The organism is Cognatundibacterium luofuense (assembly GCF_018139685.1).
In the GTDB taxonomy this organism is placed as follows: Bacteria; Pseudomonadota; Gammaproteobacteria; order Burkholderiales; family Burkholderiaceae_D; genus Undibacterium; species Undibacterium luofuense.
Map to the genome: position 1 here is coordinate 57672 of NZ_JAGSPN010000004.1, position 57671 is coordinate 115342.

45 protein-coding genes (2 of these 45 cut by a window edge) are annotated in these 57671 nt (G+C 53.4%); 35 read left to right on the forward strand and 10 right to left on the reverse strand.

The window, feature by feature from the left end:
- Window positions 1-1706, reverse strand: partial view of a cold-shock protein gene (locus KDM89_RS07085; protein WP_212687253.1) — the 5' portion only. It extends 181 nt beyond the left edge of the window; the window shows 1706 of its 1887 coding nt (coding positions 1-1706); its start codon is at window positions 1704-1706; its stop codon lies beyond the left edge, outside the window.
- Window positions 1707-1943: 237 nt separating this feature from the next.
- Here KDM89_RS07085 and clpB point away from each other — a divergent pair, with 237 nt between their 5' ends.
- Complete coding sequence (gene clpB, locus KDM89_RS07090; RefSeq protein ID WP_212687254.1) at window positions 1944-4535, forward strand: ATP-dependent chaperone ClpB; 2592 nt, start codon at window positions 1944-1946, stop codon at window positions 4533-4535.
- A 416-nt stretch (window positions 4536-4951) separates the two neighbouring features.
- On the opposite strand, the gene KDM89_RS07095 is transcribed toward clpB, so the two are convergent.
- The gene (locus KDM89_RS07095; RefSeq protein WP_212687255.1) at window positions 4952-5245 is read right to left on the reverse strand and encodes a putative quinol monooxygenase; all 294 of its coding nucleotides are present in this window, start codon (window positions 5243-5245) and stop codon (window positions 4952-4954) included.
- 102 nt (window positions 5246-5347) lie between these two features.
- Window positions 5348-6193 carry an AraC family transcriptional regulator gene (locus KDM89_RS07100; RefSeq protein WP_212687256.1) on the reverse strand — a complete coding sequence of 282 codons (846 nt, stop codon included), beginning with the start codon at window positions 6191-6193 and terminating at the stop codon, window positions 5348-5350.
- Window positions 6194-6552: 359 nt separating this feature from the next.
- On the opposite strand from KDM89_RS07100, the gene KDM89_RS07105 reads away from it, so the two are divergent.
- Window positions 6553-7779 carry an MFS transporter gene (locus tag KDM89_RS07105; protein ID WP_212687257.1) on the forward strand — a complete coding sequence of 409 codons (1227 nt, stop codon included), beginning with the start codon at window positions 6553-6555 and terminating at the stop codon, window positions 7777-7779.
- Window positions 7780-8283: 504 nt separating this feature from the next.
- On the opposite strand, the gene KDM89_RS07110 is transcribed toward KDM89_RS07105, so the two are convergent.
- Window positions 8284-8727 carry a hypothetical protein gene (locus KDM89_RS07110; protein ID WP_212687258.1) on the reverse strand — a complete coding sequence of 148 codons (444 nt, stop codon included), beginning with the start codon at window positions 8725-8727 and terminating at the stop codon, window positions 8284-8286.
- A 213-nt stretch (window positions 8728-8940) separates the two neighbouring features.
- Window positions 8941-9210, reverse strand: a complete 270-nt coding sequence (locus KDM89_RS07115; RefSeq protein ID WP_212687259.1) for a hypothetical protein — start codon at window positions 9208-9210, stop codon at window positions 8941-8943.
- A gap of 44 nt (window positions 9211-9254) precedes the next feature.
- Here KDM89_RS07115 and rraA point away from each other — a divergent pair, with 44 nt between their 5' ends.
- The 25 genes from rraA to KDM89_RS07240 all read left to right on the forward strand — a co-directional run bounded on the left by rraA (window position 9255) and on the right by KDM89_RS07240 (window position 42906).
- The gene (gene rraA / locus KDM89_RS07120) at window positions 9255-9752 is read left to right on the forward strand and encodes a ribonuclease E activity regulator RraA (RefSeq protein ID WP_189355266.1); all 498 of its coding nucleotides are present in this window, start codon (window positions 9255-9257) and stop codon (window positions 9750-9752) included.
- A 167-nt stretch (window positions 9753-9919) separates the two neighbouring features.
- Window positions 9920-10723 (forward strand): TatD family hydrolase, encoded by an 804-nt coding sequence (locus KDM89_RS07125; RefSeq protein ID WP_212687433.1) that lies wholly within the window; start codon window positions 9920-9922, stop codon window positions 10721-10723.
- Window positions 10720-13167 carry a DNA internalization-related competence protein ComEC/Rec2 gene (locus KDM89_RS07130; RefSeq protein WP_212687260.1) on the forward strand — a complete coding sequence of 816 codons (2448 nt, stop codon included), beginning with the start codon at window positions 10720-10722 and terminating at the stop codon, window positions 13165-13167. The genes KDM89_RS07125 and KDM89_RS07130 overlap by 4 nt, the downstream gene beginning before the upstream one ends.
- The gene (locus tag KDM89_RS07135) at window positions 13160-13972 is read left to right on the forward strand and encodes an alpha/beta fold hydrolase (RefSeq protein ID WP_212687261.1); all 813 of its coding nucleotides are present in this window, start codon (window positions 13160-13162) and stop codon (window positions 13970-13972) included. Before KDM89_RS07130 ends, KDM89_RS07135 begins: the two co-directional genes overlap by 8 nt.
- A gap of 29 nt (window positions 13973-14001) precedes the next feature.
- Complete coding sequence (locus KDM89_RS07140; RefSeq protein WP_212687262.1) at window positions 14002-14943, forward strand: lipid A-modifier LpxR family protein; 942 nt, start codon at window positions 14002-14004, stop codon at window positions 14941-14943.
- Between the two features lie 96 nt (window positions 14944-15039).
- Window positions 15040-16668, forward strand: coding sequence for a CTP synthase (locus tag KDM89_RS07145; RefSeq protein WP_212687263.1), 1629 nt, complete (start codon window positions 15040-15042; stop codon window positions 16666-16668).
- Between the two features lie 26 nt (window positions 16669-16694).
- A complete protein-coding gene (gene kdsA / locus KDM89_RS07150; protein WP_212687264.1) occupies window positions 16695-17546 on the forward strand; it encodes a 3-deoxy-8-phosphooctulonate synthase in 852 nt (283 codons plus the stop codon).
- A gap of 141 nt (window positions 17547-17687) precedes the next feature.
- Window positions 17688-18971 carry a phosphopyruvate hydratase gene (eno, locus tag KDM89_RS07155; RefSeq protein WP_212687265.1) on the forward strand — a complete coding sequence of 428 codons (1284 nt, stop codon included), beginning with the start codon at window positions 17688-17690 and terminating at the stop codon, window positions 18969-18971.
- A gap of 54 nt (window positions 18972-19025) precedes the next feature.
- Window positions 19026-19364, forward strand: a complete 339-nt coding sequence (ftsB, locus tag KDM89_RS07160) for a cell division protein FtsB (protein ID WP_212687266.1) — start codon at window positions 19026-19028, stop codon at window positions 19362-19364.
- 147 nt (window positions 19365-19511) lie between these two features.
- Complete coding sequence (locus tag KDM89_RS07165; RefSeq protein ID WP_230427725.1) at window positions 19512-21161, forward strand: AMP-binding protein; 1650 nt, start codon at window positions 19512-19514, stop codon at window positions 21159-21161.
- Window positions 21158-23488, forward strand: a complete 2331-nt coding sequence (locus tag KDM89_RS07170; RefSeq protein ID WP_212687267.1) for an oxidoreductase — start codon at window positions 21158-21160, stop codon at window positions 23486-23488. The genes KDM89_RS07165 and KDM89_RS07170 overlap by 4 nt, the downstream gene beginning before the upstream one ends.
- Before the next feature lie 8 nt (window positions 23489-23496).
- Window positions 23497-24288: an SDR family NAD(P)-dependent oxidoreductase gene (locus KDM89_RS07175; protein WP_212687268.1), complete on the forward strand. Its 792-nt coding sequence runs from the start codon at window positions 23497-23499 to the stop codon at window positions 24286-24288.
- A 100-nt stretch (window positions 24289-24388) separates the two neighbouring features.
- Complete coding sequence (locus tag KDM89_RS07180) at window positions 24389-24883, forward strand: MarR family winged helix-turn-helix transcriptional regulator (RefSeq protein ID WP_212687269.1); 495 nt, start codon at window positions 24389-24391, stop codon at window positions 24881-24883.
- 34 nt (window positions 24884-24917) lie between these two features.
- The gene (locus KDM89_RS07185) at window positions 24918-25772 is read left to right on the forward strand and encodes an enoyl-CoA hydratase family protein (protein WP_212687435.1); all 855 of its coding nucleotides are present in this window, start codon (window positions 24918-24920) and stop codon (window positions 25770-25772) included.
- Between the two features lies 1 nt (window position 25773).
- Window positions 25774-26967: an acyl-CoA dehydrogenase family protein gene (locus KDM89_RS07190; protein ID WP_212687270.1), complete on the forward strand. Its 1194-nt coding sequence runs from the start codon at window positions 25774-25776 to the stop codon at window positions 26965-26967.
- Complete coding sequence (locus tag KDM89_RS07195) at window positions 26964-27371, forward strand: RidA family protein (RefSeq protein WP_212687271.1); 408 nt, start codon at window positions 26964-26966, stop codon at window positions 27369-27371. The genes KDM89_RS07190 and KDM89_RS07195 overlap by 4 nt, the downstream gene beginning before the upstream one ends.
- A gap of 169 nt (window positions 27372-27540) precedes the next feature.
- A complete protein-coding gene (locus KDM89_RS07200) occupies window positions 27541-28716 on the forward strand; it encodes an acyl-CoA dehydrogenase (protein WP_212687272.1) in 1176 nt (391 codons plus the stop codon).
- A gap of 516 nt (window positions 28717-29232) precedes the next feature.
- Window positions 29233-30930, forward strand: coding sequence for a fatty acyl-AMP ligase (locus tag KDM89_RS07205; RefSeq protein WP_212687273.1), 1698 nt, complete (start codon window positions 29233-29235; stop codon window positions 30928-30930).
- Window positions 30920-32683: an acyl-CoA dehydrogenase family protein gene (locus KDM89_RS07210; RefSeq protein WP_212687274.1), complete on the forward strand. Its 1764-nt coding sequence runs from the start codon at window positions 30920-30922 to the stop codon at window positions 32681-32683. The genes KDM89_RS07205 and KDM89_RS07210 overlap by 11 nt, the downstream gene beginning before the upstream one ends.
- 24 nt (window positions 32684-32707) lie before the next feature.
- Window positions 32708-32989 carry an acyl carrier protein gene (locus KDM89_RS07215; protein ID WP_212687275.1) on the forward strand — a complete coding sequence of 94 codons (282 nt, stop codon included), beginning with the start codon at window positions 32708-32710 and terminating at the stop codon, window positions 32987-32989.
- Window positions 32986-37005 (forward strand): non-ribosomal peptide synthetase, encoded by a 4020-nt coding sequence (locus tag KDM89_RS07220; RefSeq protein ID WP_212687276.1) that lies wholly within the window; start codon window positions 32986-32988, stop codon window positions 37003-37005. The genes KDM89_RS07215 and KDM89_RS07220 overlap by 4 nt, the downstream gene beginning before the upstream one ends.
- Complete coding sequence (locus KDM89_RS07225; protein WP_212687277.1) at window positions 37002-37466, forward strand: SRPBCC family protein; 465 nt, start codon at window positions 37002-37004, stop codon at window positions 37464-37466. Before KDM89_RS07220 ends, KDM89_RS07225 begins: the two co-directional genes overlap by 4 nt.
- 245 nt (window positions 37467-37711) lie before the next feature.
- The gene (locus tag KDM89_RS07230; RefSeq protein ID WP_212687278.1) at window positions 37712-40852 is read left to right on the forward strand and encodes an outer membrane lipoprotein-sorting protein; all 3141 of its coding nucleotides are present in this window, start codon (window positions 37712-37714) and stop codon (window positions 40850-40852) included.
- A complete protein-coding gene (locus tag KDM89_RS07235; protein ID WP_212687279.1) occupies window positions 40852-42225 on the forward strand; it encodes a hypothetical protein in 1374 nt (457 codons plus the stop codon). Before KDM89_RS07230 ends, KDM89_RS07235 begins: the two co-directional genes overlap by 1 nt.
- A gap of 6 nt (window positions 42226-42231) precedes the next feature.
- Window positions 42232-42906, forward strand: a complete 675-nt coding sequence (locus tag KDM89_RS07240) for a 4'-phosphopantetheinyl transferase family protein (RefSeq protein ID WP_212687280.1) — start codon at window positions 42232-42234, stop codon at window positions 42904-42906.
- 274 nt (window positions 42907-43180) lie between these two features.
- On the opposite strand, the gene hslO is transcribed toward KDM89_RS07240, so the two are convergent.
- Both hslO and KDM89_RS07250 read right to left on the reverse strand, forming a co-directional pair.
- The gene (hslO, locus tag KDM89_RS07245; RefSeq protein ID WP_212687281.1) at window positions 43181-44107 is read right to left on the reverse strand and encodes an Hsp33 family molecular chaperone HslO; all 927 of its coding nucleotides are present in this window, start codon (window positions 44105-44107) and stop codon (window positions 43181-43183) included.
- Between the two features lie 96 nt (window positions 44108-44203).
- Window positions 44204-44728 (reverse strand): gamma carbonic anhydrase family protein, encoded by a 525-nt coding sequence (locus KDM89_RS07250; protein ID WP_189355242.1) that lies wholly within the window; start codon window positions 44726-44728, stop codon window positions 44204-44206.
- A 141-nt stretch (window positions 44729-44869) separates the two neighbouring features.
- On the opposite strand from KDM89_RS07250, the gene KDM89_RS07255 reads away from it, so the two are divergent.
- Window positions 44870-45676 carry a ferritin-like domain-containing protein gene (locus KDM89_RS07255; protein WP_212687282.1) on the forward strand — a complete coding sequence of 269 codons (807 nt, stop codon included), beginning with the start codon at window positions 44870-44872 and terminating at the stop codon, window positions 45674-45676.
- Window positions 45677-45766: 90 nt separating this feature from the next.
- Here the strand turns inward: KDM89_RS07255 and KDM89_RS07260 are convergent, their stop codons facing one another.
- Complete coding sequence (locus tag KDM89_RS07260; protein WP_212687283.1) at window positions 45767-46387, reverse strand: GIN domain-containing protein; 621 nt, start codon at window positions 46385-46387, stop codon at window positions 45767-45769.
- Window positions 46388-46612: 225 nt separating this feature from the next.
- On the reverse strand, window positions 46613-47161 hold the full coding sequence (locus KDM89_RS07265; protein WP_212687284.1) for a GNAT family N-acetyltransferase: 549 nt from the start codon (window positions 47159-47161) through the stop codon (window positions 46613-46615).
- A 199-nt stretch (window positions 47162-47360) separates the two neighbouring features.
- Between KDM89_RS07265 and KDM89_RS07270 the strand changes: the two genes are divergently transcribed.
- The 7 genes from KDM89_RS07270 to KDM89_RS07300 all read left to right on the forward strand — a co-directional run bounded on the left by KDM89_RS07270 (window position 47361) and on the right by KDM89_RS07300 (window position 56251).
- Window positions 47361-48023, forward strand: a complete 663-nt coding sequence (locus KDM89_RS07270; protein WP_212687285.1) for a flagella assembly protein FlgT middle domain-containing protein — start codon at window positions 47361-47363, stop codon at window positions 48021-48023.
- A gap of 420 nt (window positions 48024-48443) precedes the next feature.
- A complete protein-coding gene (locus KDM89_RS07275; RefSeq protein WP_212687286.1) occupies window positions 48444-49340 on the forward strand; it encodes an alpha/beta fold hydrolase in 897 nt (298 codons plus the stop codon).
- 132 nt (window positions 49341-49472) lie between these two features.
- On the forward strand, window positions 49473-50534 hold the full coding sequence (locus KDM89_RS07280; protein ID WP_212687287.1) for a patatin-like phospholipase family protein: 1062 nt from the start codon (window positions 49473-49475) through the stop codon (window positions 50532-50534).
- A 75-nt stretch (window positions 50535-50609) separates the two neighbouring features.
- On the forward strand, window positions 50610-51848 hold the full coding sequence (locus KDM89_RS07285; RefSeq protein ID WP_212687288.1) for a cystathionine gamma-synthase family protein: 1239 nt from the start codon (window positions 50610-50612) through the stop codon (window positions 51846-51848).
- 25 nt (window positions 51849-51873) lie between these two features.
- Window positions 51874-54372: an ABC transporter permease gene (locus tag KDM89_RS07290; RefSeq protein ID WP_230427727.1), complete on the forward strand. Its 2499-nt coding sequence runs from the start codon at window positions 51874-51876 to the stop codon at window positions 54370-54372.
- A gap of 32 nt (window positions 54373-54404) precedes the next feature.
- The gene (locus tag KDM89_RS07295; RefSeq protein ID WP_212687289.1) at window positions 54405-54827 is read left to right on the forward strand and encodes a group II truncated hemoglobin; all 423 of its coding nucleotides are present in this window, start codon (window positions 54405-54407) and stop codon (window positions 54825-54827) included.
- Window positions 54827-56251: a DNA recombination protein RmuC gene (locus KDM89_RS07300; protein ID WP_212687290.1), complete on the forward strand. Its 1425-nt coding sequence runs from the start codon at window positions 54827-54829 to the stop codon at window positions 56249-56251. Before KDM89_RS07295 ends, KDM89_RS07300 begins: the two co-directional genes overlap by 1 nt.
- Window positions 56252-56304: 53 nt before the next feature.
- On the opposite strand, the gene KDM89_RS07305 is transcribed toward KDM89_RS07300, so the two are convergent.
- Window positions 56305-57671, reverse strand: the 3' portion of a protein-coding gene (locus tag KDM89_RS07305) for a tetratricopeptide repeat-containing diguanylate cyclase (RefSeq protein ID WP_212687291.1). The gene runs 682 nt beyond the window's last position; the window shows 1367 of its 2049 coding nt (coding positions 683-2049); its start codon lies off the right edge, out of view; the stop codon is at window positions 56305-56307.

The following is a 57671-nucleotide window of genomic DNA, read 5'->3' on the forward strand; positions in this document are numbered from 1 at the left end:
AACTTGATACGGCCATGACCGATGGTTGGCAGCGGACGTTGTTCCTGCTGACTGATCTGATTTTGCTGAAAGCTTTGCTGATCCGGCGTTTGTTTTGCCAGTGCTTCAAAGCCGCTCATGGTGCGGGTATGTTCCAGATCGCGCGCAGACACCGGTGCGGCAACAGAGGACTGATTACGCGCAAATTCTTCCAGACGGCGTAAATACCATGCCGGTTTGACCAGCGAAGGCGCGAGCGATACCAGATAGCGCTGATTTTCCTTACCGAAGCACACGGTGTACAAATCTGCCATCCAGACGCGCAGAATCGCGTCTTCGGTACGGGTGACGGATGAACGGGAAGAGAAATGGCTGTTCATCTGATTACCGACCTGAAAATCAGCGGTCTGATACGTGCCCTGTGTTTCTATCCAGATCAGCGTAGAGCGGAAATACATGCGTGACCACAGCAAATGACCAGAACGCAGCGCGTGTAAAGTCAGCATTTGCAAAGCCAGTAAGCACAGCACAAAGTTATAAACGCCGGCTGGTTTAAATTCTCCGAGCGCGGATGACAGAATCGCGGCACTCAGAAACGCAGAGAAGGCCGCCAGCACAGCCAGTCCGTTCAACCCCACCAACGCGGGGCCAAAGCGGGTTTGCAGCAAACGCCCCGGTTCGCCATTGCCGCTAGGATGTACCGGTTCCGGCTGGGTTTCTTCGAGAATGTAACCCTGAAAACGGCCACGGATTTCACCGGCAATTTCCGGCGTGATATTCGCATAAGCGCGGTTAGGAATGCCTTCAAACCAGTTTTCTTTGAACAGCTGATTGATTTCCGTCCACAGCTGGCCTGGTGCGGCATTCATGGTCAGACGGGTTTCTTCGCAGGCGACGGAAGTGGAGGCCGGAATATCCAGTTGCGCAACCAGTGCATATAAAGCCAGACCGGCATTCAGCAGCGTACCGGTCAGCAAAATCAGGGGCGGCGTCCACATTGGCGTAATATCCGCATGCGGTAACAGGCGCGGTACCAGCACTGGCCCCAGAATTGCAAAGCCGATCAGGCCGATCAGGCGCAGCATAAACGGCATTGCGGAAGTTTGTTGCGCGGCATAGCGGCGTTGTAACACCGTCAGCAACGACAAGCCAGTCAGCGGCAGATACAGCACGGACACTATGCCTTCCTGATCACTGCCACTGAACAGCAGCCATGAACTCAGCAAGGACAGCAATAAAGCGCCGTTAATCAGCAGCGATTCAAAATGCTGTTTCGCCTGCTCACGTACCGCGCCCGGCGCCACCAGCAAACTGCGGAACAGCGCAAACAATAAGCCTTCCACCGGCCCCTGTGGTTCACTGAACGGAATAGTCTGATGGCGCATCAGTTCTATCAGCTGATCTGCCTGTTTGCTGTGACCAATCACACCTGCATTCAGCTCTGGTGCCAGTCCGGCCGGATAGCCACGGCCGAACACAAAACGCAATTGCGTCAGCAAACGAATCGCGGTGCGGCCAAGTACAAATAAAAACAGCACGGTCAGCAGCATACACATGCCGAACAGCATATGTTCGCTGTTACGCAGATAGGTGCGCGCATTCAGGAACAGCACAATCACACCCGCCAGATTCAGCAGGCTGACAGCGAGCAGAAACCAGTTTTCGGTTTTATAGGGATTCGGATAACGACTGAATAACTGATCTTTGGTATTGAAATCGAACGACATAATCAGAAGGCCGGAGATAAAAAAGTTTATTACAACACAATATTGCCTGAGCGACCATCCTGAAGCGGCAAGGGACGGCGCGCAATGAGGGTGATTGTCAGAATAATTCGTACTCAGTTACTGCGCAGAGCAGGGTTTGCGCTAAAACAAATTTTTATGTGCGTGCGCTTTCTAAACTGCTTGAAAAGCATTTCTCAGCCCCAAATTGGGAGTTAATTCAAAATCAGGAGCACAATCATGCGTCTCGATAAATTTACGACTAAATTGCAGGAAGCACTGGCAGATGCGCAAAGTATGGCGGTCGGTCAGGATCACCCTTACATTGAAACCCAGCATTTGATTCTGGCAATGCTGCAGCAAAGTGACGGCAGCAGCCGCTCGCTGTTGCAACGTGCCGGCGTGAATGTGAATGGCTTGCAAAATGCCTTAAAACAATCGCTGGAACGTCTGCCTAAGGTGTCAGGAAATGGCGGACAAGTTCAGCTCGGGCGCGAACTGGGCGGCTTGCTGAATTTGGCAGATAAAGAAGCGCAAAAACGTCAGGATCAGTTTCTGGCGTCTGAAATGGTGTTGCTGGCGCTGACCGAAGATAAATCCGATGCCGGTCGTTTAGCCAAAGAAAACGGCCTGACCCGCAGCGCACTGGAAGCCGCAATTAATGCGGTGCGCGGCAGCGCACAGGTCGATAGTCCGGAAGCCGAAGGCCAACGCGAAGCCCTGAAAAAATACACGCTGGATCTGACCGAACGCGCCCGTCAGGGCAAGCTGGATCCGGTGATTGGCCGCGACGATGAAATTCGCCGTGCGATTCAGGTTCTGCAGCGTCGCAGTAAAAATAATCCTGTGCTGATCGGTGAACCGGGCGTTGGTAAAACCGCGATTGTGGAAGGGCTGGCGCAGCGTATCGTGAACGGTGAAGTACCGGACAGTCTGCGCAATAAACGGGTGCTGAGTCTGGATATGGCGGCCTTGCTGGCCGGTGCCAAATACCGTGGCGAATTTGAAGAGCGTCTGAAAGCGGTGCTCAAAGAAATCGCGATGGATGAAGGCCAGACCATTGTGTTTATTGATGAAATTCACACTATGGTCGGTGCCGGTAAAGCCGAAGGCGCGATTGATGCCGGTAACATGCTGAAGCCTGCGCTGGCGCGTGGTGAACTGCATTGCGTGGGCGCGACCACGCTGGACGAATACCGCAAATACATCGAAAAAGATGCGGCGCTGGAACGCCGTTTCCAGAAAATTCTGGTTGATGAACCAAGCGTGGAAGCGACGATTGCGATTCTGCGCGGCCTGCAGGAAAAATACGAAGTCCATCATGGCGTGGATATTACCGATCCGGCGATTGTGGCGGCAGCAGAATTGTCGCACCGCTATATCACCGACCGTTTCCTGCCGGATAAAGCGATTGATCTGATCGATGAAGCGGCGTCGAAAATCAAAATCGAAATCGATTCCAAACCGGAAGTGATGGATAAGCTGGATCGCCGCCTGATTCAGTTAAAAATCGAGCGCGAAGCAGTGAAGCGTGAAAAAGATGAAGCTTCGCATAAACGGCTGGCGCTGATTGAAGAAGAGATCACCCGTTTGTCGCGTGAATACGCGGATCTGGAAGAAATCTGGAAAGCCGAAAAAGCCTCGGTGCAGGGCAGTGCGCATATCAAGGAAGAGATTGAGCGCATCCGTCAGAAAATGGAAGAAGCGCGCCGCAAAGGCGACTGGCAAACCATGTCGGAACTGCAGTACGGCAAGTTGCCTGAGCTGGAAGCGCAACTGAAACAAGCCGATGCCGCAGAAGGTGCCGGTGATGGTCAGCCTGCGAAAAACCGTTTGCTGCGTACGCAGGTCGGGGCGGAGGAAATCGCAGAAATCGTGTCGCGTGCAACCGGCATTCCGGTCTCGAAAATGATGCAGGGCGAGCGCGATAAGCTGTTGCGCATGGAAGATGTGCTACATGATCGTGTGGTTGGTCAGCACGAAGCGATTGTGGCGGTATCGGATGCAATCCGCCGTTCCCGCGCTGGTCTTGGTGATCCGGGACGTCCTTACGGTTCGTTCATGTTCTTAGGCCCGACCGGTGTCGGTAAAACCGAGCTGTGTAAGGCGCTGGCGACTTTCCTGTTTGATAGTGAAGAGGCGCTGATCCGCATCGACATGAGTGAATTCATGGAGAAACATTCGGTAGCCCGTCTGATCGGTGCGCCACCGGGTTATGTTGGTTACGAAGAGGGCGGTTATCTGACCGAAGCGGTGCGCCGCAAACCGTACAGCGTGATTTTGCTGGACGAGGTTGAAAAAGCGCACCACGACGTCTTTAATATCCTGTTACAGGCACTGGACGATGGCCGTATGACCGATGGACAAGGCCGTACCGTGGATTTCAAAAATACGGTGATTGTGATGACCTCGAATCTGGGTTCGCATCAGATTCAGGCGATGGAAGGCAGCGAACCGGCGCTGGTGAAGGCGGCGGTAATGGCCGAGGTGAAAACCCATTTCCGTCCGGAATTCATCAACCGTATCGATGAAATTGTGGTGTTCCACGGACTGGATGCGAAACACATAGGCTCGATTGCGAAAATCCAGCTGAAAACTCTGGAAAAACGTCTGGCACAGCTGGAAATCGGTTTGCAGGTCAGCGATGCAGCGCTGCTGAAAATCGCCGAAGCCGGTTTCGATCCTGTGTACGGTGCGCGTCCGCTGAAACGGGCGATTCAGCAGGAAATCGAAAATGTGTTGTCGCGTAGTTTGCTGAAAGGCGAATTTGCAGCGAAAGATACGATTCGTATCGATGTGCAGGACGGCGCACTGCATTTCAGCAAGGCGTAAGTTTCGCGGCGTACAATGCACGCGTGGCCTGAAAACAGGCCGGAAAGAAAGCAAGTTGGGGCGGCAAGCAATTGTCGCCCTTTTTTTGTCTGTACGGACTCAGAAGGGCAGAGCAGCGCAGTGGTGCGGTAGCTGTCTGGCATGGTAGTGCGCTGGTCGGACAGCACCGGATGGCAGATAAAAACTCCGGAAAATCAGACAGGATTGTGCAGAAACCCGCATTTGCATTTTGCGGAGCGCCGGACTTTCTGCCGACGACCGCCGGATTGGTGTGCTGGAATCCGCATTCAGGCTAAAAACAGCCGTTTTGGAGGACTTGCGGTGCTCTCAGGCGAAGACCTAAGCAATCACTAAGCAATCGTTAAACAATCGCTAAGGAACCGCTGCAGAAGCGGCAACGAAGCGATCAAAGTCCGTTAGCGATGATGACTGCAAGTCTCCACGGCGATGCTCAGTATCTGCCCTTCGGTTTCGGCACGGAATTGCGCGAGGCTGCTGCCTTCCATATGCGTTTCCATCGCTTGCTGGCTGGCATACAGTTCAAACAGGATGATGCTGTCCGCCTTGTCATTCGGCGTCATGATTTCAAATTGCAGCGTTCCCGGCTCAGTCTGCAGACTGCGCACACGGTGTTGCACCAGCGCTTGCACAATCGCAGCGCGGTGTTCAGGCAGACAGGTAAAGGTCACGGACAGGGCGATACTGGACATGGTGATAAGCAATCAGAGTAAATCGATGCCTTTCATTGTAAAGATGGAAATTAAAATAGGCTTGATATATTGCTTACGTCACCATTGTGATGCTGGCGAAAGTTACGATGACGAGGATGACGCGGATTGCACCTGCAGACCATTCGCATCCGACGCGCTGGTTTGATGACCACTGAAAAACACTCCCGGCGGCACGCCCAGCGCCTTGCGGAACATGGCACTGAATGCAGACTGACTGGCATAACCAAGTTCCGCTGCCACCCGCGACAAGGGCAGGCCTTGCGCCACCAGCGGCACTGCCAGACTCAGGCGCATTTGCTGCCGCCACTGCACAAAACTCATGTGCAATTCTTTTTCAAACAAGCGGTTCAGCGTGCGGGCAGAAGCACCGGCGTGGCGGGCAACAACTTCCAGTGAGTCCGCATCCGCCGGATGTGCGATCAGCCAGTCGCAGGCGGCGCGTAAGCGCTTTTCTGATGGCATCGGCAAATGTACCGGTATGGCAGGCGCTGCCTGAATTTCATCGCACAATACCGCGCTGATCCGCAATTCACGCTCGCAAGTGGCTGACGGATCCAGTTGCTCCATTCGTGCAATCAATTCTTTGATTAACGGACATATTTCTAAGACTACACAGTTAGTACCAGGGCGCGGATTATGCGACGCATCAATGTGTAATACCCGTAAGCGGGCAGTACTGAGGGTAGTCACTTCATGCGGAATGCCGGGCGGTATCCAGATCGCCCGCTGTGGTGGCACGAACCAGACTTGTCCACCCGCCGTGACTTGCAGCATGCCTTGCGGCGAGTAGGTCAGTTGCGCCCACGGATGGCTGTGCGGTGCCAGCTTTTCCCCCTGATTCAGATTGCGGGCAATCAGCCGCACGGGATGCTGCTGATCCGGCTGGTAGGGTGAGGTGCTGGTGTCGGTCAGTACCGGTACAGGCATGCTGGTTTTCCTTTGCTGTCTGATGTGAATGGCTGCGGTTTGCTGTGTCAGACTGGGTTATGTGACTAAAGCGACTAATGTGACCAATGCGGCTAACACAGTCGCCACATGCCGCTTACCGGCCTGAGTATTTGCGGGAACAAGGCAGCACCCTTGATGCGATTACATAGCCTTGTCGGTGTAAGCCAGTTTGCAGGCGATTTGCTTTGACGTAAATTCAATAAAAGATGTCAGTTTAACTGAAATGCGCCAAATCGCTTTTCATTACACTGACGGTGTTGCGCAACACTGGGTTTATTTTGCCGGAAACGGCATAAACGCTATCCGCAAGCGATAGCAGACAGAATAAGGAGTCTGGAATGACGACAGCACAGGCAATGCCTGCCGTGCCGGTCCGGCAGGATGCACTGGTGATTGCACTGGTGGGACTGGCACACAGTATTTCCCATTTTTTTCATTTGATACTCGCGCCTTTATTCCCGTGGATTAAGGCGGAGTTTGGTCTCAGCTACGCAGAACTCGGCATGCTGATGACTGCGTTTTTTGTGGTATCCGGCATTGGTCAGGCATCTTCCGGCTTTGTGGTGGATAAACTCGGCGCGCGCACCGTGCTGTTTTTCGGCGTGTTTTGCCTGATGTTGTCCGCCATTGTGTTATCAATGGCAAACGGCGTTTGGATGCTGGCTGCCGGTGCGGTCATCGCCGGTGTCGGCAACAGCGTGTTCCATCCGGCGGATTATTCGCTGCTGAACCAGAAAGTGTCGCATCCGCGTTTAGCCTACGCATTTTCCGTTCACGGCTTAACCGGCAATCTGGGCTGGGCCTGCGCACCGGTGTTTCTGGTTGGTATTGCACAAATTGCCGGCTGGCGTAGTGCTTTGTTGTCTGCTGCCGTTTTACCGGCATTGGTGCTGTGCCTGCTGTTTGCTTACCGCGAGGTATTGCACACCAAACCGGCGCAAAAAGCAGTGCAGGGCGCTAAAGGCGGCGGTCTGGATTTTCTGAAACTGCCTACGGTCTGGATGTGCTTTGCCTTCTTTTTTCTGACTGCAATGGCGCTGGGCGGCGTACACAGTTTTGCGGCAACCGCATTGCGTGAGCTGTACGGCATGTCGCTGAACGCAGCCACATCCGCATATTCCGCCTTTATGCTGGCTTCCGCTTTCGGCATGTTCGCCGGTGGGGTACTGGCCGCCCGTGGCGGCAAACACGACCGCACCATCGCTATTGCCTTCGTCGGCTCTGCCGTGTTCGCACTGATACTGGCCACAGGCGCAGGCAACGGCGCGCTGGCACTGGCTTTGATGGCAGCTACCGGCTTCTGTACCGGCATCGCCGGACCATCGCGTGACCTGATGATCCGCGCCGCCGCACCGGCAAACGCCACCGGCCGCGTGTACGGCATCGTGTATTCCGGTCTGGACAGCGGACTGGCCATCGCACCGGTGTTATTCGGTGTTTTCATGGACCAGCACATGGTCGCATCGCTGTTCATCGGCGTCGCCATTTTTCAGGTACTCGCCATTGCCACCGCCGTCAACGTCGGCAACAACACCCGCGCCCGCCAACTGGCTGCACAAGCCTGATCACCACTGAACCGCTGCTGAGCACTTCAGCAGCGCCTCTTCCACAGCTTTTCAGCCGGAATTCGCGTCAAATGCGGATTCCGGCACACCGATCTGGCGGTCGTCGGCAGAAAATCTGGGTCTGCGAAAAAGACGGATGCGGAGATTGGCATACTTTTCTTTGCGAAAGCACTTAGCGAGAGTTGGCTGCGTACATGGGAAAAACCGGAATGCAAAAAAGTTTGTTTCCGATTAACGGACTATCGTTTTCGATAGCGTTGGTTGGGAAATGAAACGAGATGAAGGGGTATTGCGGTCTGCATCTCCGAATAAGGTGATTAGAGATGATGCGTCTTCAGGCTTAATTGATTTAACTGTTTTTTTGGGTTTTTTCTGGACTTTTTACATTCTCAATGTTGGAGCTAAGCGGCTTGACGCATCGTGATACGGAAGGTCATGGATGAAGTGATGGCCTGTTGTAGTAGGTCGCGGTGATTTCGCTCGAACGACGAGTTCGGCTTCATACTAACCCTGCTTGTTAAATAATTTCTGACGAAGTTCGGAAATGACTTCATCGACATGCAGTTGCAAGTTTTCCCAATCTAATTCGTGCAGGGCTTTGCTCGCCACGGACCGTAGATCGTCCCAGCCTTCCAAGTGAAACATCTGAAAATCATCACAGCGGAAGGACTCTTCCGGAAGTTCATTGCATGCAAGCCAAACTGCGGCGAGAGCCTCCCTCAAAGATGGCGATAGATCAGGCGGGAACTCCTCCAAGAAGCTGGCTATGGGCAGCATCATCATTGACCACGTCTCACAGGCCGGACAATACGGAATCTGAGATGACTGAGTCTCTGCTGGTGCTTGCAAGAACTCGAGTGCCTTTATTAGTTCGCAAACCACTAGTAGCCGCCGGCGTTCATCGGTTGCATACCACGTCCAGAAGTGATCCGAGAAATCCTGTTCCATGAGATGCCTAACGTGTGAGTTCAGCGGGCGCCACAGCTGACTTGCTGCAACGATGGGTTGTACAAAGTCGCTATGCGGAGAAGGCTAAACATATCGAATTCCGTATTTAAAAAAGCAATTCTATCTCAGACCTTCAGTTTGGTAGGTTTTCCTATATTGGATAGACGATGAACGAAGAATTGCCGCCGGAGTTTCAAGTTTCTCAAAACACACTTACGGCGCTTGCGACTTGCAGGGTTTTGGTCGAATGCCAAACAAATTTACTTTTTGGGGTTGCGAGCTGGGTGTTGCTTCGATATGCCCCAAAAACACCATTTTCCACCCCAAATGCGGATTCCCGCACACCGATCCGGCGGTCGTCGGCAGAAAGTCTGGTTGTCCGGAATGGGCTGATGACGATTTCTGCAACATCCCCAGCGTCTGCGGCAGCGCAAATTTGAGCTGATGCTCTGGCGTCGGATACGCCAACTTTCTGTAAATCATGGCAAACTGATGCGGGATCGTTAACTCAACCGCTAGGAGTAACCATGGATTTTCAGACCTGTGATTTGTGTGATGCTAATGAAGACCTGATTGCGCGCGGCATTGTGCGTGCGTTGCCGCCGGTGTTTCGTGATTACGGCGGGGTGCTGCGTTTTGCGGGGCAGGTGGTGACTTTGCGGCTGTTTGAAGATAACGGGCTGGTGCGTACTTTGCTGGAAACGCCGGGGCATGGGCGTGTTTTGCTGATCGATGGCGGCGCCAGTCTGCGTTGTGCACTGGTGGGCGGCAATCTGGGCAAGCTGGCGGAGCAGAACGGCTGGTCCGGCATTGTGGTGCACGGTTGTGTGCGTGACAGTGCAGAACTGGCGGCTTGTGAAGTCGGCGTCAAAGCGCTCGGCACCATTCCTGTGCGCAGCATCAAACGCGGCGGTGGTTTGCAGGATGCGGTGGTACAAATCGACGGTGTGCGCGTCGCGCCGGGGGAATGGCTGTATGCGGATGAGGATGGCGTGATTGTGAGTAGTCAGCCTTTGCACAGCTGAGGAATTTTGTTTTCTGATGTTCAGCAGCCGGCATGTCCGGCTGTTTGTTTTTGTTGTCAGTGCATCATTGAAGCAGGTTGCCGCAAAGACAGTGTTCTTCATCCGCGCTACACTGCGGTTTTTCCTGATTTTCTATGTCTGCGATGCCGGAATTTCTTACGCCAGCGATGCTGATTGATACGCACTGCCATCTGGACGCTTCTGAGTTTGGCGATGAAGCGGCGCAGATCCGTGCGCAGGCGCAGCAGGGTGGTGTTGGGCAAGTGGTGATTCCGGCGGTGCATCGCAATACCTTCGCTCAGGCGGCGGAAATGGCGGCGCGTTTGCCGGGTTGCAGTTATGCGCTCGGGATTCATCCTATGTATGTGCCGGTGTCCGACGAGAGCGATATTGCGCTGTTACGCGAGCAAATTGCGCAGCGGCTGCCGCAGGATGCGCGGCTGGTGGCGGTTGGTGAAATCGGGCTGGATTATTTTGTACCTGCGTTGCGTGAAGCGCCGTTGGCAGAAAAGCAGGAATGGTTTTACCGCGAGCAGTTAAAAATCGCACGTGACTTTGATTTGCCGGTGCTGCTGCATGTACGCAGATCGCAGGACCAGATTCTGAAACATTTACGCCGGATTCCGGTGCGCGGCGGCATCGCTCATGCATTCAATGGCAGCCATCATCAGGCCATGGAATTTATCAAACTCGGTTTTAAACTGGGCTTCGGCGGCACCATGACTTTTTCCGGTTCGCGCCAGATTCGCCGGCTGGCTGCCGAGTTGCCGCCGGAATCCATCGTGCTCGAAACTGATGCGCCGGATATTCCGCCAGCGTGGTTGCATGGCCAGCGTAACAGTCCGGCAGAATTACCGCAGATTGCGCAGGTGCTGGCGGAATTGCGCGGCTGGACACCGGAAGAAACCGCCCGTATCACAACACAGAACGCGCTCGCCGCCATGCCACGGCTGGAGGCTTTACTGCGATGAGGCGCTGGGCTGCGGGATTTCTGGCTGGTACGCTGATCCTGCAGCAACAAGCGACACTGATCAGTGCTTATGCAAATCAGATACTGATCGCGGTTTTATTTCTGCACGGGCTATGGTGGTGGCTGCGGCAGCCTGCGAGTCCCGGTTTTCATTCCAATTTTGTTCGCAGCCGTCGTCGCTGGTTGTATTCCTTTGTTTCGCTGATGCTTGGTCTGCTTGCAGGATTGAGCTGGGCGCACTGGCAAGCCTGTGATGCGCTGCAAACCCGCCTGCCAGCGTCATTCGACGGGCAGGAAATTCAGACGGTGGTGCAAATCGACGGTTTGCCTTACCGCAATGACACCGGCTGGCATTTCACAGCAAAGCTGCTGCAGGCAGACTGGCCTGCAAACATCGACACATCCCATCCTCCGCAAAAACTCAGCGCGAACTGGTTTCCGCAACGCGAAGCCTTGCCGGAACTGATTTCCGGTCAGTGCTGGCAAATGCGGCTGCGGCTGAAGCAAATTCACGGTACTGCTAATCCCGGTGGCTTTGACAGCGAACTGTGGGCGCTGGAGCAAGGGCTGGACGGCGCGGCTTCTGTGCGTGAAGCCAGCCTGCAACCTTGTGGCGGCGCTGAATGGTCGGCGTCATCGCAGTTTGCACGCTGGCGTGCAAGTTTGCGTGAGCGTATTTTTGCGGCGTTGCCGGAACAGCGTTATGCCGCCGTAGTGGTGGCTCTGGTGATCGGCGAGCAGCGCGCCATTACGCAGGATGACTGGAGTATGCTGATGCGCAGCGGTATCGGGCATCTGATTTCGATCAGCGGATCGCATATCACAATGATTGCAGCTCTGATGGCATGGCTGGCCGGACAGGTCTGGCGACGTTCGGCGTGGCTGCCTTTGCAGCCAGCCTTGCCATTGCGCTGTCCCGCGCAGCATGTGATGCTGGTGACAGGTGTAATAACCGCCTGGTTCTATGTCGCGCTGGCGGGATTCGGGGTGCCGGCGCAACGCACAGCGATTATGCTGACGGTAGCGGCGCTGGCTAACTTCAGCGGTATTCCGTGGCGCTCTTCACAGATACTGGCGATGGCTTTGCTGGCGGTGCTGATTATTGATCCGTGGGCGGCGATGTGGCCGGGATTCTGGTTATCGTTCGGTGCGGTTGCGGCTTTGATGTCGGTAGCGCAGCCGCAGCAGGAAAAAACGGTAAAGAAAAAACACTGGCGGCAAATGCTGATGCAGGCGCTGCACAGCCAGTGGGCGCTGATGGCTGCCATGTTACCGGCGTGCCTGTTCTGGTTTGGTCAGTTCAGTCTGGTCAGTCCGTTCACCAACGCGATTGCAATTCCGGTCATCGGCTGGCTGGTCACGCCGCTTGCGTTGTTCGGTTGTCTGCTGCCGGATATGCTGGCGAAACTGGTGTGGCAACTGGCGCATTTGTTGTTATCGTGGCTGATGCCACTGATGGAATGGATGGCGGGTCCGGCGTGGGCGGTGTGGCAGCGTCCCGTGCCGGAATGGCCGTACTTGTTGCTGGCAACGGCCGGTAGTCTGATTTTGCTGTTGCCACGCCGCTGGCCTTTGCGCTGGCTGGGTTTGTGCGGCTGGCTGCCTTTGTTATTGCCAGTGCCGCAGCAGCAGACCGGATTGGTGCTGCAGTTTCTGGATGTGGGGCAGGGCATGGCGGTGCTGGTGGAAACGCCGCATCATCGCTTGCTGTACGACACTGGCCCCGCATGGAATGCCGGTGCAGATGCTGGCGCGCGGATTGTGCTGCCGTATTTGCAGAGCCGCGGAATTTCAAAGCTGGATGCAGTCATTGTTTCACATCAGGACACTGATCATTCCGGCGGAGCGGCGAGCATCGCAAAAAACATCGCTACTGTGCAGTGGTACAGTTCTTTGCCCGAACAGCATGCATTGCAAGCGCGTATGCGTCCGCATCAGCGCTGCGAAGCGGGTATCAAGTGGCGCTGGGGTCATGTGGATTTTGAGTTTTTACAACCGGCTGCCGTTAGTTATGCCAGCGATAAATGGAAACCGAATGCGCGCAGTTGTGTGCTGCGCATTGCTTACCGCGATCAGGCGATCTTGCTGGCGGGCGATATCGAAGCAGTGCAGGAAGATGAAATGCTGCAAATGCAGCCGGATAAGTTACGCGCCAGTGTGCTGCTGGTGCCGCACCACGGCAGCGGTACTTCATCTACACCGGCATTTTTGCAGGCAGTGCAACCGGAATGGGCGGTGTTTCAGCTCGGGTACAGAAATCGCTACCGCCATCCGCGTGCCGATGTCTGGCAGCGTTATGCGGATTTTGGAGTAAAACGTCTACGTAGCGACTCGGAAGGTGCGATACAGTTTGTTTTTTCAGAAACAACTGAAGTCAGTAGCTATCGCTGGCAAAGGCCGCGCTACTGGCAAACCCGCGCAGACGGGAGTGGAGACCATGAATAAACCCCGATTACACTTTTTGCACGGTAATGGTTTTCCGGCGGGTACTTACCGCCGGTTTTTATCGTATCTGGAACCGCATTACGAGATTCAGACCACAGAACGCATTGGGCATCATCCGGATTATCCAGTCACGGATTGCTGGCCCTGGCTGATCCAGGAAATCGCCAGCGATTTGCGTCAGCGTTATCAGGAGCCGGTGATATTGCTCGGGCATTCGCTGGGTGGTTTGCTTTCCATGCTGGTTGCGCATCAGCATCCTGAACTGGTAAAGGCTGTTGTGGTGATTGATGCGCCGATTGTGGCAGGCTGGCGCGCTGGTGTGTTATGGACAATCAAAAAGCTCGGCGTTGATAAATACCTGTCACCGGCACGCTTTTCTGAAGTTCGCAAACAGCAGTGGGAAAACCATCAGGCGGTGCATCAGCATTTTGCGGTCAAAGACGTGTTTAAGGCATGGGAGCCTGAAGTGCTGTGGGATTACGTGCATGCAGGGACAGAAGCGAATGCGGATGGCGTAACTTTGCGTTTTCTGCGTGACATCGAAACCCGCATTTACCGCACCATGCCACACCACATGGGTAAGCTGATCCATGAATGGCCGGATGTGCCGCTGGGTTTTGTCGGCGGGACTGAATCAAAAGAATGTGGCATGGCGGGTGATCTGCATACGCGGCGTTTAATGAAAGAGCATTACACGCTGATTTCCGGCGGACATCTGATTCCTATGGAAAAACCGGCTGAAACCGCGCAATCCGTGTTGCAGATGTTGCAGAAAGTGCTCGGTCAGCAGTCTGCAAAGCGTTAAAATCAGCCTTCTGTACTCTCCGGATTCTTATGATGATTTCTAAAAATACCATTCGTACCGTTTTCTCCTTGGCGCTCGCCAGTGCTTCCGGCTTCTCTTTTGCTCGGGTGTTGCCTGACTGGCAAGAGTGGCAGCAAGTCAGCACACAAGGAAAATCTGCGTGGATGGTGGAAGTAGAAAATGACAGTCTGCTGCTGAAGCGTGATGACCGTTTTTTTACTGCCGGTGATCATCTGAGCCGCCGCTTTCAGTTGCAAACGGGTACGCAAGTCGTGGAGTACGGCTGGCATCTCGGGCAGGACTTGTACACCGGCTCCGATATTAAGCTGACGCCGGCACAAATGCCGGTCATTGATCATCCGTATGCGGCATGGCTGTACGCTGGTGTCTGGCGCGAGCAATCGGATGCTGCCGGTCGTTCCTGGAAAGTCGGTGTGGACATTGGCTGTCTGGGCCCTTGTGCCGCCGGGGAAAAGTCACAGGAAGTTTTGCACAAAATTTTGCGACAACCGCAGGCGCAGGGCTGGAGTACGCAGCTGAAAAATGAGGCTGGTATCGTGTTGTCCGGCAGTTATTCTCCGGGGAAAATGCTGCCGTGGACTGGCGTTGAGTTTCGCCCGCTGATCAAAGGCCGTATCGGCAATATCTTTACGGATGCCGGTGTTGAGGCGGAATTGCGCGCAGGCAACTTAAATTTGTTGCCAGGTCAGCAAGCTTCCTATGCATTTTTGCGCACCGAACTGAAATGGGTAGGCTATAACGCGACCGTGCAGGGCGGCTATTTCCGTAACCAGACTTTGCCGGTACATATTCGTCACCGTGGTGGAGAAGTGGAGCTCGGATACCGCTGGCAGGGCGCGCAGTGGGGCGTCAATGCCTCAGTCGTGCGGCGTATGAATGAGATCCGTGAAATCACCGATGCTACTGGAAATCAGAATTTCGTAAGATTGCAATTTGTATATCAAAACTGATCCGGAAATATGGCAGAATTTGCGGGTACTCGTGTACTCAGCCAAAGCTGATGTATAATTCCGATTTCCCGCTTGTGCCGTAGGGCACCTTCTGCAATGACAAAATTCGTTTTCGTTACCGGGGGCGTAGTCTCCTCTCTGGGCAAAGGTATTGCCGCTGCCTCTCTCGCCGCGATCCTCGAATCGCGCGGCCTCAAAGTCACAATGCTCAAACTGGATCCGTACATTAACGTTGATCCGGGTACAATGAGCCCATTCCAGCATGGTGAAGTTTTCGTTACCGATGACGGCGCGGAAACTGATCTGGATCTGGGGCACTATGAGCGCTTCATCAGCAGCAAGATGAAGAAAGTGAACAACTTCACGACTGGTCAGATTTACGAATCCGTGATTCGTAAAGAACGTCGTGGCGAATATCTGGGTAAAACCGTTCAGGTTATCCCGCACATCACTAATGAAATCCAGGAATTCATCCATCGCGGCGCAGCAGGCGCAGAAATCGCGATCGTTGAAATCGGTGGTACCGTTGGCGATATCGAATCCCTGCCATTCCTCGAAGCAGCACGTCAGCTGAGTCTGCGCGCTGGCCGCAATAATGCGTCCTTCGTGCATCTGACACTGGTTCCTTACGTTGCCGCTGCCGGTGAACTGAAAACCAAACCGACACAGCACAGCGTTCAGAAACTGCGCGAAATCGGTATTTTCCCTGACGCACTGCTGTGCCGTTCTGATCGCGCTATTCCTGATGATGAACGCGCAAAAATCTCCCTGTTCGCGAACATCCGCGAAGAAGGCGTGATTTCCGTCTGGGACGCAGACACCATCTACAAAATTCCGCAAATGCTGCGTGCTCAGGGTCTGGATACCATCGTTTGTGAAGCACTGGGTATCAATCCTAAGCCAGCCGATTTGTCTATGTGGGACAAACTGGTGTACGCGCTGGAAAACCCGAAAGAAGAAATCACCATCGGCATGGTTGGTAAGTATGTCGATCTGACTGAATCGTATAAATCGCTGACTGAAGCGCTGCGTCACGCCGGTATCCACACTGAAAGCCGTGTGAATATCGAGTACGTAGATTCCGAAGAAATCGAAGCGCAGGGAACAGATTCCCTGAAAAAATTCGATGCGATTCTGGTGCCTGGTGGCTTCGGTAAACGCGGCGTGGAAGGCAAAATCAAAGCAGCCCGTTTCGCCCGTGAAAACAAAGTACCTTACCTCGGTATCTGCCTCGGTATGCAAGTCGCGCTGATCGAATACGCACGTAACATGGCTGGTCTGGGTCAGGCTAACTCGACTGAGTTCGATCCTGAAACACCACAACCGGTAGTTGCGCTGATCGACGAATGGCAAAACGCTGACGGTAAAGTTGAGAAGCGTGATGAAAATTCCGATCTCGGCGGCACCATGCGTCTGGGCGCGCAAACTTGCGCAATCAAGCCAAACACACTGGCAGCAGAAATCTACGGCAACGTTGTGACTGAGCGTCACCGTCACCGCTATGAAGCAAACAACCATTACCTGACCCGTATCGAACAGGCAGGTCTGGTGGTTTCTTCCCGTACTGCGACAGAAGATCTGTGCGAAATCATGGAATTGCCACGTGACGTGCATCCGTTCTATATCGGCGTGCAGTATCACCCTGAGTTCAAATCGACACCACGCGACGGCCATCCGCTGTTTATCGCGTTTGTCAAAGCAGCACTCGCTCAGAAGCAGTCCTGATATTTGCGCTGTAAAAGGAAAACAGTATGAAATTATGTGGATTTGAAGTCGGTCTGAACCAGCCTTTCTTTCTGATTGCTGGTCCGTGTGTGATTGAAACAGAACAAATGGCGCTGGATACAGCGGGTTATCTGAAAGAGATCACGACAGAACTCGGTATTCCGTTTATTTACAAATCCTCGTTTGATAAAGCTAACCGTTCTTCCGGCAATTCGTTCCGTGGTCTTGGTATGGAGCGCGGACTGGAAATCCTGGCAAAGGTCAAACGTGAGATTGGTGTACCGGTACTGACCGATATTCATTCCACAGAAGAAATCGCTCCTGTTGCAGCGGTAGTAGATGTGTTGCAGACACCGGCTTTTCTGTGCCGCCAGACAGACTTCATCGAAGCCTGCGGCCGCTCCGGTAAGCCGGTGAACATTAAAAAAGGCCAGTTCCTCGCACCGCGCGATATGGTCAATGTGATTGGCAAGGCACGTGCAGCAGCACGTGCAGCTGGTCTGAATGAAGATAATTTCATGGCTTGCGAACGTGGTGTTTCGTTTGGCTATAACAATCTGGTTTCCGATATGCGCTCGCTCGCGATCATGCGCGAAACCGGTTGCCCGGTTGTATTTGATGCCACCCACTCTGTGCAATTGCCGGGTGGGCAGGGCGTTTCATCCGGTGGTGAACGTCAGTTTGTGCCTGTGCTGGCACGTGCGGCGATTGCCGCAGGTGTTTCCGGCGTATTTATGGAAACCCATCCTAATCCTGCAGAAGCTTTGTGCGACGGCCCGAATGCAGTGCCGCTTGGTCGTATGAAGGAACTGCTGTCGACGATGGCGGAACTTGACCGCGTCGTCAAAAAAACCAGCTTCCTCGAAGCTGACTTCTGATCCGCATTTGTAGCCTGCTGTGGCTGCGAACAACGCGGCGACAGCAGTTTCTCTGTCAGCCGCGTTTTGTGCTTTTTTCGATGGCTGACAGACTGAAAATCGTCCGGTTTGTGTTTTCTTATTAAACTTTAGGAGCCTTGTATGAGCGCTATCGTAGATATTATTGGCCGTGAAGTCATCGATTCCCGCGGTAATCCAACCGTTGAATGCGATGTGTTGCTGGAATCCGGTGTTATGGGCCGTGCAGCTGTTCCATCCGGCGCATCCACAGGTTCGCGTGAAGCGATCGAACTGCGTGACGGCGATAAGTCCCGTTACTTCGGTAAAGGTGTACTGAAAGCGGTTGAGCATATCAACACTGAAATCGCAGAAGCAATCATCGGTCTGGACGCAAACGAACAGGCTTTCCTGGATCGCACAATGATCGATCTGGACGGCACAGAAAACAAGAGCCGTCTGGGCGCGAATGCAATGCTGGCAGTTTCTATGGCAGTTGCAAAAGCAGCAGCGGAAGAAGCTGGTTTGCCACTGTACCGCTATTTCGGTGGTTCCGGCGCAATGCAATTGCCAGTACCGATGATGAACGTGATCAACGGTGGCGCGCACGCAGATAACAATCTGGACCTGCAGGAATTCATGATTATTCCGGTAGGCGCACCATCTTTCCGTGAAGCGATCCGTTACGGTGCGGAAGTGTTCCACACACTGAAAAAAATCCTGCACGACAAAGGTCTGACAACCGCGGTCGGTGACGAAGGTGGTTTCGCTCCTTCCGTAGAAAACCATGAAGAAGCGATCAAACTGATTATTCAGGCGATTGAAGCGGCAGGCTATGAGCCAGGCACGCAAATCGCTCTCGGTCTGGATTGCGCTGCTTCTGAATTCCATAAAGATGGCAAATACCATCTGGAAGGCGAAGGCCTGACACTGTCTTCGACAGATTTTGCAAACCTGCTGGCGACCTGGGTTGATAAATATCCTATCATCTCCATCGAAGACGGTATGGCAGAAGGCGACTGGGAAGGCTGGGCGATTCTGACAGAAAAACTGGGCAAAAAAGTTCAGCTGGTTGGTGATGATCTGTTCGTCACAAACACTAAAATTCTGAAAGAAGGTATTCAGAAAAATATCGCTAACTCTATTCTGATCAAAATCAACCAGATCGGTACACTGACCGAAACGTTTGCAGCGATCGAAATGGCGAAACGCGCTGGTTATACTGCTGTGATTTCTCACCGCTCCGGTGAAACAGAAGACAGCACGATTGCTGATATCGCTGTCGGTACCAACGCACTGCAGATCAAAACAGGCTCTATGTCCCGTTCTGATCGTATGGCGAAATACAATCAGTTGCTGCGTATCGAAGAAGATCTGGGTGAAATCGCTACTTACCCTGGTCGTGACGCGTTCTACAATCTGAAGTAATTGTTGTGACTGACACAAAGGACATCTGTCCTTTGTGTCGGCAAGGTGTTTATTGTGCGTCTTATTGCGCTTGGTTTTGCATTTTTGTTGATACTGATTCAGTACCCACTGTGGCTGGGGAAAGGCGGCTGGCTGCGTGTCTGGGAGCTGGAGCGTCAGCTTGGTCAGGCTCATGGAAAGAATGAGCAATTGCGTGAACGCAATGCAAAGCTTGGTTCAGAAATTGATAACCTCAAAAATTCGACAGAATCAGTTGAGGAGCGCGCGCGCCTTGAGTTGGGTATGCTGCGTAAAGATGAAATTTTTGTGCAGATTCTGGATGCTAACGCCACTCTGCCACCGCCACCTGCCCCCAAAGAGCCATCGCCTGCTGCTGAAAAACGTAAGCGCTGATGGTCATGTCTCGTTTTATTCAACATGCAGTGTTTCTTGTTTGTGAGCAAGAAATTCCACTTCATGATCATTGATTTATCCGCTTAGTATTTACCTGAAATTATTTTAGGTTTAAAGTATCGCGCATTGTCGCAACCGGAGTAACGGATGACCATGCAGGTCTCTGGTGCAGATGATGCCGCATTTGTGCGTCAGCATCTCCCGTCAAAAAATCTCTGGCCAGAACGGCCTTTTTCTCTCCCTGAATTACAGTATCCCGAACGCCTGAATTGTGCGGAAGTATTGCTTGAAAAAACACTTAATCCGCATTTTGCGAGTCGTCAGGCATTGGCGGGCAGTGGCATCTGCTGGACTTACGCTGAGCTGTACACTGTTTCCAGTCAGATTGCGCTGACACTGCAAAGTGATTACGGTTTGAAATCCGGTCAGCGTGTACTGATCAGCGGAACCAATCACCCGTGGCTTGCAGCTTGTCTGCTGGCAGTTTTACGCGCAGGTGCAATTGCGGTTCCGGCGATGCCAATGCTGCGTGCAAAAGAACTCAATGCAATGACTGAGCATGCCTGTATCAGCCATGTGCTGTGTGACGAACAGGTATTTCCGCAGATTGCACAAATGCAGATATCTTCTTCACAAACGCTGCAGATTATCCGTTTCCGTGAAGAGGGTGCTGAATTTCAGCAGAAAGTACATCTGGCAAACGCGGCGCAATTCCGTGCTGCAGATACAGCAAGAGATGATCCCTGCCTGATTGCATTTACTTCAGGTACAACAGGCAAACCCAAGGCAACCGTACACTTTCATGAGGACATGCTGGCGATTTGCGACCTGTTCCCGCGTTCAGTTCTCAGGGTCACGGAACACGATGTGTTCACTGGCACACCACCGCTGGCCTTTACCTTCGGGCTGGGTGGCTTGTTGCTATTCCCTTTGCGCTATGGCGCATCGAGTGTTTTGCTGGAACGCTACACGCCGGAATCTTTGCTGGCGACAATCTCAGAACATCAGGCGACCGTGTGTTACACGGCACCAACCTGTTACCGGCAAATGATTCCGATGGTGCAGCAAGCAGATTTGCGTTCATTACGCACCGTTGTTTCGGCCGGTGAAGTGCTGCCGGTTGCAACGCGCACCGCATTTGAGTCTGCCACGGGGTTAACCATGATCGATGGCATAGGCTCCACTGAAATGCTGCACATTTTTATTGCTGCCGCGGGAGATGAGGTCAGGCCTGGCGCAACCGGGAAAGCCATTCCGGGATATCAGGCGTGCGTGCTTGATCAGAATGGACAGCCTTGTTCGCCCGGTGTGGTTGGCAGACTTGCCGTCAAAGGACCAACCGGCTGTCGCTATCTGAACGATACCCGCCAGCAAACCTATGTGCAGAATGGCTGGAATCTGACCGGCGACGCTTACGCAACCGATCAGGATGGCTATTTTTACTATCACGGGCGGATAGACGACATGATTGTCAGTGCAGGCTATAACATCGCTGCGAGCGAAGTAGAGGATGCGTTGCTCGCACACGAGCAGGTTGCGGAATGCGCTGTGATTGGCGTACCTGATCCGATACGCGGGCAACTGGTGAAAGCATTTGTTGTGTTACGTGAAACGCAATGTGCAGCGCCGGAAATGGTGACATTGCTGCAGCAATGGGTGAAGCAGCGAATCGCACCCTATAAATATCCGCGTTTAATCGAATTTGTTTCCGTGCTGCCGCGTACCGATAGCGGCAAGCTGCAGCGCTATGCGTTACGACAAGCTGAATTACAGAAAAGCACTGAGGAAACGGTATGAAAATTCTCATCAATGGCGGAGGTCCGGCCGGACTGTTCGGTGCATTATTGCTGAAAAAACGCCGTCCGGACTGGGAAGTTCATGTCACCGAGCGGCATGCAGCAGAAGATACTTTTGGCTGGGGTGTGGTGTTATCGGAGGATGCGCTGGAAGCAATCACTTTGCAGGATGCAGCCCTTGCTGATGCGCTGTCACCGTTGCTGCATCACTGGAATACGATAGAAATACGCCGCAAAGGTGAGCTTGTACGCAGTACCGGTCACGATTTTTACGCGATCAGCCGTTATCAGTTGCTGAAGCAAATGCAGGATCAATGTAAGTCTGCCGGTGTGGTTTTCCACTGGCAGCAATCGGTCGCAGATCCTGTGCAACAGGCGCTCAGTATGCGTGCTGATTTACTGATTGGTGCTGATGGATTGTACAGCGCGGTGCGACAGCAACTGGACGCGCATTTTCAGCCGAAGCAAACACAGGGTAAAACCCGCTTTGTCTGGCTGGGAACGACGCTGCCGCTCGATACTTTCTTGTTTTCGTTTATTGAGACAGAACATGGCTGGATGCAGGCACATGCATACAAGCATGATCGGGATAACGGCAATGATGCTGTTTGCGCGACATGGATTGTCGAAATGCCTGAAGCTGTGTGGGAAAAAGGCGGGTGGGCAGATCTGCAAACGACAGACGCACTGAGCAGACTTGAGCTTCTGTTTGCGGATGATTTGCAAGGGCACAAACTGTACGCGCTGGCGCATCAGCAGCGCGGTTCCGTGCAGTGGATGCAGTTTCCGCAATTATATTGCCAGCGCTGGTACACGGAATCCGAAGCGGAAGGTCATCGGCTGGCAGTGGTGCTGGCTGGTGATGCTGCACATACTGCCCATTTTTCTATCGGTTCCGGTACGCGCCTTGCGATGGATGACATGGCGGAACTGGTGCTGCAATTATGTGGCAGCTCTCAGCAAACGCTGGCGGATGCGCTGCGTCAATATGAACAAAACCGCCAGACCGGTTTTTTGCGGTATCAGAGTGCTGCGCGAAATTCGATGAACTGGTTCGAAAATGCGGGCAGATATCAGCGTTTGCCGATGTGGCAAATGGCGTATTCGTTGCTGACACGCAGTCAGCGCATACTGCATGACAATCTGGCGCTGCGCGACCCTGCGCTGGTGGCAGATGTCGAACAAAAAATTGCTGTGCAGGCAGGCGCTTCGACGGCTGCGCATCAGCGAAACTTTCCGGCACTGACACCGTTCCGTGTTCGTGAACTCAGTCTGAAAAACAGGATTGTGGTATCGCCAATGGCCCAGTATCAGGCGCAGGATGGTATCGCCGGTGATTACCACGTCATGCATTATCTGAGCCGGGCAATGGGTGGCGCTGGGCTTGTGATGACGGAAATGACGGCAGTCCGCGCAGATGGCCGCATTACACCCGCTTGTACCGGTTTGTACAACGATGATCAGCAGGCTGCATGGGAGCGGGTTACCGCTGCGGTTCACAAGCATAGCGATGCACGTATCGGTATTCAGCTTGGTCATGCCGGTGCGAAGGGTGCGTGCCGTGTGCCGTGGGAAGGCGATGATGTCCCCCTGAGCGTCGGCGGATGGCCATTGTTTGCCGCCAGCGAAACCACATGGAATAAAGGGGTTTCTATACCTGCGAAAGCGATGACGGTTTCGCAGATGGACGACGTCAGGCAATCTTTTGTCGCGGCAACACAGCGTGCCGCCGTGGCTGGTTTTGACTGGCTGGAGCTGCATTGCGCACACGGTTATTTACTGTCCGGCTTTCTGTCTCCGCTGACGAATCAGCGTCAGGATGCGTATGGTGGCAGTACAGAAGCCCGTTGCCGTTTTCCGCTGGAGGTTTTTGCCGCCATGCGAGCCGTCTGGCCTGCACATTTACCGATATCCGTCAGAATTTCTGCTCACGACTGGGTAGAGGGGGGGATGACGCCGGAAATGGCAACGGAAATTGCAATGCGCTTCCGAGATGCCGGTGCCGATGTGATCGATTGCTCATCGGGACAAGTCAGCAGTGTTCAGCAGCCAGTTTATGGCCGCATGTACCAGACCCCGTTTGCCGATCAGATCCGTCAGGAAGCCGGCATCGCCACGATTGCCGTTGGTGCGATTACGTCGCTGGATCAGGTGAACACCATCATTGCTGCCGGACGTGCTGATTTGTGCGCGATCGGCCGTCCTCATCTGGCAAATCCGAACTGGACTTTGCATCAGCTGGCTCAGGCGGGCGATATCCGTCAGTGGCCTCTGTCCTTGCAAGCGGGCGCAGCGCAATTGCGGCAACAATTGCAGGCGAACAGGTAGAATCAGGTATGACTACCAACGGAAATTTACACGGGCAGCATGCGTGGGTGACCGGCGGTGGTTCCGGCATCGGTTATGCAATTGCAGAAGCCCTGTTGCGTGACGGTGCAAAGGTCACCATCAGCGGTCGCCGCGGTGATGTGCTTGCATCTGCTGTTGAGCGCCTGAGTACGCTTCATAAAGGTGATATCGCCAGCGAAATTGCCGATGTGACTGATAGCGCTCAGGTGGTGTCAGCGGCGCAAAGCGCCAGACAACGCTTTGGTCAGATCAGCATTCTGATCAACAATGCCGGCAGCACGCACAGTGCAAAATTTACAGACACCACCCCGGCAGATTTCGAGGCGATGTATGCAGTGCATGTACTCGGTGCAGTGCATACGATGCAGGCGGTTCTGGGCGACATGCAGGAATTGCAGCAAGGCCACATCATCAATATTTGCAGTACAGCCGCGATCAAACCTTACAAAACGATTTCTGCTTACGGCGCAGCCAAACATGCGTTGCTGGGCCTGACCAGATCGGTTGCGCTGGAATATGCTTCGACCGGTATCACGGTGAATGCGGTTTGTCCCGGTTATACCGCGACCGTTATCGCAGAGCAGGCACTGGAAAACCTGATGCAGGCAAAGCAGCTGACGCGGAATCAGGCACAGGCAATTCTGGCCGCAGCCAATCCGCAGGGCAGGCTGATTCAGCCGGAGGAAGTTGCTGAGACCGTACGCTGGCTGTGCCAGCCGTCTCAGAAAACCCATACAGGACAAGTGTTTCCGGTATGCGGTGCAGAGTGGATAGGCTGATGCTTCCTGCAAAACAGGGGAGTATCCGATAAAATGGCACGATTGTCCGAATAAACATGCGGTGGTTGAAATATACCCCCGGGAGTATCTGGAACACAAAATGAATGCTCAAGAGCCCGAAATCAGGGATCTGGAAAGTCGCCTGACCGATGATCATCACCAGTCGCTGCGGTTATGGCTGCGTATGCTTTCATGCAGCATGATGATAGAACGCGAAATCCGCAGCCGGTTGCGTGAGCAATTCAGCATAACCTTGCCGCGCTTCGATCTGATGGCACAGTTGGAACGTTATCCCGAAGGATTGCGTATGGGCGAACTGTCGCGCCGTATGATGGTGACCGGCGGAAATGTCACTGGCATCACCGATCAGCTGGAAGCGGAAGGCCTGGTTGTGCGCGAAGCGGATTACCTGGATCGTCGCGTGTATACCGTGCGCCTGACCGAACAGGGGCGGGCCAGCTTTCATCGCATGGCAAAAGTGCATGAAGCCTGGGTCAAAGAGCTGATGTCCGGTGTTCCTGCAGAAGAAAAAGACCAGATGCAAAACATCCTGACACGCCTGAAAAGCCATTTGTCAGATGTTTCCCGTGATTAATAGCGGCGCGATCAGCGCTGAGAAAGCGAATGGCATGAATTACCTGCCCGGAACCCCCGCAATACTGCCCGGTCAGCAGACCGGAACAGCTCACCTGCAGTTACAGCATTCATTGTTAGAGATCAGCCACGGTGTTGCAACGGTGACGCTGAATCGCCCCGACCGCAAAAATCCACTGAGTTTTGATTCCTACACCGAATTGCGTGATTTCTTTCGCGCATTGTCTGATTGCAAATCAGTGCATGCCGTCGTGCTGACCGGTGCGGGAGGTAATTTCTGTTCCGGCGGCGACGTCCATGAAATTATTGGTCCGCTGACCACAATGGATATGCCTTCCTTGCTGGCTTTCACTCGTCTTACCGGCGATCTGGTCAAGGCGATACGCCATTGTCCGCAACCTGTCATCGCTGCAATCGACGGTATTTGTGTCGGTGCGGGCGCGATTCTGGCAATGGCATCGGATATCCGCTATGCAACGCCGAAGACAAAAACGGCTTTCCTGTTCAATAAAGTCGGACTTGCCGGTTGCGATATGGGAGCCTGTGCAATCCTGCCGCGGCTGATCGGTCAGGGACGTGCATCTGAATTATTGTTCAGTGGCCGTGTAATGTCGGCTGAAGAAGGCGAACGCTGGGGCTTTTACAATCGTCTGACAGAAAGCGATCAGGTGCTGGCAACTGCACAGCAATTTGCGGCGCAACTGGCATCGGGCCCGACCTTTGCAAACAGCATGACCAAAAAAATGCTGCATCAGGAATGGAATATGGGCGTTGACGAAGCGATTGAAGCAGAAGCGCAGGCGCAGGCAATCTGCATGATGACCAACGATTTTCATCGTGCCTATCATGCTTTTGTTGCGCGCAGCCAGCCGGAATTTGAAGGAAACTGAAATGAGTGCAGCATTACCGCAAGCCGTAGCCGAGCAAATGGAATGGCCGTTTTTCGATGATTTCCACCGCACATTCCTGCCTGAACTGGATCAATGGGCGCAGCAACATTTGCAGCTCGGGCATGAGGATGCTGATGTAATCTGCCGCGAACTGGTGCGCAGACTGGCGGATGGTGGCTGGTTGCGTTATGTGGTCGCTGGTACGGCGTATGGCGGTGCCAGCGAACATATCGACACCCGTATCCTGTGCTTGTTACGCGAAACCCTGGCCCGTTATCACGGCCTCGCAGATTTTGCGCTGGCGATGCAGGGACTGGGTTCCGGCGCGATTTCGCTGTTTGGTACGGAAGCGCAAAAAGCCCGCTATCTGCCGCGTGTGGTCAACGGCACGGCCATTGCCGCATTTGCGTTGTCGGAGCCTGAAGCAGGCTCTGATGTGGCAGCGATGCAATGCAGCGCGGTGACGGATGGCGATGAATATGTACTCAACGGTGAAAAGACCTGGATATCGAATGGCGGTATCGCGGATTTTTATGTGGTGTTTGCCAGAACCGGCGAAGCACCGGGTGCACGCGGCATTTCAGCATTTATCGTGGATGCGGATACGCCGGGACTGGAGATTGCCGAACGGATTGATGTGATGGCACCGCATCCGCTGGCCCGCCTGCGCTTTGTACAATGCCGTGTTCCTGTCAGTCAGCGCATCGGGGTTGCCGGGCAGGGGTTTAAGCTGGCGATGGCAACGCTGGATGTGTTCCGCACTTCCGTTGCTGCGGCTGCACTTGGCTTTGCCCGTGCGGCTCTGGATGCAGCATTGCAGCGTATGACGACGCGTAAGATGTTTCAGAGTTATCTGGCCGATTTTCAGCTCGCGCAGGCGCAACTGGCGGAGATGGTCACTGCAGCCGACAGTAATGGCTTGCTGATTTACCGCGCAGCGTGGCGGCGCGATCAGGGCATACCAGTCACAAAAGAAGCTGCAATGGCGAAGTGGCGTGCTACTGAAGATGCACAGAAAATCATTGATACAGCGTTGCAGATGCATGGCGGTGCCGGTGTGGTCAGTGGCGCACTGACAGAGCGCCTGTACCGCGAAATACGGGCTTTGCGCATCTACGAAGGTGCGAGCGAAGTTCAGCAAGTGATTATTGCCAGAGAAACGCTGAAGAACGTGCGGCAGGGTGAAAAAGTATGATTCAGAAAGTATTGCAGCCGGAAGGCTGGTCTCGTCCTTCAGGCTACGCAAATGGTATCGCCGCCAGCGGGAAAATGGTTTTTGTCAGCGGCATGATAGGCTGGGATCAGCAACAGCAACTGGTCAGCGATGATTTTGTGATGCAGGCGCGGCAAGCGCTGCTGAACATCGTGGCTGTGCTGGAAAGCGACGGCGCGCTGCCAGCGCATGTGGTCAGGCTGACCTGGTATGTGACAGATAAAGCGGAATATCTTGCGCAGCGCAAAGCACTCGGGCAAGCGTATCGTGAGATTTTCGGGATGCATTTTCCGGCAATGACGGCGGTGCAAGTTGCCGCATTGATGGAAGACGGAGCAAAGGTGGAAATCGAAGCGACAGCGGTGATTCCGCTCTGCAACGTCTGATCAGGAATGTTTACTCAGTACCGTTCAGCTTGCGTATACTAGCGCCTGCCGCAAGCATACCAGTTCGCGGGAAATGACCGGAGCGTGGAAATTACGATTCCCGATCCGGCACAAAACGAAGTAAGCGCTTCGTATAATCGTTTAAGAACAAATAAATCAGGAGATATTGATGGCAAAGCCGGTGTTTCAATGGGAAGACCCTCTGTTACTGTCCTCGCAACTGACCGAGGAAGAGCGCATGGTGCAGGATGCTGCGCGCGCGTATTGCGAAGAGCGTCTGATGCCACGTGTACTGGAGGCTTTCCGTCACGAAAAAACAGATCCGGCCATTTTCCGTGAAATGGGTGAGCTCGGTCTGCTGGGCCCGACCATTCCGGCTGAATACGGTGGCGCCGGTCTGAACTATGTCAGTTACGGCCTGATTGCGCGCGAAGTGGAACGCGTCGATTCCGGTTACCGCTCAATGATGAGTGTGCAAAGCTCGCTGGTAATGGTGCCGATTTTCGAATTCGGTACCGAAGCCCAAAAGCAAAAATACTTGCCTAAACTGGCAACCGGCGAATGGATAGGCTGTTTCGGCCTGACCGAACCTAATCACGGCTCAGATCCTGCCAGCATGGTCACCCGCGCGAAATCCGTGCCGGGCGGTTATTCGCTGAGTGGCGCCAAAATGTGGATTACCAACAGCCCGATCGCCGACGTGTTTGTCGTCTGGGCGAAAACCGATGACGGCAAAATCCGTGGCTTTATTCTGGAAAAAGGCTGGAAAGGCCTGACTGCACCGGCTATTCACGGCAAAGTAGGTCTGCGCGCATCGATTACCGGTGAAATTGTCATGGATGAAGTGTTTGTGCCGGAAGAAAACCTGATGCCGGGCGTGGAAGGCCTGAAAGGTCCGTTCACATGTCTGAATTCCGCCCGTTACGGTATCGCCTGGGGTGCGCTGGGTGCGGCGGAATACTGCTGGCATATGGCTCGTCAGTACACCATCGATCGTAAGCAGTTTGGCAAGCCACTGGCTGCGAATCAGCTGGTGCAGAAAAAACTGGCAGATATGCAAACGGAAATTACGCTGGCATTGCAAGGCTGTCTGCGCCTTGGTCGTATGAAAGATGAAGGTACCGCAGCGGTAGAAATCACCTCTATCATGAAGCGCAATTCCTGCGGTAAGTCGCTGGATATTGCCCGTGTTGCCCGCGATATGCTCGGTGGCAACGGCATTTCCGACGAGTTCGGCATTGCACGCCACATGGTTAATCTGGAAGTCGTGAACACCTATGAAGGTACGCATGATATTCATGCGCTGATTCTGGGACGTGCTCAGACTGGCATTGCAGCATTCTGATTCATTCCGTCAGTAGTCAAAAAACGGCAGGGTTTCCCTGCCGTTTTTTTTCGTCCCACGCTTATGAACATGTTGAAATTTCAAACGAGGCAATAAGTCACTCAGCAGAATGTCCTCAGAAACATTACAGGTGTTTAGGATAAGTTGCTTTGTCAGTAAGTTTCTATGCAATTCAATTCAATGCATGTAAAGCGATTGATTGTGAAAAAATGTAATTGATGAATGTAGCTTGTGTGGAATTAATTTAACTAAATTTATTAATAAAAAAATATTGCTAAATGTAAGCAGGTGGTATTTCCCCTGAATAACTATGCAATTTGGTTGTGCGATATGGATGTGAATCGTCTATCGCCCTCAAAATTAGAGTTGATATACTAAAAAATGAAAAAATTAAAAATTTAGTTAAGACGGAGGTGGTGGAGCGATCTCTGAACGCCGTCTTATAAGGGTTTACTTTATATGCGGAAATCAGGAAAATCTCCTTATAAAAACTGGCTCGAGTTATTGGAGAGCAGGGTGGACGAGTCACCGGATAATACGGCATTTGGTTTTATCGGCAATGTACTCGATGATGAAGTGCTGATCACCTATGCAGAGCTTGACCGGAAATCGCGCAGTATCGCCGCTAATTTGCAGCAAATGGCAAAAGCAGGTGATCGTGTTGTGCTGTTGTTTCAACCCGGTGCAGATTACATCTGTGCACTGATGTCCTGTTTTTATGCAGGAATGATTGCGGTACCAGTCTACGCGCCGCGAATGAATGCATCTTATGAGCGTGTATTGCAGGTAACACAAAGTGCAAACGCCTCTGTATTGATGTCTACCCGTCAGGTAGTATTGCAATTGCAGGATGCTGCATGGCAAGCGCTGATGCAATCAGGACTGAAAACGCTGGCAAGCGATGATGAGCATTTATTACCCGAAAGTGAGTGGAAGCGCCCTGAATTAAGGCCGGATTCGCTGGCAGTGCTCCAGTACACATCAGGATCAACCGGTGTTCCGAAGGGTGTCATGCTGACGCATGATCACCTGATCACGAACTCCCGGATGATTGCCAGAAATATGGCGTGCAACCGCGAGTCAGTCGGTGTGATCTGGTTGCCTCCTTATCATGACATGGGCCTGATTGGCGGTATTTTGCAGCCGATGTACACCGGATTTCCTGTGCATCTGATGTCACCTGCAACTTTTCTTCAGCGGCCGATGCGCTGGCTGGAAGCGATCACTAAATTCGGAGCAACCCACAGCGCCGGGCCGAATTTCGGCTACGAACACTGCGTGAAACGCGCACGCCCCGAAATTGTAGAAACCCTCGATCTGAGCACATGGCAGGTTGCCGGCAACGGTGCGGAGCCTGTGCGCGCAGAAACGCTCAGAGCCTTCTCAGAAACCTTTGCACCTGCCGGCTTTCGTTCAACAGCATTTATGCCTTGTTACGGTATGGCAGAAACCACGCTGTTCGTGACGGGGATGGCGTTTCAGGAAGGCGTTCATAGTATCGCCGTTTCGCGCACAGCATTGAGTCAGGGCTATATCAGTCAGCCTGTCAGTCCGGAAGACAGTACTGATCTGGTCAGTAGCGGAAGAGCGAATCCGGAAGTGCGCGTTGCGGTGGTGCATCCGGACTCCTTGCAGGTTTTGCCCGATGGTCAGGTCGGTGAAATATGGATTTCCGGCGCCACCGTCGCTGCCGGATACTGGGAGCGGCCGGAGGATACCCGCGATGCTTTCCATAATCATCTGGCAGGTGATGCGACACCGTGGTTACGCAGTGGCGACCTCGGCGTGATGCAGGAGCAGCATTTATACGTGACTGGCCGGATTAAAGATCTGATTATTTTGCGGGGACAGAATCATTATCCGCACGATCTGGAAAAAACGGTGAACGGACTTCATCCGGCTATTCGTGCACAAGGCGTGGCTGCATTTTCGGCGGATCTTGCAGATGCCGAACAACTGGTAATGGTCGTGGAAATTGATCGCAAATACCGCGAAGGGCAGGATTTTCTGAAAGCCATTATTCGCGATGCCATTTCTAAACACCATCAATTACAAATTGATCAGCTGGTGCTCGTCGCTGCAGGCGAAATCTCAAAAACTTCCAGCGGAAAAATTCAGCGTCTGCAAACCAGAAAACGCTGGCAGGCCGGGGAGCTTGCATTACTGGAGGAAAATCTGAGTCAGATGCAGACAGGAGCGCGTAATGATGCATGATCAGTATCAGTTAGCAGCACAACTGGATCAGCAATTCGGTGATCCGGCATTGAGCAGCAATTTGTTCTCACGCGCGACTGCGATGAAGCTGGATGAAGCCGATGCTTTTCCGGAAGCTGAAGTAAGCCGCTTACACAATTTGGGTTTGCATCAGGTCTATGTGCCTGAACAGCTGGGCGGACGCTTTGTATCTGCAGAAGCCTTTGTTGCACTCGGTCGTGTGCTTGCACGCCGGAATATGTCGGTAGCCGTCAGTTACAGCACGATGCTGTGGACCATGCTTGCCTGGATAGGTGGTAACCATGAGCAAAAACAGAAAATTGCCAAATGGGTGCTGGAGACAGGCGAGTTTCCATGTCTGGCGTATTCTGAAAAAACGCATGGCGCAGATCTGATTGCGAATGAACTGACAGCCGAGCCGCAGGCAGATGGCTCATACCAGCTGAACGGTGAAAAATGGCCGATAAACCGTGCAACCCGTTCCGGATTTTTAGTCCTGCTGGCTAAGGTGAAGAAAGACCAAAGCCTGCGAAATCATTCCTTATTTATTGTTAATAAACGCGAACTGGATTGTCGTCAGTACTACCATCTTCCACGGGTGAAAACACATGGTTTGCGTGGCTGCGATATCAGCGGCGTTGGTTTTAAGAACGCCCGCATGCCTGAATCCGCGAGAATAGGGCAGGAGGGGCACGGTCTGGAGCTGGCCCTGAAAGGGTTTCAGATTACCCGTACATTCTGTACCGCGCTTTCGCTTGGGGTCGGAGATTCCGCACTGAGGCTGGTGATGCAGTTTGCACTGGAGCGGCAATTGTATAACGGCCGTATGAGCGAATTGCCGCATACCCGCGAAACGCTGGCGAATGCTTACCTTTCCCAGTTACTGGCTGAAACGGTTTCTGTGATTTCCGCGCGTGGTTTGCACTTATTCCCGAGGCAATTCTCATCCTGGTCCAGCGTCGCCAAGGTGCAATGTACTTATCTGGTTGATTTCGCCTGCCAGAAACTCGCGTCGTTGCTGGGGGCACGCTATTTCATGCGCGAAGAGCATTGCGACGGAATATTCCAAAAGTTTCTGCGCGATGGCGCAATCGTTTCTGTATTTGATGGCAGCAGCATCATTTGTCTCGACAGTCTGGCTACGCTTCTGCCGGGAATTGCAAAGAGCCGTGCGTTAAACGCCGGAAAAATTTCAGACGACGAAATCCGCTGCTTATTTGATTTGCAGGCTGCGTTGCCACCGTTCCCGTTTGATAGTTTTGAGTTACACGGGCGTGGGCGGGATGCTGTTGCGGAGTGTCTTCCCCAACTCATTTCGGTGCTTCAGACAGAAAGCACCGGACGTCCGCAATGTGTTACGACCAAAAAGATTATTACCCATGCGCAAAAACTGCTGCAGCGCCTGGAGCAGCTCGAAGCGGAAATACTCAGCACCGAAGTTGTGCGGGGTGAGCGCAACTCACCGCAACAGTTTGCTTTTGCCGAACGTTACTGTGCGATCCACTCTTGTATCTGCGCACTCGGATTCTGGATCTGTAACCGTGGACGCCTGAATGATTTTGCTAATGACGGTGTCTGGTTGCTGGCGATTCTGGAACGTGGTGGTGTGCCTGACTTTCATACCGGAGGTTTGCAAACTGCCCATACGGAGCTGCTGTTCGGGCAACTTCTTCATCAGTACAAGCAATCGCACATGTTTTCACTGATTCCGTGGCAGTTGGCCAGGGACGGACAAACAGAACAAATCAGTTAATTATTTATTTTCGGGAATGATGTTATGCAAGCAGGAACAGATAAACAGGCACTGACAGAATTAATCAGCAATCTGCTCGCTAAAGAGCTGAGACTGAATCTTTCGGAAATTCGCGCAGATGAAGCACTGACTTCCTATGGTCTGGATTCGATCGCTGCACTGACGATTGCAGGCGAACTGGAAGAGGCTTTTCATATTGAACTGCCATCGACCCTGTTGTGGGATTGCCCGACAATTGATGCGCTCGCTGCGCATCTCGAAGGTATGCTGGCCGGAAAAGTGCAGGGTGAAGGCTTGACCGCATGAATGAGGATACAAAGCTGCAAACCAACCGTGATTTCGCGCAGGCAGAGAATACGGCTGAAAAAAGAATTCCGCTTGCTTTTGAGCAGCGCGGTCTGTGGTTTATTCAAAATATCGCCCCGGATTGTGGTGCATATAATCTGATTTTCAGTATTCAGATCGATGGTCAACACGTATCCGGCGCAAGCGTTACGACATTCTTACATCAGCTGGCGTCAGATTTTCCTGTATTGCGCTGTGCCATGCCTGCCGATCAGGAAGGCCCGTGCATGCAATTGTATGAAACCATTCAGCCTGTCGTGCTCGAACACGATGTTTCAGGTCTGGATGAGACCGCATTGCGTGAACATGCCCGCGCATTGTCTTCTGCACCATTCAGTCTGGCACAGACTCCTTTGTGGCGCGTACACCTGTTGCGTCGTGATTCGGATTCCTGCCTGCTGGTTCTGGCAGTACACCATGCATTGCTGGATTTCTGGTCCTTAGGCTTGTTGCTGCAGGAAACAGCTTCCAGACTGGGTCTTGCCAGCTCCGGCAATCTGTACCCTGATGGAAATGGCTATCTGAATTATGCAAAGGCGCAGGAAGCCATGATTGCTGCACCTGAAAAGCAATCTTCCTGGATCAAATACTGGCATACTCAGCTGAACGGCGTTCCTCCGGTACATGATCTGGTGACTGATTTCCCGCGACCTGCAGTTCAGGTGTACCGGGGCAAGTCTTTACCATTCATGCTGGACCGCGATGTCAGCGATGGCATCCGTAAGCTTGCTCAAAAGCATGCGGCAACGCCATTCATGGTGATGCTGTCAGTATTTTTCTTCACCCTTCAGCGTTTTTCCGGCAGCGAAGATTTTGTCGTTGCGTCGCCGGTTGCAGGCCGCACAGAGCGTGCACAACGTGCCATGCTGGGGCATTTCGTCAACACTTTGCCATTACGTGCCAGCTTTTCTGCGGATATGACGTTTGCCGATTTGCTGGCACAGGTCAGAAAACATGTGATTGATGGACTGCGCTATCAGCAATGCCCGTTCAACTGGCTGGTCGAAGAACTCGCACCCCAGCGTGATCCGAGCTACACACCGCTGGCACAGATTGGTTTTTCGTGGGAACGCTTGCCTTTGCTGGCAGAGTTTGCCGACTTCTTTCTTGCTCAGCCTGCAGACGTATGCATTGAGCACGGTGAATTCCGGCTCAGTCCTTTTTATGTGCCGCAACAGGAAGGGCAGCAGGAAATTCTGCTGGAAATGGGAGGCGAGAAAGATCAGTGTTTTGCCGGAACATTCAAATACAACGACCTCTTATTCAGTCAAGAATTCGCCGGAGAATTTACCGCCCGCCTGCAGGAAATCGCATCTGCTGTTGTGCGCAATGACTCGCTGACTTCGCGTATCGCCGCATCTGCTTCGGATACCGGCAGTATGTCGCGTCTGAGTGGCCCCGAAAGAAAAATACCGGATCTGACCCTGTTGCAATTGATTGCTGAACAGTGTGTCCGCACACCTGAAAGCATAGCGCTGCGCGATCAGGCTGTTGCATTGAATTACAGTGATATGTGGCAGCAGGCAGTTTTATTCCGCAATCAAATCGTTGCCGCAGGTACGGCTCCCGGCGCAATGATTGGCTTGTGTTTGCAGCGCGGAGTGACTACCGTTACCAGCATCCTTGGTTGCTGGCTGGCCGGGTGCGCGTATGTTCCACTGGAACCGTCATTTCCGGCGGAACGTCTGACGGCAATTGCCGAAGAGGCCGGACTCGCACTTATCATTACCGATGTTTCGCAACATCTGTTGTCTGCTGGCGGTGTTCCGGTACTTCTGACCGAAGACATACTCAGCGCCACTTCAGATCCAGCTTTGCTGATCTCAGAAAGCAATTCGTCAGCACAGCAGCAAACGGCTTACATTCTGTTCACTTCCGGCTCTACCGGAAAGCCGAAAGGTGTCGAAGTCGGTCACCGCTCTTTGCTGAATTTTATGCTGGGAATGCAGGCGCTGTTTCCAATGTCAGCACAAGATCGTTTGCTGGCAGTGACCACAACCGCGTTTGATATTTCTTTACTCGAATTATTTCTTCCGCTGACTCAGGGTGCGAGTGTACGCATTACAGACCGGGACACGGCTGCACAACCTGCACTGTTGATGGCGATTCTGGAACAGGAGCCAGTTACGCTGATGCAGGCCACACCGGCAACATGGCGCATGCTGACAGATGCCGGCTGGCAGGGGAAAAGTGATATGCGCATCCTCAGCGGTGGCGATGCACTGGACGCAAGTCTGGCGAGCTTATTGCTAGCAAGGGGAAAGGAAGTCTGGAATCTTTACGGGCCGACAGAAACAACGGTCTGGTCATCTGCTGCACGGGTTACGGATAGCAATATCACGATAGGTCAGCCTGTGCTGAACACCGTGATGCTGATTCTTGATCAGGATGGCGTACCTGTTCCGCGCGGAGTTCCCGGGGAACTCTGGATTGGCGGAGAAGGGCTGGCTAAAGCTTACAGAAACATGCCGGAACTGACGGCGGATCGTTTCCGCATTATTCCGGGTCTGGAATCTGAAGGGCGTTTATACAAAACCGGTGACCGTGCCCGCATACGCTTTGACGGCCAGCCTGAGCATCTGGGGCGGCTCGATTTTCAGGTCAAGCTGCGTGGCTACAGAATAGAAACCGGAGAGATTGAACATGTTCTGGGTCGCCTGTACCCCGGGCGCAATGCATTTGTCATTGTCCGGGAAGATAAACCGCGTGATCTGCGATTGGTGGCGTATCTGACAGGGGAAGCTATTCCCGCTGAAAGTATCAGCACGGCTTTGCGTGCGGTTCTTCCCGGTTACATGATTCCATCAGCTTATGTGTTTATGCCTTCATTCCCGCTGACGATCAGCGGGAAGATTAACCGGCATGCTTTGCCTGCACCGCAGGTAACAGTTGCAGCAGGTAATTTTGCTGAACCACGTGATGCGACAGAAATTCAGCTTGCACGGATTTTCGCGGAATGTCTTGGCCTCGCGGAGGTCGGTATTCATGACGACTTTTTTGCAATGGGCGGGCATTCTTTGCTGGCTGTACGACTGGTTGCCAGCATCAAAGAAACTTTCGGTGCAGAAATTGCCGTGGGTAACCTGATTCAGTTTTCGACGGTCGCTGCGCTGGCTGCGTATATCCGCGGAGAAAACAGCGTCACCAAAGGCAGCGTGATTACCCTGCGTCCGGGCACACAGGTGCAGCCCGTATGGATGTTCCATCCTATCGGCGGCAATGTGTTTTGCTATCTCGAACTGAACCGGCATCTGAATGCAGCCCGCCCTGTGATTGCGTTTCAGTCACCTGGTCTGGAACAGACAGGAGAGGCTGATGTCACCGTGGAAGACATGGCTGCGCGGTATTTGCGGGATTTGCGCGCAACTCAGGCGCATGGACCGTATTTGCTGGGCGGCTGGTGTTTTGGCGGAGTTATCGCCTATGAAGCAGCCCGTCAGTTACGGGCTGCGGGAGAGCAGGTCAGAGGTATTTTCCTGATCGATTCCCGTGCACCGGTTCCTGCCAATGTTCCTTCTGATGCCGATGACGCGACTTTACTATCGTGGTTTGCCAGAGATCTGGCGGCGCCTTTCAATAAAACACTGACGATCTCACCGGAAACCCTGCGCCAGCTCGAGCCGGACCAGATGTTCACATATGTCCTGAATTGCGCGAAAGAAATCGCTGTGCTGCCGGTTGATGCGGATGCGGAGCAGTTGCAACGCTATTTTGAGGTCTACATCGGGAACGGGATCGCCTTGCAGACTTACTTCCCGGATGGTGAAGAGATTCCCGCATTACTGATCAAAGCACAGGATGAAAAAGAAGATTTCGGCCCTGATCTCGGATGGTCGGAACTGATCAGTACATCGCTGACGCAGATTGATTTACCCGGCGATCACAATTCCATCATGTACGCGCCGCAGGCAAAAGCAGTCGCCGCAGAGATCGAGCGTTTTTATCCTAATGCAGCAATGGAAGGTTTTTTAGTATGAGCAGTACAGAGAAAGCGATGCAGCGTCAGCTGATCGAAGCGGAAACAAACTACGTGCTGAAAGCACCTTGCAGCCGTGTGTTTGCGTATTTGTCGAATCCGGCAAATGACAAAATATGGCAAGGCTCTTGTGTCGATGCACAGTTACATGCACCACAGCCGGCAGCGGGTGCGGAATACAGTATCAAGTTCAGTTTTCTGGGCCGCAAAATGGACTTTCGCGCGCGTATTCTGGAAGTGCAGCCGGAAAGTTCCTATGCATTTGAAGTGCTGGACGGCCCGTTTTATTACAAAGGGCAATATCGCTTCGAGGCAGACGGTCAGCATACCCGTATCCACTGGCATTTCGCCGCTGAACCCGGAAAATTTTTCGGCATTCTGCCTGCGTCGATCTTACGAAAAGTACTGGTCAGCCAGATCGAAAAAGACTTCATCACGCTGGACCGCTTACTTGCCGCATAACTTCCGGCAATCAGCAGTACGGTACGGAATCTGAGGTAAGCATCAGCGTAAAAAGATACTGTGCCACATCGGCACAATTCGCTGTTGCAGTTCGTCTATCCGGTTCCGGAATCCCCTGTTTATACTTCCGTTGCCAGTAAATGACTTTAGGGTCATTTACTGGAATTGTCTGATTTGCCGGTTATAAGCACCGGCCAGAAAGACTCAATTATTCAATATCAACGAATTTCTTCAAAAAGGAAATCATGACACGCTACGCTCAATGGCTGTTGCGATACCGCATTGCGGTGATCGCTGTCACGCTGGTGGTGACCGGGGTGCTGGGATTTTTCGGTGCCGGACTCAAAGTCATTATTGACCCGGCAACCCTTGCACCGCAGGGACACCCGTACATTCAGGCAACCAATCATGTCGATAAGGTCTTCGGTTCAAAATATCTGATGCTGATTGGTATTTCTGCACGCGAGGGTGATGTGTTTCAGCCCGCTGTGCTGGAAAGTGTGGAGCGCATCACGCGAAAACTGGAAACACTGGAAGGTGTGAATAAAAGTACCTTGCTGAGTCTGGCAGCACGTCCGGCAAAAGCAATTCGCGGCGTGGATGACGGACTGGAAGTGAAACCTCTGCTGGAAAAAACCAGACTGAGCCCGGACGAAATTGCACAAATGAAAGCGGCGCTGGCTGCGAATCCGGTGTATCAGCAAACGGTTGTTTCTGCTGACTATAAAACGGCTGCCATTATGGTGGAGCTGAAAGAGCGTTCTGACGGCTTTCAGAAAATGGTCGAACCCGTCAAAGCAGTTGTTGAAGCAGAGGCCGGTAAAGATGTTGTCGTGACCTTCGGCGGCAATCCTGTCTATCTGGACCAAACGGAAAAATTTGCTGAACGCATTAATATTCTGTTCCCGATTGCGCTGCTTGTGATCGGCTTACTGCATTTTGAAGCATTTCGTACCAAGCAGGGCTTGATTCTTCCGCTGGTAACTGCGCTGATGGCAGTGATGTGGGCAACCGGCATGATGGGTATGTCCGGTCAGCAAATGGATATTTTTAACTCGCCGACACCGATTTTGATTCTCGCAATTGCTGCCGGTCACGCGGTGCAGCTGTTAAAACGTTATTACGAAGAGTACGAACTGTTACGCAAGATCGAGAATATGTCGCCGGTGGCGGCAAACCGCGAGGCGGTGATTCGGTCGCTGGCAGGTGTCGGGCCGGTCATGATGATCGCTGGTGGCGTCGCTGCACTCGGGTTTTTCTCATTGCTGGTGTTTGAGATTGAATCGATTCGTGCATTCGGTATCTTCACCGGCAGCGGCGTATTGAGTGCAGTGGTACTTGAAATGACCTTCATTCCGGCCGTGCGCTCTATGCTGAAACCACCGAGTGACGCCGACCGCGCAACCGAGAAAAAACTGCGTATCTGGGACCGCATCCCGCGCTGGATTGCAGAGCAGGTGATTTCACCGGCGCGCCGTAACATCGTGTTCGCCAGCCTCGCAGCGTTGCTGGTGGTATTTGGTGTTGGCATGAATAAAGTGGTGGTCGATAACGCGACCAAAAACTTCTTCGCAGAAGATCTGACGGTGCAAAAAGATGATGATTTCCTCAATCGTCAGCTTGGTGGTACCAACAGCCTGTACATCATGGTCGAGGGAAAATCTGAAGATACACTGAAAGATCCGGCCGTACTGAAGGCGATTGAAAGCACACAACGCTATGCGGAAAGTCAGGAGTACGTTGGTAAAACCCTGTCCATCGTGGACTATCTGAAGCGCATGAACCGGGCGATGCATGCTGATCAGGCACAGTTTGATCAGTTGCCGGAATCGCGCGAACTGATTTCTCAGTATTTGCTGCTGTATTCGATTTCGGGTGAACCGGGTGATTTTGACTCTGTAGTCGATACCCAGTACAAAGCCGGTAAGATCACGATTCTGCTGAAAACGGGTTCTAATGCTTATATTAAGCAATTAGTTAACAATCTGCAGGCTCATACGCAGAAAGCCTTCGGTCCTGATATTAAAGTCAGTTTCGGTGGCGATGTGGCACAGACCATTGCACTGACCGATACCATGGTTAAAGGCAAAATTCTGAATATCGTACAGATTGCGCTGGCTATTTTCGTTGTGTCCGCACTGGCATTCCGTTCATTCACTGCCGGTTTCATCGTTCTGTTGCCACTGGTGATGGCTGTGGCCGCGGTGTTCGGTGTGATGGGGATGTTCGGTATTCCGCTGAATATTCCTAACTCACTGATTTCAGCGATGGCCGTAGGTATCGGTGCTGATTATGCGATTTATCTGCTGTACCGCATGCGTGAGCAAGTTGCATCAGGACAGGATGATGCAACCGCCACCCGTGAAACACTGGCAACAGCCGGAAAAGCAGCGTTGTTTGTGGCAACCGCAGTGGCTGGTGGTTACGGTGTGCTGGCACTGTCGTTCGGTTATAACGTACATAAATGGTTGTCGCTGTTTATCGTACTGGCGATGGTGGTCAGTGCCTGGGCTTCGCTGACACTGGTGCCGGGTACGCTGCTGATGATGAAACCGCGCTTTATTTTTGAATCGCATCGTCAGCGTCCGTGGTGGCAATTGCTGATTGCGCTGGGTCTGGGATCGGCTTTGTTGCTGTCCGTCGCCAGAATGGCACATGCAGAAACACTGACGCCGGCAGAAATCATGCGTAAAAATCTGGCGGCAACCAAGGTCAGAGATTCTGTGGCGGAGGCAACTTTTACCCTGACAGCGAAAGACGGTTCCACCCGTGTTCGCAAAACCACCGGCTACACTCGCTTGCAGGCAAACGGCAATGACAATATGCGTCTGGTGCGTTTCAATGCACCGGCCGACATCAAAGGCACTGCCAGCCTGCTGATTGAACGCAGCGGTGCAGACGATGATATGTGGATTTATCTGCCAGCACTGGGCAAAGTTCGCCGCTTATCTGCATCCAATAAAAAAGATGCTTTCGTCGGAACCGATTTCAGCTATGCAGACGTGATCGGCTACAAAGTCGATGAGTGGAAGCATAAGCTCCTGCGCGAAGAAAATGTCGACGGTGTCGCGCATTACGTGATTGAGTCCTTGCCTGAAACTGCGCAAATTACCAGCCAGACCGGATATTCGCGCCGTATCAGCTGGGTACGCAAAGATAATTTCGTGGCCAGCAAGGGCGAAGCGTATGACGCAGGCGGACAATTACTGAAAAAATTTATTCAGAGTGAGATCCGTGCCGCAGGCAGTAACGGTAAGTGGCAAGCGATGCTGTCGGAAGCGGAAAACGTCCAGACTGGTCACAAAACCAGCATTCGTCTGCAGGAATTTAAAGCAGATCAGAATGTGGCGGAATCGCTGTTCACTGCACGTGAGCTGGAGAAGTGATGCCATTCCCGCACACTTCTATGGCGGGTATGCTGGCAGCGGCGCTGATGTCGCTGCCAGCACTCCCTGTGCAAGCAGCAGATATAGCAGATACAAGCGGTTCAGACGATTCAGCACGGCTTGCGGTCTCAGCGAAGTCCGCAAAATCTTCAGAATTTCCGGAATCATTTATATCCCGTGTTTCGCTGGATCATCAGCATTCGCTGCGCACAGAGTTCTGGAGCGGCGATCGCTTGCTCAGTGATCAGGGCAGTCTGCTGCAGGCGTCGCTCTGGAGTCAGCTGAAGGTTGATGCCGGTGATGCGGGTCAGATTCTTGCGAAAGGCTGGCTCCGTCAGCAATCTTCGCAGCACGTTTCTGTGCCTGCACCGGCACATGGTGCGCTGCGCGAGCTGTACTGGCGGTATCAGGCAGGTGATATGCAACTGCGTCTGGGCCGTCAGTTGCTGGCATGGGGGCGCGCTGATGGTGTGAATCCCACCGATAACCTGAGTCCGCGTGATTTCCGCTTGCTGACACCGGAAGACAGCGATCAGCGTACCGGTAGCAATGCGTTGCAACTGATCTTCAACAGCAGTGCAGGTCAGTTCAGTCTGACGGCGATGCCAGCGCTCAACAGTCATCGTCTGCCACTGCCGCAAGTAACGGGTATTCAACTGGTACAAGCGGAAGCTGAACACCAGCGTGCGCTTGCGCTGAAATGGGATTACAGCGGCGAAGGGCTGGATGCATCGCTGTCCGTCATGCGCGGGCCGGATCTGATGCCGGGGCTGAACCGGGTCAGTATGACGGCGCAAGGATTGCAATTGCTGCTGCGTCCGGCGCAGGCGACGGTGTTTGGCGCTGATCTGAGTGCAACGGCTGGTGGTCTGATCTGGCGCGCTGAAGCGGCGTACAGCCGCTATACAGACAGCGTCAGTGCGGACAGTGTGGCGATGTTGCAGCCAAAGCGCGATCAGTGGATGCTGGTGGCGGGGCCGGAAGCTGAGCTTGGCGGCAGTACCACGCTGGGTGTGCAATTGCTGATGCAGCATGTCAGGGACTGGCGCGATCCGGCAGACTTGCCTGATACGCTGTTGCAGAGACTGGCAATGCAGCAGGCTGCATTCCAGAACCAGACCCGCGCATCGCAGACCGGATTCACCTGGCGCCTGGCTACCCGCAAGCTGAACGACAGTTTGCTGGCGGAAGTCAGCGGTGTGATGCTGGCACCGCAGCGTGCCGGTTTGTGGCGCGCCAAAGTGGATTACGCACTCGATGACCGCTGGCATTTGCAAGGTGGTGCGGAGCGTTATTTCGGGCCGCGCAGCCATTTTTTCGGTCAGCTTAAAGATAATCAGCTGTTCTATCTACAACTGCGTGCAGGATTCTGATTCTGCATGGAGGCAGTGCATGTCTATTGCTGGCGTGCAGTCCGGCCCGCCTTACTGGCCGGACTGTCGTTTGATCCGCATGAGCAACAGCGGCGCAGCCGATTGCGGTTTGCTACCTTAACAGAGCGTTTCGATCACGCCCATGCAGGCTTGCGGATTGCACTGGGCGATGCTCTGAACTGTGATCCGGCCAGTCTGCAATTTCAGTATTCCGCGCTGGGGAAACCAGCCTTACTGCATCCTTCCGGTATGCATTTCAGTCTCAGCCATGCGGGGCAGTACTGCATGCTGGCGGTTGGCGCATGTCCGCTGGGACTTGATCTGGAAGTGCATCAGGCCGGCGCTGCGGCCCTACAGCAATTGATTCCGTTTGTGATGCAGCCCGCAGAACAGCAACGGCTGGCAAATCTGAGCGAAGCCGGACAGATCAGCATGTTTTACCGGCACTGGGTTGCCAAAGAAGCGCTGATGAAACATGCGGGACTCGGGCTGCAATTGCCGCCGCAGGCGATTTTTATCCGTGATGATTTTTGCGCGGTGGAAGTTGCTCCGGCCTGGGAATATCAACTGGGTACGGACTGGTATTTGCAGGAGTTGAAGACTTTCCACGGCTATTCCGCCGCCTTATGTACGCCACATCCGGTCAGGGTGGTGTCAGCGTTTGCGGATGGCTTGTTATAGGCGAGCTACTCAGGCGACGTTGCGCTGATCGCAAAAACGGCTTGCGAGCACGGAAATTGCGCTAAATGCGGATTTCAGCATGGCAATCCGGCGGTCGTCGGCAGAAAGTCCGGCTCTCCGAAAAGTGTAAATGACGATTTCTGCATGGTCTGCGGTATTTTCGTGAGCTGAACTGACAGCAAAAAGGGCTGCCATTGCTGGCAGCCCTTCGTGTTGGTGAGACTGAATAATGCCCGAACGGATATTTCAGAACGTCAGCGCATCAGTCCATTCATCAGTGACGTGTGGCAGCGTCAGTTGCAGTCGCTTCCGGTGCTGCTGCAGGCAGGAATAATTGCGCGCAGTCCACAGCATCAAATTGCTGTTTCTGGCCGCAGAAATCGCATTTCACTTCGATACTGCCCATGTCTGCCAGCGCGGCTTCCACTTCCTGTGCGCCCAGCATTTTCAGCATGTTGCCGACTTTTTCGCGGCTGCAGGTGCAGTGGAAAGAAGGGTGCAGCGGGTCGAAGACGCGCAGGGTTTCTTCCCAGAACAGGCGGTGCATCAGCGTCTGAATATCATGCTCCAGCATTTCTTCACGACGCAATGTGTCGCCCAGCATCGCAGCGTGATTCCATGCCTGCTGTTCATCTTCTACCTGCGCCTGTGTGCCGCCGTGGCGCGGCAGTTTTTGCAGCAGCAAGCCGCGTGCTACCTGATGATCAGCCGCCAGCCACAGCTTGGTATCCAGCTGTTCTGAACGCAGCATATAGTTTTCCAGAATCGTCGCGATATCGTCGCCGTCCAGCGGCACAATGCCCTGATACGCTTGCTGGCCCGGCACTTTGTCCGCCGGATCAAGCGTGATGACGCAGCGGCCATTGCCGCCTGAGTGCACCAGATCATGCAGCGTGGCATCATCGGCAATCGGCGCATCTTCACGCAGTTTGGCAGTACCGCGCAGGCGCAGCTGGGAATCACATTCGACGACCAGCAGTTTGACCGGGCCGTCGCCATGTACTTGCAGAATCATGGAGCCGTTAAACTTCAGATTGGCTGATAACAGCGCAGCCGCTGCCATCATTTCACCCAGCAGATTGCGTACCGGCGCCGGATATTGCTGATGTTCCTGAATCTGTTGCCAGGACGCCTGCAATTCCACGAATTCACCACGCACACCGGCGTGTTCAAACATAAATTTTTGTAATGTATCGCTCATAATCTCTTCTTGCTAAAAATTGCCGTTTGCATGCTGCAGAACGACAAAACCCGGTTCATACAGCCGGAACCGGGTTGGTAACGCTGAGGCACAGGCTTAATCTATGCGTTTCAGTTCAGTTTTATACAGCTGACCACGCTCTGCGTAATTGGCGGTATTGCGCTGCATACCGGCCAGATCAGCTTCGGTCAGGGTACGTACAGCTTTGGCTGGGGCACCGATGATCAGTGAATTGTCCGGAAATTCTTTGCCTTCAGTGACCAGCGCACCGGCACCGACCAGACAGTTTTTGCCGATTTTTGCGCCATTCAGAATCACTGCCTGAATGCCAATCAGCGAACCTTCGCCGATGGTGCAGCCGTGCAGCATAGCCTGATGGCCGATGGTGACATTCGGCCCGACGGTCAGTGGATAACCCGGATCGGTATGCAATACGCAGGATTCCTGTACGTTGGAATTTTCACCGATATGAATTAACTCATTGTCACCACGGATCGTCACGTCAAACCAGATACTGGCGCGTGCATCAATCTGCACTTTGCCTATCAGTTTGGCGGTATCGGTGATGTACGCAGTGTCATCAATTTGCGGGATATGCGGACCCAACTGGTAGATTGGCATAGGAATTTCCGTAAAATAGCGGGTTTTGCGTCGCGTCTCACCAGACCGGTGTGGCGCACTGAACGGGGCAATGCTGCGAAAGACCGGTATTTTACATCTGCCGCCACTTTACTGCCCGCCAAAATCGTTTTTCTACGCCGAATGACAAATTATCTACCCGAAACACCTGCCGAGTTACGTGCAGCAGCGCTGCAAGGTTTGCTGATCCGTGATGCCGATGACAAATCCCGTTTTGTGCTGAATCTGCCGGAAGCGCTGCCCTGTGATCCTGCGCAGCAATTTGCCTGCCCTGAAGGTATTCCCGGTCGCCCGGATAAGCCGGAACTGATAGCGCCGGGAAAAGTAGGGCGGCGTGCGATGCATACGCCGGAAGGCCGCGCTGTGCTGCTGCATGCGCTCGCGCATATCGAAATGAATGCGATCAATCTGGCGCTCGATATCATCTGGCGTTTTCCACAGATGCCTTTACCGTTTTATACCGACTGGATGAAAGTCGCACGCGAAGAAGCCAAGCACTTTAGTATGCTGAATGCACACTTGCGCGACCTCGGATTCCCGTATGGCAGTTTCCCTGCGCACAACAGCTTGTGGGAAATGGCAGAAAAAACCAGAGCCGATCTGACCGCACGTCTGGCACTGGTGCCGCGCACGATGGAAGCGCGCGGGCTGGATGTGACGCCGGGTCTGAGGCAAAAGCTGATACAGGCGGGGGATATTCGGGCCGGTGAGATCATGCAAACGATTTACGAAGAGGAAATCGGGCATGTAGAGATTGGCAACCGCTGGTACAACTATCAGTGTCAGAAAGAAGGGCATGACCCGCTGGCTTACTATCCGGTGTTGTCTGAACGGTATAAAGCACCGCGTTTGCGCGGGCCGTTTAATCTGGAGGGACGGCGTCAGGCCGGATTTACCGAGTCAGAATTAGTCTGGCTGCAGGGACAATAAAAAATCCCCGGGAGGAAGCAATTCCCGGGGAGTAAGCGTCCGAAACCTGGAGAGAAGGACGCACAGAGAGACTACCGGTATTCGGGGTGATCAGTCACCGGCGCGGATGCTGCCGATGCCGTCTGCTGTTTTGCTGATATTTTTTGGTTTGCCGTAGTACGTCAGCGAACCGATGCCGTGTACAGATGCATTCAGCTGGTTTTTCGCATGGACATCGACCGAGCCTACGCCATCCAGTGTGGCGGAAACCTGTTCTGCCACCAGTTGTTTTGCATCGACCATGCCAACGCCTTTGGCATTCAGACGCAGATTAGTGGATTTGCCGCTGGCCACCAGTTTGCCTACGCCTTCATATTCAATTTCAAATTCTTTGTTGTTCAGATTCGAGATCGTGGTGGCGCCAACGCCTTCCACTTTGACGCGGTTCAGCGCCGGTACGGTGATGATGATCTGATCGTCGCTGTTGACGGTATTGTTCTTGTGTTCTTTATTCACGATGCGCAACTCGTCGCCAACGACTTCGGTGCTGATACGATCTGCAAACTGGCTGCTGCCTTTGACCACCACAGAAGGATTTTTGCCGACCTCCACTACCATATTGAACGCACCTTTTGCTTTGATGGTTGTGAAATTGGTGACGGTGCGGACAGATTCCGCCGCAAATGCAGCCTGAGAAATCAGCAAACTGGCGAGAACGAGTGCAATGCGCATATTAAATCTCCTGTTAGTAAGTTTCACGCTGTGAAGCAGCGCTGTTGTCCTGATTGGTTGAGTGGATTATGTTTTGTCTGTCGGGTAAGAACCAGCGGATTGCGACAGACTGACAATTCCGCGGGTTGAATTGAGATTTTTCACTGTCAGCCGGAGAAATGCGTCATTGACACATGACGATACCGGCATCAGCTTGCTGGTTTTTGTTTCAGATGCTGCCTCTGATTATTCAGCAGGCGAGTCCGGTGCTTCGAAATCCGGATGCAGGCGTTCAAACAGCAGTAAATCGTGCCACTGGTCGTGACGTAACACGGCGGAACGGGCGTGCCCGTACTGACGGAAACCACTTTTACGCATCACACCAACCGAAGGCAGATTGTCGATGATAATTTTGGATTCGATACGGTGCAGCCCGAATTCCTTAAAGGCTTTTTCCGTCACCAGCCGCACAGCGGCACTGGCGAGTCCGCGTCCGCCGAATGCCTCACCGAACCGGTAGCCGATTTCCCCTTTTTTGTAATACTGGCGTTCGATATTCCGTATCGTCAGGCGTCCGGCCAGCGCACCGTCAAACCACGCCAGCAAATGGTATTCGCGGCCAGCCTGCCACTGCCATTGCGCATCTTTTAAACTGTTTTCAACGATTGCCAGATGGTAGTAAGCATCGCCACGGGTAGCGATCCAGCGTTCAAAGTGGGCGCGGTTTTCGCTCTCAAATGCCAGCACCGCAGCGGCATCTTCCGCACGGGCTGGTGTCAGCATCAGTTCAGGCATAGAAAAAGTGTCTTACAGGTAAGATTTGGCATTGTATGGCAGATAACGGCACAGGCTGTGAACAGATGCTGTGTTTTTTCGCAGAAATGTGGATTCGGGGCGACAAGATCGGACTGCATCGGAAAACCGTTACAGAACGCGGGTTTCCTGCCGTAAAGAAGACAATACTGAAAAGACTTTTGCCCTGAAAGGAAGCACCATGCGCATGTACCATGTTCGCCGGATGACGCTGCCACGGCTGGCCCTGAACGCCGCACTGGCGCTGGTAATGAGTGCAGCACTTGCGGGCTTAGCACCAGCCAGTGCCGGCGTTCAGGTGCAATCGGTCACGCCGGTGCGTGAGGCCAGTAAGGCCATCCTGATGACCGGTTTTATCGTTAATAAACCCGCCCAGAGTGCCGATCTGGACGATATTGCGCAGGGCTTTCCGCGCGAACTGGCGCGCCGTCTGGAGCAAAGTCAGCAATTTTCTTTGCGCATCACGCCGGATTTTTTATCCACCGAATGGCCTGCAAAAACACCGACACCGGCTTTGCTGGCACAAGTCGCCAAAGCCTGGGGTGTGCGTTATGTGATTGCCGGAGAAGTGCGTAATACCGGCGTGCGGCAGACATCCTTACTGTTTGGTTTATGGACTAAGCATCACCGCGCCATTGAAGTGGACGTTGATGTTTATGATACGCAGGACGGGCAACTGATTGCCCGTCACCGTCTGGCGGCAGAAGCCGATGGTGAAGGGCAGGTCGGTAAGCAGCAAGTGTTCGGCGGACAGGGTTTTGCTGCCAGTCCTTACGGCAAAGTTGTGCTGGATGTGGCAGATCAGGCAGCGCAAACCATATTGCAATCGCTGGCGGGGCGCTGAGTTAGCTGAGTTAGCTGGGTCAGCAGTATCGTACTGATGGCTGGAATGCTTGATCTGAGCGTGCGGCAGAGCGTTCACAGGCGCCGAAAATGGCCAAAAACAGGCTCAAATGCAGATTCCGGCATACCAGTCTGGCGGTCGTCGGCAGAAAGTCTGGCTGTCCCAAAATGCCTGATGACGAGTTCTGCATGATCTGATTACGGGTTTGACGGGTGCTGACCTGTTATTTGTGCAGATGGTCAGAGTTTCAGACCCGGAAAATCTTGTAGCAAGATGAGCGTACGGTTTGCCGGTGTGCGGCTTGCACCGTCTTTCCGGCCGGAAAGTGCAGGGCGTAAAAAATGGCTATAATAAGCGAACGTTCGTTTTATTTTTTGCTGGCCACAGCCATTTCATCGTCATCTACAGGAAAGCTTTCGCATGTCTATCGCTACAGAACATCAGCCATCCCGTTCCGAATTTCTCGACATCCGGGGTATCCCTTATCACCTGCGTCACTGGGGGCAGGAGGGGGCGCCTAAGCTGTTCATGATGCATGGCTGGATGGATGTATCGGCGTCGTTTCAGTTTGTGGTCGATCATTTGCAGCATGACTGGCATGTGATTGCCGCCGACTGGCGTGGATTCGGTCTGACCAAAGCACCGGCAACCGACTGTTACTGGTTCCCGGATTATCTGGCTGATCTGGATGCGATACTGCAGCACTACAGCCCCGATGAACCGGTGAATCTGCTCGGTCACAGCATGGGCGCGAATGTGGTCACCATGTATGCCGGATCTCGTCCGGAACGGGTGCGCAAGCTGATCGATCTGGAAGGCTTCGGCTTACCTTCCACCACACCGGAACAGGCGCCGAAACGCTATCGCCGCTGGATGGATGAAATCCGTACCCCGATGGGCATGAAAACCTATGCCACGCAGCAGGAAGTCGCGCAGCGTCTGCAGAAAACCAATCCGCGCCTCAGCGATGATAAGGCTGCATTTCTGGCGCAGCACTGGGCCGAGCAGGGCGCAGACGGGCAATGGGCGATTCTGGGTGATCCGGCGCACAAGCGCGTGAGTCCGATTCTGTTTCATACCGACGAAATGCTGGCTTGCTGGCAGGCTGTGACTGCACCGGTGATGTGGGCGGAGGCAGAGGACACCAATGTCTGGGAATGGATGGGCGCAAAAGAGCAGGCCAGACCGGAAATCGAGCGTCGTCTCAGCGCGTTCAACAATCTGGAAAAACATTTCCTGACCGATGCCGGACATATGCTGCATCACGATCAGCCCGCATTGCTGGCATCGCTGATTGAAGCTTTTTTGCTGCGCTGATCCGGTAAAAAGGAATAAAAGGGATAAACCGTTGTTTTCGGGTTTGCGTCAGATTCAGCTTTGCCGCGTCTGCGCAGCGGTATCAGGTAATCCGTGCCAGAATGCCGGTCTTTTGTGAAATATGCGGCGGGTATGACAAGTTCTCTGGAGCAGGCGGGGCCAAAGCCTTATCAGCGTTGTCTGGTGATGTGCGGCGGCGGTTTTCGGTTTGGTTACTATCTCGGTATCTATGCAGCGATGGAGCAGCACGGGCGCAAGCCGGATTTGCTGCTGGCGACCTGTGGCGCGGCGATTGCCGCCACCGTGATTGCCGGTCTGGACAATGACAGTCAGCGCCGCGACTGGCTGGATTCCGAAGCCATGTTCGCCTTCTGGCAAAGTCTGCGCTGGAATCCGCGTCAGTCTATGGTTTCGGTATCAAAATCCTTACTGAAACGCTGGGCCACGCCACCACAATACAAACGTCTGCCCGATCTGCATCAGGATTTTCTGTTTTCGGTGCCGGGCGAATTGCCGTTGCCGTCATTACCGGCGCATCCGGCCAGCGATGTTGCCGTCATCGCCGGCAAAATTCTGTATCCGCGACAATCCGCAGGCAAATGGCACAGTGCGCCGTGGTTCGAAGAAACTATCCTGACTAACAGCCCGCATCTGCTGCGTTTACACGGTTTGCGCTCGCCGGTCAGCGCACCGTTTCTGCGTCATTCGCGGGTTGCCCCGCATCTGAACGTGATCCGCACCGATGATATGGCTGACGCAGCCCGCGCTTCGGTATCGGATATGTTTTATTTTCCATGCCATCAGTCACCGCACGGCGATTTTCTCGGCGGCGTCACCGATTTGTTTCCGGTTGAAATTGCAAAGGCACTGGCACCGGAAATCTGGATGGAGCGCAAAGCGGAATACGATTGCTTTAAAAGCTTGCCAGCAGTGCGAAGAGTGCTTGGCTTTGATGGTAATCAGCGCTTGCGCAAAGTCATGCAAAGCGATGCCGCTGCGTGGATTGACACCAGCGATATGGAAACTGCGCTGGTCGAGCACCAGATACGGATGCGTGCAGACTGGAAGCAAAACCGGATTCATTTAAGCCTGCCCGCAGATTACGCCAGTTTCCGCACCATGAATCGTCTTCAGTGGGAGTACGGTTACCAGCGCGGCTTGCAGGCGATTGCTGCATTAAAGGCGCCGGTTTGATGTCGTGAAGCTGCGCAGTGTACAGGCTTCTGCGTTACACTCGCAGTTTCCGTACAACCACTGACGTATTAGCTTATGACTTCCGCAAACAAAGGCTTTACCACTACGATTCTGCATCACGACCGCCAGAAAGAAATTGAACACGGTTCAGTACATAAACCAGTGCATACGGCTGTGATGTACGGTTATAAAAATGCGCGTGAACTGGCGGATGTGTTTCAGGGCAAAGCCAGCGGTTATCGTTATGGCCGTCAGGGCAATCCTACGGTCAGTGCACTGGAAGAAAAACTGACGTCGATGGAAGCGGGAGCTGGTTCGATTTGCTTCTCAACCGGCATGGCCGCAATCGGTGCCGTGTTTCAGGCTTTACTGCGTCAGGGCGATCACATCGTTTCATCTTCTTTCCTGTTCGGTAACACTAACAGCGTCTGGCAGACCGTTGCAACGCAGGGTGTACAGGTATCGATGGTAGATGCCACGGATGTTGAGCATGTGCGCGCCGCACTGAAACCGGAAACCCGCATGGTGTTCGTCGAAACCATCGCTAATCCGCGTACCCAGATTGCCGATCTGAAAAGCATCGGTGCATTGTGTGCTGAACGCGGCATTCTGTTTGTGGTGGATAACACCATGACCTCGCCTTATCTGTTCCGTCCGGCAGCCGTTGGTGCCGGTCTGGTTGTGAATTCGCTGACGAAGTCGATCGCCGGACATGGCAATGTGCTGGGCGGTGCAATCACTGATACCGGTTTGTTTAACTGGGCTGCATTTCCGAACATCGCGGACAACTTCCGCAAACAGCCAGCGGCAATGCAGGGTTTATCGCAGATTCGCGCCAAAGCACTGCGTGATTTCGGTGCCAGCCTGTCGCCGGAAGCCGCACACCAGATTGCAATTGGTGCGGAAACACTGGCTTTGCGTATGGAACGTGCCTGCCATAATGCCAAAACCATTGCCGAAGCGCTGGCAGCCGATGAGCGCGTTGCAGTTGTGCATTATCCCGGGCTTGCATCGCATCCTCAGCATGCGCTGGCAACGGATCTGTTCCGTCATTACGGCGGCCTGTTCAGTTTTGAACTGAAGCCGGAAATTGATTGCTTTGACTATCTGAATCGTATGCAACTGGCGATCAATGCGACCCATCTCGGTGATACCCGCACGCTTGTGATTCCGGTTGCGCACACCATCTTCTTCGAAATGGGGGCAGCACGCCGCGCTGAAATGGGCATTGCTGATTCACTGATCCGCGTGTCGGTTGGTATTGAAGATACGGCAGATATTCTCAATGATTTTATGCAGGCCTTATCCGCCTGATTCGCTGTAAAGACAGGAGCAGGGCATGATTGTATCGCTGGCCGGACGGATGACACTGCGCGACTGGCGCGCAGGTGAGCTGAACTTTTTGCTGATTGCACTGATGATTGCCGTAGCGTCGCTGGCATCTGTCGGTTTTCTCAGCGATCGTATGCGCGCCGGACTGGAGCAGAATGCGCACCAGTTACTCGCATCGGATTTACTGGTCAGTGCGGATCAGCCTCTTGCTCCTGAGTGGAAAGAAAAAGTTGCGTCCGGCAGTTTGCAAACGGCTGAAACGGCGGTGTTTCCGAGTATGGCCTTCAGTACGGATCAGGCACAGCCAGCTGCCAGACTGGTATCGCTGAAAGCTGTATCCGCCAGTTATCCTTTACGCGGCAGTCTGAAAATCCGTGATGAAAAAAAACAGTTGCAGACAGCCGGTGCGCCGCCTGCAGGTTCGGTCTGGGTCGATCAGAGTTTGTTGTATGCACTGAATCTGCAAATCGGCCAGCCACTGCGCCTGGGTGAGCAAACGCTGCGCATTTCTGCCGTTATCGAAAATGAACCCGACCGCGGTGCCGGATTTATGAATTTTGCGCCGCGCGCCATGATCGCGATAAGTGATTTGGCGGCAACAGGGCTGATACAGGATGGTTCGCGCGTGACTTACCGTTTGCTGGTGGCGGGCGATCAAAAAGCAGTGGCGAACTTGCAGCAGCAATGGCAAGTCATGCTGGATAAAGGGAAGTATCGCGGGATTCGTATGGAAAGCTGGGAAAACGGCAGACCGGAGATGCGAACGACCCTCGATCGCGCAGAACAATTTTTGTCGCTGGTCAGTTTGCTCGCCTCTTTGCTGGCTGCGCTGGCAATCGCCATGGCAGCCAATCGCTATATGCAAAGACATCTGGATGCGGTAGCAATGCTGCGTTGTCTGGGATTAACGCAGACACAGGCTACTACCGTATTTGCACTCGAATTTCTGGCGCTGGCCATTGCAGGCAGCGTAGCCGGGGTAGCGCTCGGATACGCCGGACATCTGGTATTAATCCGCTGGCTGGGCGATTTGCTGACCACCGATTTGCCGCCTGCCAGTACACTGACTGCCCTGAAGGGCTTGCTGACGGGTGTCGTATTACTGGCCGGATTCGCGATGCCGCAAGTACTGCGCTTACGCAAAGTGCCGCATACCCATGTGATCCGTCGCCAGTTGGACAGCGGTAAGCAGTGGTTATGGGGGGCGTACGCTACAGGCTTGCTGGCAATGCTTGGTTTGATGGTCTGGCATACCGGACAGATCAAAATGAGCTTACTGCTGGCGGCTGGGTTTGTTGTCGCTGGCGGTATTTTTGCACTGGCAGCGCGTTTGTTGCTGGTTGCACTGGGATTGTTACGGCACCGCTTGCCATTCCAGAGCTGGCGCTTTGCTGTCAATAATTTACTGCGCCGGCGCATGGTGACCGTTGTGCAAATGGTGTCGTTGTCGCTGGGTTTAACAGCATTACTGCTGCTGACCGTTGTGCGTCAGGATTTGCTGGCGGCATGGCGGCAGGCATCACCACCGGATGCACCGAATCATTTTGTGCTGAATGTCCAGCCTGAACAGAAATCAGAAATTGCTGGCCGTCTGGCTGAGTTTCAGCAGGCACCGATGTATCCGATGATACGCGGACGGCTGACGGCAGTGAACGGAAAAACAGTCAGCGTGGACGATTATGCGGCGGATCAGGCAAAACGTCTGGTGGACCGCGAATTTAATCTCTCGACCAGTAATACCCTACCAGCAGCTAATCAGCTGACTGCCGGAAACTGGTTTGCGCAAGGGGAAAAGTCTTCAGCCTCGCTGGAAGAGGGACTTGCAAAAACACTGGGACTGAAGCTGAACGACAAATTGCAGTTTGATGTGGCAGGCGAGAAATTCGAGGTAAAGATCACCAGTCTGCGCAAAGTCGACTGGGCATCCATGCGCGTGAATTTTTTCGTATTGCTGACGCCGGATGTCGCTGAATCACTGCCACAAAGCTGGATTTCGGCTTTTCATGTAAAGCCTGAGCAAATGCAGCGTGTCAGCCAGCTGAGCAGCGATTTTCCGAATCTGACGGTCGTGGACAGCGGTGCGATGGTCAGACGGGTGCAGGATGTGCTGAATCAGGTGATTGCAGCCGTGGAATTTTTTTTCCTGTTTGCGCTGTTGTCCGGCATGCTGGTGCTCTACGCAGCGCTGGCCGGTTCGCTCGATGTGCGGCAGCAGGAATCTGCGTTATTGCGTGCGCTTGGCGCAACCAAAAAGCAATTGCAGCGTGCGCAATGGCTGGAGTTCAGTTTGCTGGGCATGATGGCGGGTATTCTGGCTGCACTGACAGCCAGCGCAATTGGCTGGATGCTCGCGACTGTCTTTTTCGAATTTGAATGGCATTTCAGCCTGCTGCCGTGGGCGGTGGGTATGCTGGCCGGCGTAAGCTGTTCTTTACTGGCTGCCGGTTTGGGCTTACAGCGCATTCTGACGCGCCCGCCGGTTGCCAGTCTGCGCGAAGCAAGTTAATTATTTATTAAGCGGTAACAGAGGTAAACAGAGTGACTGAACAGGTAACAGAACAAGCGGCAGACGCGCCGGAGCAGACATTGTATGAGCGTATCGGCGGTGAAACCGTTGTGCGCGAACTGGTGGACAGGTTTTATGACCTGATGGAACTGGAACCTGAGTTTGCAGGGATTCGCGAGATGCATCCGACACCGATGGATAGCTCACGCGACAAATTGTTCTGGTTTCTCAGTGGCTGGATGGGCGGTCCGGATTTGTACATCAGCCGGTTTGGTCATCCGCGTCTGCGCGCGCGCCACTTGCCTTACGCAATTGGTGTCAGCGAGCGTGATCAGTGGCTGCGTTGTATGGCATGGGCAATGCAGGATGTCGGACTCAGTCAGGAAATGCAGGAACATCTGATGATGTCGTTTTACCAGACCGCAGACTGGATGCGGAATCAGGCGGGGCGCTGATGGCGGGCGCAGAGTGGTTGCTTGCAGGGCTGATCGTCGCAGTGTTGCTGATCCAGATCTGGCAACTCAGAAGGAATACGTCGGTAACAGATGCGGCTATGAATCCGCAACTGCAGCAGGCTTTACAGCAATTGCATGCGCAGATGGTGGCGGAGCATGAGCGTACTGTCAGGGCGCTTGGCGACCAGATTCAGCAGCAGGCATCGGCCGGCAGGCAGGAAGCCGCGGCGGGCCAGACACGTTTGCAGCAATTACTGATTGCGCAACAGCAGCAACATCATTTATCGGCGAAAGCCCAGCTCGACAGTTTTTCGCAGCAGCTGGAATTGTTCCGGCAAACGCAGACTCAACTGAGCCAGCAATTACGCGAAGAACAGAGCGCTGCACTGCGTCAGCTGTCGGACTCGCTACAGCAATCGGTGCTGGCACTGAGTGAAGGCAATGCCAGCCGCTTGCAGGAAATACGCCAGACGCTGGAGCAAAAAATCAGCCAGCTTCAGCAGGACAATACCCAGAAGCTGGATGAAATGCGTAAGACCGTTGATGAAAAACTGCATGCAACACTGGAGCAGCGCCTCGGAGAGTCGTTCCGGCTGGTTTCAGACCGGCTCGAAAAAGTCCATCAGGGGCTGGGCGAAATGCAGCAGCTGGCAACCGGCGTCGGCGATCTGAAAAAGGTGCTGACCAATGTGAAAACACGCGGCACCTGGGGCGAAGTTCAGCTGGAAATGATTCTGGAGCAAATGCTGACACCCGCACAGTTTGCGAAGAATGTGGAAATACGGCGTGGCAGCGGTGAGCGGGTCGAGTTTGCAATTCGCCTGCCGGGACGGAGTGATGATGCAGAGCCGGTATGGTTGCCCATCGATGCGAAATTCCCGAAAGAACAATACGAACGTTTGCAGGATGCAGCGGACAGAGCCGATCCTGATGCTGTGAATGCTGCAGGGCGTGAGCTTGAGCGTGCCATCAGGAACGAAGCGAAAACCATTTCTGAAAAATATATCTCTCCGCCGTTATCGACCGATTTTGCGATTTTGTTTTTACCGACCGAAGGCTTGTACGCAGAAGTGATGCGGCGACCCGGTCTGGCGGATGAAATACAGCGCCTTTCCCGCGTTACGATTGCCGGCCCATCCACGCTTTCTGCGTTGCTGAACAGCTTGCAAATGGGCTTCCGTACGCTGACGCTGGAGAAGCGTTCATCAGAAGTCTGGGAAGTTCTGGGGGCAGTCAAAACCGAATTTACCAAGTTCGGTGACGTACTGGCAGCGACGAGAACGGCTTTGGAAAAAGCTGCGCGTAATATCGATAAGGCAGAAGTCAGAACCCGCCAGATGAGTCGTAAGCTGAAACAGGTCGAAGCACTGCCGGAAGCGCAGACACAGAGTCTGCTGGAAACAACGGGAGACGATTCTGTCTGAATTTATGTTGTGTCAGACAGTCAATTGCGTCTGATTCGTTAGCGGGGGGCGCGTCATTTAGGGCCGGTGGTTTCCATCAGGATGACTTCGCCGGCACCTTCTGCCAGACTCAGATCCTGCAAAATCTGTTGCATATCCAGTTTTTGCTGTTGCAGTAAATGAACGCCGACAGCACGGTTACGTCCGCGGGATTTTGCCAGATACAAAGCTGAATCGGCGAGTATCAATGACTGATCGATGTCAGCGTTGCTGTGATCTGCCCACTGTAAGGGCATCAGTGCGTATCCGATGGAAACGCTCAGGGTAATTTGCTGACCTTCAAAGACCAGCGGAAATGGCTTGAAATCCTGCATCAAGCGGGAAATCTGGTTAATCAGACCTTCCTGATTCGGGGCGTCAGTAAAAATCACAAATTCTTCGCCGCCCCAGCGAACCAGTAGGTCAGATTCGCGGATATTCCGTTTCAGACGGTTGGCAATATCGATCAGTGCAGCGTCACCGGCCGCATGCCCGTAAGTGTCATTGACCTTTTTAAAAAAATCGGCGTCGATAATCATTATCGCAGCACACCGGCTACGCTGATGTTCCTGCAAAGCATGGGTCCACATCGGCGATTTTCTGTCCATCAGAAAACGCCGGTTATGCAATCCTGTCAGTGCGTCCAGATAGCGCTCACGATCCAGGTGCTGATTTTCCCGTTCCAGTAACTGATTTTTTCGGCGTGAAAACCAGATTACCTGAATTGCCGCCAGTAAAAACACACCGAGCAATCCGGCCAGCAGCCACCAGCGCTGAATACGTAACTGAGCCTCTTTTACCGCGACGCGGCTTTGCTGAGCTTGCTGACGCAGTTCCAGATTTTCTTTTTCGCGCTGTTCAGTTTTCAGTAACTCACGCAGTTCAGCTGCATCGTGTCCACGGCTGTTCAGATCGATTTCTGATCCGTAGGCGAGTTTTTTTTCCAGTGAAAGGTAAGCGCGTTTGAAATCGCCTGCAGCCGCAAGTGCTTCAGCACGTACGCCGTAATACTCTTTCAGGTCAACTAATTGCTTTTCTGATTCAAAATAGCGGATGCCTTCACGGAAATAGGTATCTGCCAGATCAGTTTGACCGAGCCGGACATGGACAATGCCAAGCGAGACTCTGGCGTAGGCTGCCAGACGTTCATCTTTCCGGCTATTTGCCCATTGCAACAGCTTTTCAGAAAGTGCTTTGGATTCCAGGAATTTACCTTCCTGATAGGCAATATCACTGAGGTTACTCCATACAACACCGGGGATATCAGCACGGGCCTGTTCGATCGCCATATCTTCTGCTTGCTGGTAGCACTTTTTTGCTTCCTTCAACTGGTGCAGCGCGGTCAGGATAAATCCCCGGTTCAGCATGTATTCCAGCTCGGATGCTGGCGCGTTACCAGACT

Coding starts and splice junctions, on each gene's coding strand:
- KDM89_RS07135 (WP_212687261.1), top strand. CDS start 13,160: ATGAATAAACCCCGATTACACTTTTTGCACGGTAATGGTTTTCCGGCG.
- kdsA (WP_212687264.1), top strand. CDS start 16,695: ATGAAATTATGTGGATTTGAAGTCGGTCTGAACCAGCCTTTCTTTCTG.
- KDM89_RS07190 (WP_212687270.1), top strand. CDS start 25,774: ATGAGTGCAGCATTACCGCAAGCCGTAGCCGAGCAAATGGAATGGCCG.
- KDM89_RS07235 (WP_212687279.1), top strand. CDS start 40,852: ATGCCATTCCCGCACACTTCTATGGCGGGTATGCTGGCAGCGGCGCTG.
- KDM89_RS07200 (WP_212687272.1), top strand. CDS start 27,541: ATGGCAAAGCCGGTGTTTCAATGGGAAGACCCTCTGTTACTGTCCTCG.
- KDM89_RS07285 (WP_212687288.1), top strand. CDS start 50,610: ATGACTTCCGCAAACAAAGGCTTTACCACTACGATTCTGCATCACGAC.
- KDM89_RS07225 (WP_212687277.1), top strand. CDS start 37,002: ATGAGCAGTACAGAGAAAGCGATGCAGCGTCAGCTGATCGAAGCGGAA.
- KDM89_RS07185 (WP_212687435.1), top strand. CDS start 24,918: ATGAATTACCTGCCCGGAACCCCCGCAATACTGCCCGGTCAGCAGACC.
- KDM89_RS07275 (WP_212687286.1), top strand. CDS start 48,444: ATGTCTATCGCTACAGAACATCAGCCATCCCGTTCCGAATTTCTCGAC.
- KDM89_RS07210 (WP_212687274.1), top strand. CDS start 30,920: ATGATGCATGATCAGTATCAGTTAGCAGCACAACTGGATCAGCAATTC.
- KDM89_RS07280 (WP_212687287.1), top strand. CDS start 49,473: ATGACAAGTTCTCTGGAGCAGGCGGGGCCAAAGCCTTATCAGCGTTGT.
- KDM89_RS07115 (WP_212687259.1), bottom strand. CDS start 9,210: ATGATTTACAGAAAGTTGGCGTATCCGACGCCAGAGCATCAGCTCAAA.
- KDM89_RS07170 (WP_212687267.1), top strand. CDS start 21,158: ATGAAAATTCTCATCAATGGCGGAGGTCCGGCCGGACTGTTCGGTGCA.
- KDM89_RS07180 (WP_212687269.1), top strand. CDS start 24,389: ATGAATGCTCAAGAGCCCGAAATCAGGGATCTGGAAAGTCGCCTGACC.
- KDM89_RS07250 (WP_189355242.1), bottom strand. CDS start 44,728: ATGCCAATCTACCAGTTGGGTCCGCATATCCCGCAAATTGATGACACT.
- KDM89_RS07110 (WP_212687258.1), bottom strand. CDS start 8,727: ATGGAACAGGATTTCTCGGATCACTTCTGGACGTGGTATGCAACCGAT.
- KDM89_RS07125 (WP_212687433.1), top strand. CDS start 9,920: ATGCTGATTGATACGCACTGCCATCTGGACGCTTCTGAGTTTGGCGAT.
- KDM89_RS07220 (WP_212687276.1), top strand. CDS start 32,986: ATGAATGAGGATACAAAGCTGCAAACCAACCGTGATTTCGCGCAGGCA.
- KDM89_RS07130 (WP_212687260.1), top strand. CDS start 10,720: ATGAGGCGCTGGGCTGCGGGATTTCTGGCTGGTACGCTGATCCTGCAG.
- KDM89_RS07140 (WP_212687262.1), top strand. CDS start 14,002: ATGATGATTTCTAAAAATACCATTCGTACCGTTTTCTCCTTGGCGCTC.
- KDM89_RS07265 (WP_212687284.1), bottom strand. CDS start 47,161: ATGCCTGAACTGATGCTGACACCAGCCCGTGCGGAAGATGCCGCTGCG.
- KDM89_RS07145 (WP_212687263.1), top strand. CDS start 15,040: ATGACAAAATTCGTTTTCGTTACCGGGGGCGTAGTCTCCTCTCTGGGC.
- KDM89_RS07240 (WP_212687280.1), top strand. CDS start 42,232: ATGGAGGCAGTGCATGTCTATTGCTGGCGTGCAGTCCGGCCCGCCTTA.
- KDM89_RS07230 (WP_212687278.1), top strand. CDS start 37,712: ATGACACGCTACGCTCAATGGCTGTTGCGATACCGCATTGCGGTGATC.
- rraA (WP_189355266.1), top strand. CDS start 9,255: ATGGATTTTCAGACCTGTGATTTGTGTGATGCTAATGAAGACCTGATT.
- KDM89_RS07095 (WP_212687255.1), bottom strand. CDS start 5,245: ATGTCCAGTATCGCCCTGTCCGTGACCTTTACCTGTCTGCCTGAACAC.
- KDM89_RS07215 (WP_212687275.1), top strand. CDS start 32,708: ATGCAAGCAGGAACAGATAAACAGGCACTGACAGAATTAATCAGCAAT.
- hslO (WP_212687281.1), bottom strand. CDS start 44,107: ATGAGCGATACATTACAAAAATTTATGTTTGAACACGCCGGTGTGCGT.
- KDM89_RS07105 (WP_212687257.1), top strand. CDS start 6,553: ATGACGACAGCACAGGCAATGCCTGCCGTGCCGGTCCGGCAGGATGCA.
- eno (WP_212687265.1), top strand. CDS start 17,688: ATGAGCGCTATCGTAGATATTATTGGCCGTGAAGTCATCGATTCCCGC.
- KDM89_RS07300 (WP_212687290.1), top strand. CDS start 54,827: ATGGCGGGCGCAGAGTGGTTGCTTGCAGGGCTGATCGTCGCAGTGTTG.
- KDM89_RS07165 (WP_230427725.1), top strand. CDS start 19,512: ATGACCATGCAGGTCTCTGGTGCAGATGATGCCGCATTTGTGCGTCAG.
- KDM89_RS07175 (WP_212687268.1), top strand. CDS start 23,497: ATGACTACCAACGGAAATTTACACGGGCAGCATGCGTGGGTGACCGGC.
- KDM89_RS07290 (WP_230427727.1), top strand. CDS start 51,874: ATGATTGTATCGCTGGCCGGACGGATGACACTGCGCGACTGGCGCGCA.
- KDM89_RS07255 (WP_212687282.1), top strand. CDS start 44,870: ATGACAAATTATCTACCCGAAACACCTGCCGAGTTACGTGCAGCAGCG.
- KDM89_RS07270 (WP_212687285.1), top strand. CDS start 47,361: ATGCGCATGTACCATGTTCGCCGGATGACGCTGCCACGGCTGGCCCTG.
- KDM89_RS07260 (WP_212687283.1), bottom strand. CDS start 46,387: ATGCGCATTGCACTCGTTCTCGCCAGTTTGCTGATTTCTCAGGCTGCA.
- clpB (WP_212687254.1), top strand. CDS start 1,944: ATGCGTCTCGATAAATTTACGACTAAATTGCAGGAAGCACTGGCAGAT.
- KDM89_RS07195 (WP_212687271.1), top strand. CDS start 26,964: ATGATTCAGAAAGTATTGCAGCCGGAAGGCTGGTCTCGTCCTTCAGGC.
- KDM89_RS07100 (WP_212687256.1), bottom strand. CDS start 6,193: ATGCCTGTACCGGTACTGACCGACACCAGCACCTCACCCTACCAGCCG.